This is a genomic window from Marinobacter sp., assembly GCF_014859525.1.
GTDB lineage: Bacteria > Pseudomonadota > Gammaproteobacteria > Pseudomonadales > Oleiphilaceae > Marinobacter.
The window spans coordinates 1-56,310 of record NZ_JACUUB010000008.1 but is presented as its reverse complement, the minus strand read 5'-3'; the positions used below and the strand labels follow the sequence as shown (position 1 = coordinate 56,310).

General features: G+C 56.1%; 56 protein-coding genes (1 of these 56 only partly in view). 38 read left to right on the top strand and 18 right to left on the bottom strand.

The window, feature by feature from the left end; genetic code table 11:
- The 3 genes from IBX51_RS03945 to IBX51_RS03935 all read right to left on the bottom strand — a co-directional run.
- Positions 1–239 carry the 5' portion of a DUF4212 domain-containing protein gene (locus IBX51_RS03945; RefSeq protein WP_291828902.1) on the bottom strand. The gene continues 25 nt to the left of window position 1, outside the view, so the window shows 239 of its 264 coding nt (coding positions 1–239); the start codon lies at positions 237–239; its stop codon lies off the left edge, out of view.
- A 210-nt stretch (positions 240–449) separates the two neighbouring features.
- The gene (locus tag IBX51_RS03940; RefSeq protein WP_291828900.1) at positions 450–1,157 is read right to left on the bottom strand and encodes a PolC-type DNA polymerase III; all 708 of its coding nucleotides are present in this window, start codon (positions 1,155–1,157) and stop codon (positions 450–452) included.
- 14 nt (positions 1,158–1,171) lie between these two features.
- On the bottom strand, positions 1,172–3,088 hold the full coding sequence (locus IBX51_RS03935) for a putative nucleotidyltransferase substrate binding domain-containing protein (protein ID WP_291828898.1): 1,917 nt from the start codon (positions 3,086–3,088) through the stop codon (positions 1,172–1,174).
- Positions 3,089–3,286: 198 nt separating this feature from the next.
- Between IBX51_RS03935 and smrA the strand changes: the two genes are divergently transcribed.
- The 8 genes from smrA to IBX51_RS03895 all read left to right on the top strand — a co-directional run bounded on the left by smrA (position 3,287) and on the right by IBX51_RS03895 (position 9,892).
- On the top strand, positions 3,287–3,868 hold the full coding sequence (gene smrA, locus IBX51_RS03930; protein ID WP_291828897.1) for a DNA endonuclease SmrA: 582 nt from the start codon (positions 3,287–3,289) through the stop codon (positions 3,866–3,868).
- A 64-nt stretch (positions 3,869–3,932) separates the two neighbouring features.
- Positions 3,933–4,133: a hypothetical protein gene (locus IBX51_RS03925; protein ID WP_291828895.1), complete on the top strand. Its 201-nt coding sequence runs from the start codon at positions 3,933–3,935 to the stop codon at positions 4,131–4,133.
- Positions 4,134–4,172: 39 nt separating this feature from the next.
- The gene (locus IBX51_RS03920; RefSeq protein ID WP_291828893.1) at positions 4,173–4,661 is read left to right on the top strand and encodes a (2Fe-2S)-binding protein; all 489 of its coding nucleotides are present in this window, start codon (positions 4,173–4,175) and stop codon (positions 4,659–4,661) included.
- Between the two features lies 1 nt (position 4,662).
- A complete protein-coding gene (locus IBX51_RS03915) occupies positions 4,663–6,861 on the top strand; it encodes a molybdopterin cofactor-binding domain-containing protein (RefSeq protein WP_291828892.1) in 2,199 nt (732 codons plus the stop codon).
- 88 nt (positions 6,862–6,949) lie between these two features.
- A complete protein-coding gene (locus IBX51_RS03910) occupies positions 6,950–7,573 on the top strand; it encodes a methylthioribulose 1-phosphate dehydratase (protein WP_291828890.1) in 624 nt (207 codons plus the stop codon).
- The gene (locus IBX51_RS03905) at positions 7,570–8,130 is read left to right on the top strand and encodes a cupin (protein ID WP_291828888.1); all 561 of its coding nucleotides are present in this window, start codon (positions 7,570–7,572) and stop codon (positions 8,128–8,130) included. Before IBX51_RS03910 ends, IBX51_RS03905 begins: the two co-directional genes overlap by 4 nt.
- The gene (gene mtnC / locus IBX51_RS03900; protein ID WP_291828886.1) at positions 8,127–8,819 is read left to right on the top strand and encodes an acireductone synthase; all 693 of its coding nucleotides are present in this window, start codon (positions 8,127–8,129) and stop codon (positions 8,817–8,819) included. The genes IBX51_RS03905 and mtnC overlap by 4 nt, the downstream gene beginning before the upstream one ends.
- A gap of 11 nt (positions 8,820–8,830) precedes the next feature.
- Positions 8,831–9,892: a DUF3080 domain-containing protein gene (locus tag IBX51_RS03895; protein ID WP_291828884.1), complete on the top strand. Its 1,062-nt coding sequence runs from the start codon at positions 8,831–8,833 to the stop codon at positions 9,890–9,892.
- A 76-nt stretch (positions 9,893–9,968) separates the two neighbouring features.
- On the opposite strand, the gene IBX51_RS03890 is transcribed toward IBX51_RS03895, so the two are convergent.
- Genes IBX51_RS03890 through arsC form a run of 3 tightly spaced genes read right to left on the bottom strand, consistent with a single transcriptional unit; the run spans position 9,969 to position 11,347 of the window.
- Positions 9,969–10,328 (bottom strand): DUF2069 domain-containing protein, encoded by a 360-nt coding sequence (locus IBX51_RS03890; protein WP_291828882.1) that lies wholly within the window; start codon positions 10,326–10,328, stop codon positions 9,969–9,971.
- 40 nt (positions 10,329–10,368) lie between these two features.
- The gene (wrbA, locus tag IBX51_RS03885) at positions 10,369–10,974 is read right to left on the bottom strand and encodes an NAD(P)H:quinone oxidoreductase (RefSeq protein ID WP_291828880.1); all 606 of its coding nucleotides are present in this window, start codon (positions 10,972–10,974) and stop codon (positions 10,369–10,371) included.
- A 19-nt stretch (positions 10,975–10,993) separates the two neighbouring features.
- The gene (gene arsC / locus IBX51_RS03880) at positions 10,994–11,347 is read right to left on the bottom strand and encodes an arsenate reductase (glutaredoxin) (protein WP_291828878.1); all 354 of its coding nucleotides are present in this window, start codon (positions 11,345–11,347) and stop codon (positions 10,994–10,996) included.
- Between the two features lie 150 nt (positions 11,348–11,497).
- On the opposite strand from arsC, the gene IBX51_RS03875 reads away from it, so the two are divergent.
- The 17 genes from IBX51_RS03875 to IBX51_RS03795 all read left to right on the top strand — a co-directional run bounded on the left by IBX51_RS03875 (position 11,498) and on the right by IBX51_RS03795 (position 30,184).
- Positions 11,498–11,908: a TlpA disulfide reductase family protein gene (locus IBX51_RS03875; RefSeq protein WP_291828920.1), complete on the top strand. Its 411-nt coding sequence runs from the start codon at positions 11,498–11,500 to the stop codon at positions 11,906–11,908.
- Positions 11,908–15,390, top strand: a complete 3,483-nt coding sequence (gene dnaE, locus IBX51_RS03870) for a DNA polymerase III subunit alpha (RefSeq protein ID WP_291828918.1) — start codon at positions 11,908–11,910, stop codon at positions 15,388–15,390. The genes IBX51_RS03875 and dnaE overlap by 1 nt, the downstream gene beginning before the upstream one ends.
- Positions 15,391–15,492: 102 nt before the next feature.
- Positions 15,493–16,446 (top strand): acetyl-CoA carboxylase carboxyl transferase subunit alpha, encoded by a 954-nt coding sequence (accA, locus tag IBX51_RS03865; RefSeq protein ID WP_291828876.1) that lies wholly within the window; start codon positions 15,493–15,495, stop codon positions 16,444–16,446.
- Positions 16,430–17,773 carry a tRNA lysidine(34) synthetase TilS gene (gene tilS, locus IBX51_RS03860; RefSeq protein WP_291828874.1) on the top strand — a complete coding sequence of 448 codons (1,344 nt, stop codon included), beginning with the start codon at positions 16,430–16,432 and terminating at the stop codon, positions 17,771–17,773. The genes accA and tilS overlap by 17 nt, the downstream gene beginning before the upstream one ends.
- 88 nt (positions 17,774–17,861) lie before the next feature.
- The gene (locus IBX51_RS03855) at positions 17,862–19,490 is read left to right on the top strand and encodes a CTP synthase (protein WP_291828873.1); all 1,629 of its coding nucleotides are present in this window, start codon (positions 17,862–17,864) and stop codon (positions 19,488–19,490) included.
- A gap of 2 nt (positions 19,491–19,492) precedes the next feature.
- Entirely contained in the window at positions 19,493–20,338 is an 846-nt protein-coding gene (kdsA, locus tag IBX51_RS03850) for a 3-deoxy-8-phosphooctulonate synthase (RefSeq protein WP_291828871.1), read from the top strand.
- A 205-nt stretch (positions 20,339–20,543) separates the two neighbouring features.
- Positions 20,544–21,839 carry a phosphopyruvate hydratase gene (eno, locus tag IBX51_RS03845; protein ID WP_291828869.1) on the top strand — a complete coding sequence of 432 codons (1,296 nt, stop codon included), beginning with the start codon at positions 20,544–20,546 and terminating at the stop codon, positions 21,837–21,839.
- Positions 21,840–22,039: 200 nt separating this feature from the next.
- Complete coding sequence (locus tag IBX51_RS03840; protein WP_291828867.1) at positions 22,040–22,312, top strand: septum formation initiator family protein; 273 nt, start codon at positions 22,040–22,042, stop codon at positions 22,310–22,312.
- Between the two features lie 144 nt (positions 22,313–22,456).
- Positions 22,457–23,158: a 2-C-methyl-D-erythritol 4-phosphate cytidylyltransferase gene (gene ispD / locus IBX51_RS03835; RefSeq protein WP_291828866.1), complete on the top strand. Its 702-nt coding sequence runs from the start codon at positions 22,457–22,459 to the stop codon at positions 23,156–23,158.
- 45 nt (positions 23,159–23,203) lie between these two features.
- Positions 23,204–23,683 carry a 2-C-methyl-D-erythritol 2,4-cyclodiphosphate synthase gene (gene ispF / locus IBX51_RS03830; RefSeq protein WP_291828864.1) on the top strand — a complete coding sequence of 160 codons (480 nt, stop codon included), beginning with the start codon at positions 23,204–23,206 and terminating at the stop codon, positions 23,681–23,683.
- Positions 23,680–24,738, top strand: coding sequence for a tRNA pseudouridine(13) synthase TruD (gene truD, locus IBX51_RS03825; protein WP_367166335.1), 1,059 nt, complete (start codon positions 23,680–23,682; stop codon positions 24,736–24,738). Before ispF ends, truD begins: the two co-directional genes overlap by 4 nt.
- 17 nt (positions 24,739–24,755) lie before the next feature.
- Positions 24,756–25,526 (top strand): 5'/3'-nucleotidase SurE, encoded by a 771-nt coding sequence (surE, locus tag IBX51_RS03820; RefSeq protein ID WP_291828862.1) that lies wholly within the window; start codon positions 24,756–24,758, stop codon positions 25,524–25,526.
- The gene (locus tag IBX51_RS03815; RefSeq protein ID WP_291828860.1) at positions 25,523–26,179 is read left to right on the top strand and encodes a protein-L-isoaspartate(D-aspartate) O-methyltransferase; all 657 of its coding nucleotides are present in this window, start codon (positions 25,523–25,525) and stop codon (positions 26,177–26,179) included. Before surE ends, IBX51_RS03815 begins: the two co-directional genes overlap by 4 nt.
- A complete protein-coding gene (locus tag IBX51_RS03810) occupies positions 26,179–27,162 on the top strand; it encodes a DUF368 domain-containing protein (RefSeq protein ID WP_291828858.1) in 984 nt (327 codons plus the stop codon). Before IBX51_RS03815 ends, IBX51_RS03810 begins: the two co-directional genes overlap by 1 nt.
- Before the next feature lie 288 nt (positions 27,163–27,450).
- Positions 27,451–28,227, top strand: a complete 777-nt coding sequence (locus IBX51_RS03805; RefSeq protein ID WP_291828856.1) for a peptidoglycan DD-metalloendopeptidase family protein — start codon at positions 27,451–27,453, stop codon at positions 28,225–28,227.
- A 192-nt stretch (positions 28,228–28,419) separates the two neighbouring features.
- Entirely contained in the window at positions 28,420–29,412 is a 993-nt protein-coding gene (rpoS, locus tag IBX51_RS03800; protein WP_291828854.1) for an RNA polymerase sigma factor RpoS, read from the top strand.
- A 196-nt stretch (positions 29,413–29,608) separates the two neighbouring features.
- On the top strand, positions 29,609–30,184 hold the full coding sequence (locus IBX51_RS03795) for a chalcone isomerase family protein (RefSeq protein ID WP_291828852.1): 576 nt from the start codon (positions 29,609–29,611) through the stop codon (positions 30,182–30,184).
- Positions 30,185–30,265: 81 nt separating this feature from the next.
- On the opposite strand, the gene nth is transcribed toward IBX51_RS03795, so the two are convergent.
- From nth to metG, 8 genes are read right to left on the bottom strand one after another with little or no spacing between them, the layout of a single operon-like run.
- Positions 30,266–30,904, bottom strand: a complete 639-nt coding sequence (nth, locus tag IBX51_RS03790; RefSeq protein WP_291828850.1) for an endonuclease III — start codon at positions 30,902–30,904, stop codon at positions 30,266–30,268.
- A gap of 44 nt (positions 30,905–30,948) precedes the next feature.
- Entirely contained in the window at positions 30,949–31,665 is a 717-nt protein-coding gene (locus IBX51_RS03785; protein ID WP_291828848.1) for an electron transport complex subunit E, read from the bottom strand.
- Between the two features lie 2 nt (positions 31,666–31,667).
- Positions 31,668–32,369 (bottom strand): electron transport complex subunit RsxG, encoded by a 702-nt coding sequence (rsxG, locus tag IBX51_RS03780; RefSeq protein WP_291828846.1) that lies wholly within the window; start codon positions 32,367–32,369, stop codon positions 31,668–31,670.
- 3 nt (positions 32,370–32,372) lie between these two features.
- Positions 32,373–33,425, bottom strand: coding sequence for an electron transport complex subunit RsxD (gene rsxD / locus IBX51_RS03775; RefSeq protein ID WP_291828844.1), 1,053 nt, complete (start codon positions 33,423–33,425; stop codon positions 32,373–32,375).
- Positions 33,426–33,443: 18 nt separating this feature from the next.
- A complete protein-coding gene (gene rsxC / locus IBX51_RS03770) occupies positions 33,444–35,273 on the bottom strand; it encodes an electron transport complex subunit RsxC (protein WP_291828842.1) in 1,830 nt (609 codons plus the stop codon).
- On the bottom strand, positions 35,273–35,851 hold the full coding sequence (gene rsxB, locus IBX51_RS03765) for an electron transport complex subunit RsxB (protein WP_291828840.1): 579 nt from the start codon (positions 35,849–35,851) through the stop codon (positions 35,273–35,275). The genes rsxC and rsxB overlap by 1 nt, the downstream gene beginning before the upstream one ends.
- A 13-nt stretch (positions 35,852–35,864) precedes the next feature.
- Positions 35,865–36,446, bottom strand: coding sequence for an electron transport complex subunit RsxA (gene rsxA, locus IBX51_RS03760; RefSeq protein WP_291828838.1), 582 nt, complete (start codon positions 36,444–36,446; stop codon positions 35,865–35,867).
- Between the two features lie 24 nt (positions 36,447–36,470).
- Positions 36,471–38,507 carry a methionine--tRNA ligase gene (metG, locus tag IBX51_RS03755; RefSeq protein WP_291828837.1) on the bottom strand — a complete coding sequence of 679 codons (2,037 nt, stop codon included), beginning with the start codon at positions 38,505–38,507 and terminating at the stop codon, positions 36,471–36,473.
- A 178-nt stretch (positions 38,508–38,685) separates the two neighbouring features.
- Here metG and apbC point away from each other — a divergent pair, with 178 nt between their 5' ends.
- The 4 genes from apbC (at position 38,686) to IBX51_RS03735 (ending at position 42,562) form a co-directional block, all read left to right on the top strand.
- Complete coding sequence (apbC, locus tag IBX51_RS03750; RefSeq protein WP_291828835.1) at positions 38,686–39,786, top strand: iron-sulfur cluster carrier protein ApbC; 1,101 nt, start codon at positions 38,686–38,688, stop codon at positions 39,784–39,786.
- A gap of 261 nt (positions 39,787–40,047) precedes the next feature.
- Complete coding sequence (dcd, locus tag IBX51_RS03745; RefSeq protein WP_022990087.1) at positions 40,048–40,614, top strand: dCTP deaminase; 567 nt, start codon at positions 40,048–40,050, stop codon at positions 40,612–40,614.
- Positions 40,611–41,210 carry a YjaG family protein gene (locus tag IBX51_RS03740; RefSeq protein ID WP_291828830.1) on the top strand — a complete coding sequence of 200 codons (600 nt, stop codon included), beginning with the start codon at positions 40,611–40,613 and terminating at the stop codon, positions 41,208–41,210. Before dcd ends, IBX51_RS03740 begins: the two co-directional genes overlap by 4 nt.
- A gap of 74 nt (positions 41,211–41,284) precedes the next feature.
- The gene (locus IBX51_RS03735) at positions 41,285–42,562 is read left to right on the top strand and encodes a valine--pyruvate transaminase (protein ID WP_291828828.1); all 1,278 of its coding nucleotides are present in this window, start codon (positions 41,285–41,287) and stop codon (positions 42,560–42,562) included.
- An 18-nt stretch (positions 42,563–42,580) separates the two neighbouring features.
- Here the strand turns inward: IBX51_RS03735 and IBX51_RS03730 are convergent, their stop codons facing one another.
- The 3 genes from IBX51_RS03730 to purM all read right to left on the bottom strand — a co-directional run bounded on the left by IBX51_RS03730 (position 42,581) and on the right by purM (position 45,127).
- The gene (locus IBX51_RS03730; protein ID WP_291828826.1) at positions 42,581–43,327 is read right to left on the bottom strand and encodes a DUF3108 domain-containing protein; all 747 of its coding nucleotides are present in this window, start codon (positions 43,325–43,327) and stop codon (positions 42,581–42,583) included.
- A 76-nt stretch (positions 43,328–43,403) separates the two neighbouring features.
- Positions 43,404–44,066 carry a phosphoribosylglycinamide formyltransferase gene (gene purN / locus IBX51_RS03725; RefSeq protein WP_291828824.1) on the bottom strand — a complete coding sequence of 221 codons (663 nt, stop codon included), beginning with the start codon at positions 44,064–44,066 and terminating at the stop codon, positions 43,404–43,406.
- Entirely contained in the window at positions 44,063–45,127 is a 1,065-nt protein-coding gene (gene purM / locus IBX51_RS03720; protein ID WP_291828822.1) for a phosphoribosylformylglycinamidine cyclo-ligase, read from the bottom strand. Before purM ends, purN begins: the two co-directional genes overlap by 4 nt.
- A gap of 191 nt (positions 45,128–45,318) precedes the next feature.
- Between purM and IBX51_RS03715 the strand changes: the two genes are divergently transcribed.
- Genes IBX51_RS03715 through IBX51_RS03695 form a run of 5 tightly spaced genes read left to right on the top strand, consistent with a single transcriptional unit; the run spans position 45,319 to position 49,073 of the window.
- Entirely contained in the window at positions 45,319–46,614 is a 1,296-nt protein-coding gene (locus tag IBX51_RS03715; RefSeq protein WP_291828820.1) for a DUF2066 domain-containing protein, read from the top strand.
- A 20-nt stretch (positions 46,615–46,634) separates the two neighbouring features.
- A complete protein-coding gene (locus tag IBX51_RS03710; protein ID WP_291828818.1) occupies positions 46,635–47,195 on the top strand; it encodes a CDP-alcohol phosphatidyltransferase family protein in 561 nt (186 codons plus the stop codon).
- Positions 47,192–47,890, top strand: a complete 699-nt coding sequence (gene hda, locus IBX51_RS03705) for a DnaA regulatory inactivator Hda (protein ID WP_291828816.1) — start codon at positions 47,192–47,194, stop codon at positions 47,888–47,890. Before IBX51_RS03710 ends, hda begins: the two co-directional genes overlap by 4 nt.
- A 39-nt stretch (positions 47,891–47,929) precedes the next feature.
- Complete coding sequence (locus tag IBX51_RS03700) at positions 47,930–48,727, top strand: ParA family protein (RefSeq protein ID WP_291828814.1); 798 nt, start codon at positions 47,930–47,932, stop codon at positions 48,725–48,727.
- 10 nt (positions 48,728–48,737) lie between these two features.
- Complete coding sequence (locus tag IBX51_RS03695) at positions 48,738–49,073, top strand: YqcC family protein (RefSeq protein ID WP_291828914.1); 336 nt, start codon at positions 48,738–48,740, stop codon at positions 49,071–49,073.
- A 15-nt stretch (positions 49,074–49,088) separates the two neighbouring features.
- On the opposite strand, the gene nadC is transcribed toward IBX51_RS03695, so the two are convergent.
- Complete coding sequence (gene nadC / locus IBX51_RS03690; RefSeq protein ID WP_291828812.1) at positions 49,089–49,928, bottom strand: carboxylating nicotinate-nucleotide diphosphorylase; 840 nt, start codon at positions 49,926–49,928, stop codon at positions 49,089–49,091.
- 224 nt (positions 49,929–50,152) lie between these two features.
- On the opposite strand from nadC, the gene IBX51_RS03685 reads away from it, so the two are divergent.
- The 4 genes from IBX51_RS03685 to IBX51_RS03670 all read left to right on the top strand — a co-directional run bounded on the left by IBX51_RS03685 (position 50,153) and on the right by IBX51_RS03670 (position 56,209).
- Entirely contained in the window at positions 50,153–52,456 is a 2,304-nt protein-coding gene (locus IBX51_RS03685) for a DUF1631 domain-containing protein (protein ID WP_291828808.1), read from the top strand.
- A 147-nt stretch (positions 52,457–52,603) separates the two neighbouring features.
- Complete coding sequence (ampD, locus tag IBX51_RS03680; protein WP_291828913.1) at positions 52,604–53,176, top strand: 1,6-anhydro-N-acetylmuramyl-L-alanine amidase AmpD; 573 nt, start codon at positions 52,604–52,606, stop codon at positions 53,174–53,176.
- Entirely contained in the window at positions 53,177–54,064 is an 888-nt protein-coding gene (locus IBX51_RS03675) for a regulatory signaling modulator protein AmpE (protein WP_291828806.1), read from the top strand. It abuts the gene before it with no gap.
- Between the two features lie 114 nt (positions 54,065–54,178).
- A complete protein-coding gene (locus IBX51_RS03670) occupies positions 54,179–56,209 on the top strand; it encodes a methyl-accepting chemotaxis protein (RefSeq protein ID WP_291828804.1) in 2,031 nt (676 codons plus the stop codon).
- Positions 56,210–56,310 lie beyond the last annotated feature (101 nt).

The window sequence follows — 56,310 nt, the reverse complement described above, 5'->3', positions numbered from 1 at the left end:
TCGTCGATTTTATTCATGCGCCAGGCGTAGAAGAAAATCAGAGCCATAAAGACCAGGATCGAGCCTTGCTGGGCGAACCAGAAGCCAAGATCTGTGCCGCCAATTGGGATGCCGGCGAGCATGGGGCGTAACAAAATGGCAAAACCGTATGAGACCAGAGCCCAGATGATCAGGCTCCCGAAGATCAGGCGAAGGTTCGCCTTCCAGTAGTTCTCAGCGTCGTAGCTATGACCTGACATACAAATCACTCCTGTATTGTTGTTGTGGAGGTTGGGTGGTTATTTTGTGGGTTAATGCGAATAGAGAATTTATTATTCATGTAGTGCTTCTCCGACTTGTTGTCTCCTCCGACTTTACTGGTCAATGGATTTAAGGATATTGGCAAATGGTCTAACTCTCAGTAACTTGCCCTTAAACAGGGCGGGCAATTGGGGCTTGGTTCCGGGTGGTTAATAGCGCTGCATGTTCTTTAAACGGCGCTGATAATGCAGCTTTTCAGCCAATTCTTTCAGAGTTTTGACGTTATTCTTCCGTGCTTTGTTCAGGGCGATGAGTGTCAGTTCTGCGGTTACTAACGCATCGGCTGCAGCGTGATGCCGTTCACTAACTTCGAGTCCAAAAAAGTCTGCCCAGTCGTCCAGGCCCCTGCCTTTCACGTTTGAATTTGGAAAGAGCGCCGGCAGCAGTTCTGCAACATCCATCCAGATATGGGGGCGGGCATAGCCGAGCTGCGCTTTTAGGGTCTTTTCAAGGAACTTTTGGTCGAAGGCTGAGTGGTAAGCAAGAACCGGGTCGCCATTCATCCACTCCAGGAGGTAGAGCAGGGCATCTTCCGTCTCATGACCCTGGGTGAGTGCCTCCGGGCCAATACCGTGGATCAGTACGGTTTCTCGGATGTCGAGCTCGGGCCTCCGTAAAATCAGGTCAAACTGGTCGTCCAGGTGAATGACGCCGCCTTCAATCGCGACGGCTCCAATGGCAATAACTTCATCTTTCGACGCGTTGAGCCCGGTGGTTTCAAGGTCCAGTACAATCAGCCTGCAACGTGATAGCTGTTGCTCGGCCACTGTCTTTGGTTCTGGCAAATTGCCGGGATCGTGATCGCCGATGGCGCCGCCTCGGCGCTGCGCCAGCCATTGCTTTATATATTCGAGCATGGTGATTCCAGCACCTAGAGTTGGTAAGTAACTTCCAGTTTTTGCTGAAGCCGCTGAGCCTGGCGGAACGATTCTCTCAGAATTCGACGGTCCAGCGGGTTCAGGTCGTCAGGGTCAATGTAATTGGTCAGCGGTTCGTCCCTGTCCAGCATTTCCTGGTGGGCTCGCATCCGGATGGCCTGGATCAGGCTGTAGGCCTCTTTCCAGGCGTTAGCGTCTTTAGCGTCAAATACGCCCTTCTTTGAGAGTTGTTCCATTCGCTCCAGCGTGTTGGCATTTTCAATGCCGTTGGCAAGGGCAAATACCCGGATTGACTCGACAAAAGGCGCCAGGCCCTGGCGCTTTAGGTCCAGAACATGCTTTTTTTCTTCGTTCAGGTATCGGAAATTCCGGAACATGGTTAGCGGCGGTTTGCGCTGGAGCGCATTCCCGGCCAGCATTTTCTGGAACAGAGCATTTTTACGTATTCGCGCAAGAACCCGCTCCAACAGGCGGTGAAGAGAGTCTGTGGGGCCGAAAACAGCGCGCATGTCCAGGAAGATTGATGAGTAGACCAGGTTTTGCGGGGTTGAGGCATCGATAAAGCGGATAAACCAGTCATCCCACTCGGCAACGCTCAGGCACAGTTTGGGATTGCTGGCCATGATGTTGCCTTTGCACAAGGTAAAACCGCATTCCGCCAGCTCGTCGTTGACCTTGCGGGCGAAAGGCAGCAGTTTTTCCCGTACTTGTTCCTCGGTCATGCCGTCAGGCGTTTCGAACAGAATGCCATTGTCCTGGTCTGTGAGCAGTGTTTGTTCCTGTCGCCCCTCACTGCCAAAGGTCAGCCAGGTGAAGGGAATGCCGGGGTCGTCTTTTTTCAGGTTGAGTTCCAGTACCCGTCGCACGGTGACGTCATTCAGGGTGGTGATAATCTTGACCACTTGCCCTGAGTCCGCGCCGTGAGCGAGCATAGAGTCAACCAGTCGCGATACATCTGCGCGCAGGCTGACCAGAGTGCGCAGGTGAGTTGCGGTGCCAATGGTTCGGGCCAGGTTGACCAGATCCACGCGCTGCAGGGAAAACAGATCTCTCTCTGAGACCACACCGATCAGCAGGTCGTTCTCATCCACTACACAGAGGTGCGCAAAATGATGCTCGGCCATCAGCATGGCGGCCTCAAACGCATCGGCCGTGGCCGGCAGGCGGCAAGGGTCTCGTGTCATCACCTGACGTATGGGGGTATCCAGCGGCCCCTTGGCTTCAGCAATCATCGTGCGTAAATCCCGCAAGGTGAAAATCCCGGTGGGATGACGGTTGTCGTCGGTAATGATGATGCTGCCTACGTTGTTTTCATGCATGCGGGCGACTGCCTTGTGCACCGGCAGATCTGGCGAACACACGATTGGGTTGCGCAGGGCATAACGTTCCAGCGGTGTGTCCAGGCTGTTGCTGGAACCAATGGATGCCATGGCGTTTGACTGAATGCGCTGGTTGACCTGATCCAGCAGGCTGCTTACCCCACGTAAACAGAAGTCGCGAAATGAATCACTTTCGGAAAACAGGGTGATGAATGCCTTTTGTTCGATGCTCAGGCAGAAGGTGTCACCCGAGGCCCGGTGCAGGGTTCGGGTGGGACGCTCGCCGATCAAGGCGGCCAATGGAAAGCATTCACCTTGGCTGATCTCGAAGGTGGTCTCGGCCCGGTCCTCTTTCTCGTTGTGGCGTTCGCCGCGGATCCGACCCTGCTTGACGATGTAAAAGCGCTTTACCACGCCGTCCTCTGGCGATAACACAACATCTTCATCGGCATAGAAGCGTAATGTGGCATGTTCGGCAAAATGGGCCAAGTGGGTGTCGTCCATGCTCGAGAAAGGCGAGTGCTCCCTCAGGAAGTTCATGATGGCCCTGGTATTCTGGGGGCGGGTTGTATCCTGATTTGCTGCAGCCATATCGCAATCCGTGGTGTGCCGGAGTTGGTCGGCCCGGGCCGATGCTCCGTAGTTATTGTCATACGTCTGAAGTGTAGTTCAGTGGTGTTGCATTCTGCCCTACGATTTTCGTCGCAGAGCAGCAGAGGGCTTTTCTTTATGGTAGTCCCCCTCAGTGGTAGAGTTCTGATACTTGTCAATCCATAAGCAGTTTCTCCCATGACCAGTAAAGATGAACGCTTGGCGTTTCTTGAAGAGATGAAAGATGTCCGGCGCATCCGCAGGCCGAATCGTGCCGAAGTGTCAGTGCCCAAAGAGCTGACACCCGGGCACTTGGAGCGACAGAAATCTGCGGTTGAAACGCCGATTCGGGATTTGAACCCTTTGACGTCAGACATGGTCGAGCCCCTGACTGCGCAAGACCTGCTGTGCTGGGTGCGCCCGGGTATCCAGCACGGTGTTTTCAAAAAACTCCGGCTGGGGCAATACCCGATAGAGGCGAGGCTGGATTTGCATCGAATGACTGTGGAACAGGCGCGTCGTGAGGTATTCGGCTTCATTAACGACTGCGTGCGTTACGGGCTGCGATCGGTGATCATTTTGCACGGCAAAGGCGAACGCAATCCGGACGGCATAGCCCAGTTAAAAAGCTACCTGGCGAAATGGTTGCCAGAACTCGACAGCGTGCTCGCCTTTCATTCGGCCCAGAAACACCATGGCGGCACCGGGGCGGTTTATGTCATGGTGCGTAAAGGTGACAGGGATAAACAGAACAACCGGGAAATCCACAACCGCCGGTAAGTTAGGCCGGTGAGTTAGATGGTGCCGGCGATTCGCGTGAGTATCTTCTTCTGAGGTAGTGAGTATGAACAAGCGTTCCTTGACGGTGGTGATGCTGGCGAGCCTTTTGGTGCTGGCTGGTTGTAAAGACAGAGTGATCTGGGATGACAATGGCAAGATCGAAAGCGCGACTCAAGATCGAGAAATATGGGATTCCCAAGGCAAAATGGATACGGGTGACCGTAAGATTTGGGTAGATAAAGATGGCAAGGAAGTCGTCAAATAAACGAGTTATTTTTGTGTGCAACAACAAAAGGAATGGGCCATGGCGTTCAGCCTGACCATTAATGGTCATAGACACACTGTTGAAGTTGACTCTGATACCCCCTTGCTGTGGGTGGTACGGGATGAAATAGGGCTAAAAGGTACCAAGTTTGGCTGTGGTGCAGGCTTGTGTGGGGCCTGCACCGTGCATGTGAACGGTCAGCCTGCGCGTTCTTGTTTAACGCCGGTTGAAATGGTTGATGGTGCCGATATCACAACCATTGAAGGTTTAGCGAACGACAGTCAGCTGCACCCTTTGCAACAGGCGTGGATCGACCAGGGTGTACCTCAATGCGGCTATTGCCAGTCCGGGCAGATCATGACAGCGGCGCACTTGCTCGCCAATAACCCGTCACCATCCCGTGAGGAGATTGTGAACGCAATGACCGGAAACCTGTGCCGGTGTGGTACCTATGCGCGGATTGTTGCGGCGGTGGAAGCCGTCGCTGGCGGCGTAGGCCATTATGAGCCAGCTGGGGAGGATGCCTGATATGACCATGAATCGCCGCGATTTTCTTAAAGTCAGTACCGGTGCTTCGGGCAGTTTGATCCTGGCGGTATCGCTACCTGGCTGTGCATCGGTTCAGACGGGTTTCCAGCCGGATACCGGTGAGTGGAAACCGGATGTGTGGCTCGAACTGACCCGCGATGACAACATTGTCTTTACCCTGGCCCGGGTAGAAATGGGTCAGGGCACCTACACCGGGTTGACCACCCTGATTGCCGAAGAGCTGGACGTAAACCCAGCCCGAATGAAAGTGAAATTTGCTCCGGTGGCTCCGGAATACCGCAACCCCCTGTACGGATTGCAGTTAACCGGTGCCAGTACCAGTCTTGCTACCAGCTGGAAACCTCTGCGTGAGGCGGGTGCTTCTGCCAGACAGATGTTGGTGATGGCGGCGGCCGGGGTGTGGGGTGTGGATGCCGGCGCCTGCACCACCGAGGACGGTCGGGTGGTGCATCCGAACGGTATTGATTCTTTGCGATACGGGCAGCTGGTGGAGTTGGCTGACAAAGAAGTGATCCGGGGTAAGGTTGCACTGAAACCACGTTCCGAATGGAAATACATCGGCCGCCAGGTTGGAAGGCTGGACGCTCGCGCCAAAGCTACCGGCAAGGCTGTATATGGGATAGATGTGGATCTGCCGGGCATGGTCTATGCCGTCATGACTCGCAGCCCACGATACGGCGGAGCTGCTAACGACTTCAATCGGAATGACATTATTGGCCTGCCCGGTGTGCGGGATGCGTTCATTACGGAGCGTGGCGTTGCGGTGGTTGCCAACAGCTACTGGCAAGCCAGAAAGGCTCAGCAGTCGTTGCAGGTGGATTGGGACTTTACCAAGGCTATTGATCTCTCGACCGATCAGGTTTTCGAAGGATACCGGCAGGCGGCCACGAACGACCCGGGTGCGAGGGAGCGGTCTGAAGGCAATGTTGACAAAGCCGCTGATCGGGCTACGAAAGTGATTGAAGCAGAATACGAGCAGCCTTATCTGGCTCACGCCACCCTGGAGCCCATGAACGCCACAGCGTGGTATCACGACGGGGGCATGGAGGTATGGGCGCCGACTCAGGCACCGGATCTGGGGCGAATTGCTGCCGCCAGGCACTCGGATCTGTCTCCCAGTGCTATCACCATCCACACAACGTTTCTGGGCGGCGGTTTTGGCCGTCGTTTAACGCAGGATTACATCGAAGAAGCCGCAGCCGTTGCTTATCAACTCAAAGTGCCAGTCAAACTGGTCTGGTCCCGTGAAGAAGATACCCGCCACGGTTTTCTGCGCCCGGCCATGCTGCACCGGATGAAGGGCAGCCTGAACGACGGCGAGTTGACTGGCTGGCACCACCAGGTTGTCGGTCCGAAGATACTGGACTGGTACGTTCGTAATGCGGCGCCCGCTCAATACCCCTGGGCTCCGAAGTTTCTTTACGACACCTTGGGAAGGGTTGGTCTGATGGCGGAAGGTATTGCCACGCCAAAAGATATATCGGCTATTGAGGGCGCCACTAGTTACCCGTATCAGGTGCCTAATGTCAGTGTTCGGCACACCCATACCGATCCCGGCGTACCGATTACCTGGTGGCGCTCGGTGGGTTATTCTCATAATGGTTTTGCGGTTGAGACCTTTATGGATGAGCTGGCCCATGAGTCTGGTGAAGACCCGGTGCAGTTTCGTCGGAAAATGCTGGATGCCGAGCCCCGCCATCGTGAGGTTCTGGACCGGGCTGCCAGGCTTGCCGGCTGGGACCAGCCTGCGCCCGAGGGGAGGGCCCGGGGCATAGCTCTGTTCCAGAGTTTCGGTACCTACGTTGCCCAAGTGGTTGAGGCCGGAATCGAGCAGGGTGAAATCAAAATCTACAAAGTGACCTGCAGCGTTGATTGTGGTCAGGTGGTTAACCCGAGGATCGTCGAGGATCAGATCGCCGGCGGCATCCTGTTTGGCCTGACCGCGGCGTTGTACGGTGAAATTAACTTTGATGGAGGCGAAGTGCGTCAGAGTAATTTTCACGATTACCGATTGCTGCAGCAGCATCAGGCGCCCGAGGTTATCGTGGACATCGTCGACAGTGACGCTGCGCCGACGGGCGTGGGTGAGCCTGGCGTGCCGCCGGTGATTCCGGCACTGGGCAACGCCCTGTTTGCGCTGACCGGAGAGCGACAGCGCCGGTTGCCATTGACGGCGTGAACCAAAGCGGTTTTCCGCAGGCCGTGGCCGCCCTATAATGGCGGCCACTTCGTGCCTGGCCTGGCTCGTACTAACCGGGAGAATGCGTGTGTTTGATGTAACCCGATACGCCACCGCCGCTCAGTCAATTATTGATGCGGGTCGGTTTCTGTATGACCGGGGCTGGTCCCCGGCTACCAGCAGCAACTACTCTGCACGGATCGACCCTGACCACGTTGCCATTACCGTATCAGGGCGCCATAAGGGCCAGTTGACCGCCGGCGATGTCATGGTGGTGGATCTGAATGGTCGAGCGGTACAAAGTGAATGCACTTCGTCCGCCGAGACGTTGTTGCACACGGTTCTTTACCAGATGTTTCCGGACGTTGGCGCTGTGTTGCATACGCACTCGGTTAAGGCAACGGTGCTGAGCCGGTTGACCCAAGGTAATACACTGACTGTTGAGGGTTACGAACTTCAGAAAGCATTTTCCGGAGTTAAAACCCACGATGCTGTCCTCAGCATTCCAGTCTTTGATAACACTCAGGACATTCCAGCGTTGGCGGAAGAGTCCCAGGCATGGTTCCGCGAACATCCGGAGCAGCCGGGCTATTTGATACGGGGCCACGGCCTTTACACCTGGGGTAAAACCATGGCCGACTGCCTGCGCCACGTAGAAGCCTTCGAATTCCTGTTTGAATGTGAACTTGAAACCATGAGAGCTCGCCCATGACCACCCTGAGTATTTTTAACCAGAGCCAGCCAGACGCAGCCCATACGGTCACGACCGATCCGCAGACTATTGCAGAGGCCCTCGGCAAGCAGGGTGTGCGCTTTGAACGTTGGCCGACCCGGAATTTGCCGGCCGATGCCACTCAGGAGCAGATACTGGCCGTGTATGCTGATGAGGTGGCTGCGTTAAAGCGGGAATGCGGGTTTCAGACCGCAGATGTAGTGAGTCTGAACCCGGACAACCCGCAAAAAGAAGCATTCCGGCAGAAGTTTCTGGATGAGCATACCCACAGCGAAGACGAAGTTCGGTTTTTTGTGCGAGGTCAGGGCTTATTCTATCTGCACTTTGGCGACCAGGTTTATGCGCTGATGTGCGAAAAGAACGACCTTATCAGCGTGCCGAACGGAACCCATCACTGGTTTGATATGGGCCCGGAGCCGGAGTTTACCTGCATTCGCCTGTTTACCAACCCTGAGGGCTGGGTTGCCAGTTTTACCGGCGAAGACATTGCCGCCCGTCTGCCAAGGTATGAGGCACTTGCAGGAGCGGCAGAATGATTCGTGTGGTTCTGACCGACATTGAAGGCACCACCAGTTCCATTTCGTTTGTACACGACGTGCTGTTCCCTTACGCCAGCCAACATCTGCCGGATTTTATTCGCGCTCATCACCACACCACCCCGGCTGTGACAGAACAGCTGGCTCTGGTGGCTCAGAAAAGTGGGGTAGACGGAAAGGATCTTGAAGGCCTGATCAATGTGCTGCAAAACTGGATTGCGGAGGATAGAAAAGAAGGGCCGCTCAAAGCGTTGCAAGGCATGGTTTGGGAACAGGGATACCATCAGGGCGAGTTGAAAGGGCATATCTATGCCGATGCCGCCGATTACCTTCAGCGCTGGCATGATCGAGGCTTGAGATTGTTCGTATATTCATCGGGTTCTGTAAAAGCTCAGAAACTGATCTTTGGTTACAGCAACGAGGGTGACTTTACGCCCTTTTTCTCTGGCTATTTTGATACCGCCGTCGGCGGCAAGAAAGAGCCGCAGTCGTATCAGAACATTCTGGCAGAGCTGGGCGTTGATCCAGAGTCAGTGTTATTTTTGTCGGACATTGAGGCAGAGTTAAAAGCAGCAGAGCATGCCGGTCTGAAAACCGTCTGGCTGGTCCGGGAGGGTGAGTTACCAGACAGCGGGCGACCGGTTGCGCGAGACTTTGCGGAGGTGGACGCACTACTGCGAAAGCGTTAGGAGGTTAGACAATGCCCGGACATCCACTGCTGCAATGGCTGGTTCCGGGTATCTGTGCCCTGCTACTGGCTGGTTGCAACCCTTTTGGTGACGCCGAGCCCATGATGGAGGAGTACCTGGAGCGCCTTGGTCGGGTGCTCGACACGCCTGTGGTCGCTATTCCCAATACCCTGCCCGATGCTTCGACGCCTCCCCGCCGCCGTGAACGTGTACTGGATATGCCCGACCTTGAGTTGGGCATGCTTGACTTTATGTCGTTGTACGGTTGTGAATTGCAGTACGTAGTCGGGGAGAGAAACTCGGTTATGGGCCGGGTGATGCAGCCGCTGAATCGGCTTCGTTATGAGATTCGGTTTATCCGGGCTGCGCAAGACTGCCTCTCGCAGGTGGAGGACGAAGGTCTTGAGCAGACCTTGCTTGGCGCAATCGAAAGCAAACGGGCCTCGCTCCCCATCGCTGTGTGGAATGCAACCTGGGGTGTCGAGGAGGTTGAGCGCTTACTGACTCTGTCTAAAGGTTTCTATCCGGTGGCGTCGGAGTCCGATGTGGTGTCTGACCTGACACGAGATCTGGGGCAGATGAATCAGGCTGTGTCGGCGTTGGCTGCGCAGCAGCTTGACGTATCTTTGGACGATCTGGGCCGTATCCATCAGCGTTGGCAAGCCGAGTTCCGTGCTGGCCAGATCATCAACAGTGCCCGCCTACTGATTGCCAGCTTGAATGCAGGCAGTGACATGATCAAAACGCGGCTGGATGAGCGGCCTCTGTGTCTGAACAGCCGTCCTAATAATCAGTCAGACATTGTCCGTAATTTTTTCTTTAATATTTACATCGGTGAAGTTCAGCCATACATGAGCGATGTCAGCAGAGCCAGGGATTCGTTGATTGTAGCTTTGGCTGAGCTGGCGGACCAACAGCGGGAGGTTATGCCCGAGAGCTTTGAGCACTGGTATCAACGCCATCTGTCGGATCAGTCCGACATCAGCATCTGGCGGCAGCTTGATCAGGCCATGATGCAGCACACCCGGCATTGGCAGGAACTGCTGGGTCAATGTGGCATGCGACCGGGTTGATGGCTGCCTGTGTGGCAGCGTGGGCCTGGTGTGCTCGGGCTCGGTCATCTGGGTTAATGTCTGGTCTGTTGCACTCTCAGTGGGCAACCGGGCGGTTAACTTTCAGATGAACCATGGCCACGCTGAACAGGAGGAACGTTAGTATTGTCAGAATGACCGGGCCGACTGCGCCCTGGCTGAGCCAGGCCGACACAACACCTTGAGTGAAGTAGAAGATCACCACGAACCCCAGCCAGATGTAGCCACGGTTGTGGCCCCGGAAGACCGGTACGGCAAAGGCCAGTAAGGGCAGTAGTTTGACGGACAGCATCAGCGTTAACGACACCCCTTCTACGGGCGCCGGGTAGAATGTGGTTATCAGTAGTGTCGCGAGCACGCCCAGATAAAGCGCAATGGTCAGGCGGGCAGTGGTTTTGGCTTTGTCGTTGTGGAGCATAGGGTTATCCGGATTGGTCAGTGGGTATCTAAGAGCTGGGTCAGTCCGCCAGTTTTGTCGCCAGGCCTGCAAGGCGCTGTCCAAAAGCCTGGCACAGGGTTTTTTCGTGATCGCTCAGTGGGTTCTGTGCTCCGGTGCCGGCCCAATGGGTGGGGCCATATGGCGTGCCGCCGGTCGTAGTCTCGCTCAGGGCACTTTCGGAATAGGGCAGGCCGCACAATATCATGCCGTGGTGCAGCAACGGCATCATCATGGTCAGCAGGGTTGTTTCTTGGCCGCCATGCAGACTGCCGGTTGAGGTAAAGGCCCCGGCTGGCTTGCCCGAAAGCTTGCCGTTCAGCCAGAGATCGCCTGTGCTGTCGAGGAAATGCTTGAGCGGTGCCGCCATATTGCCGAAGCGGGTTGGGCTACCCAGGGCGAGACCGGCGCAATTGGCCAGTTCATCTCGTGTGGCGTATGGCGCGCCGACGTCGGGTACCGGAGGCAGGCTGGCGATAGTGTTCTCCGATACCGTCGGAACCGTCCGGATCTTTGCTTCAATACCCGCCACTCTGGCCACGCCCCGACCTATCTGGCTGGCCATCTCGGCGGTTTGACCATTACGGCTATAGTAAAGTACGAGGATGTAGGGTGTTGGCTCGCTCATGTCTGCTCCTGAGGCTGGCTTAAAGAATGTTCAGAACATTCTCTGGGGGTCTTCCTATGGCCGCTTTTCCGTTGGCCAGCACAATGGGACGTTCGATCAGCTTGGGGGTGCTTACCATGGCCCTGATCAGCTGAGCCCTGGTGAGTTCGGGGTTGTCCAGCCCTTGTTCTTTGTACTCGGATTCTTTGGTGCGCATTAATGTACGGGGTTCGCAATCCAGAAGATCAAGAATCTGTAACAGTTCTTGCTCTGTTGGTGGTGTCTCCAGGTAGCGTATAATCTCCGGTTCGACACCGTTTTGCTTAAGCAGCTCAAGGGTCTGGCGAGATTTCGAGCACCGCGGGTTGTGGAAAATTCGGGTTGGTTCTGTCATGGTCATGCCCGGCTTACAGTGATGACTTCGGTCTATTTTGTGGACCGTAGTCTAACAGGAGGATATCCCTTGCAGTACCCTCGGACCCTGTCCATTCGACTGACCCCGACTCTGCTCCGCCGGCGCTGGCTGGTGTTTGCCCTGTTGAGCATGACCCTGATTCTGTCCGGTTGCGAAAGAACAGAGCTTGAACGGTCCGATGGTATCCTGGTGAACTGGGACGACTACCGAGGCCGATGGGTTCTGGTTAACTACTGGGCTGAGTGGTGCAAGCCCTGCCTGGAGGAGATTCCAGAGCTTAATCATCTCGACAAGGCGCCGGACATTACGGTGCTGGGCGTTAATTTTGATGGCATCGAAGGGCAAGCGCTGGAAGAGCTTGGCCATCGCATGGGCATTGAATTCACGATGCTGGGCCGAGACCCGGCACCAGAGTTTGGCTGGAAGATGCCGATGGCGTTGCCCGCCACGTTTGTGGTTGGCCCAAATGGCAAGCTTGTTGAAACACTCTTCGGCCCCCAGACCGAAGACGATATCCGTACACTGATTGGCAACAGATGATGGCAAATACCTTCGTACATCTTCGCGTGCATTCGGAATACTCCATGGTAGATGGCTTGGTACGAGTCAAGCCACTGATCAAGCGTGTGGCCGAACTGGGCATGCCGGCGGTCGGGCTCACGGAACAATCCAACATGTGTTCGCTGGTGCGTTTCTACCAGGCGGCAATGGGCGCGGGTGTGAAGCCGGTCATCGGTGCCGATCTGTGGCTTGAAAACCCGGAAGAGCCTGAAAACCCTTTCCGGCTGACTCTGTTGGCGCGAGATGACAAAGGCTATCGTCACCTTACCGAAATTATCTCGTTGGGCTACACCGAGGGTCAGCGGTACGGCAAGCCGATTATCCGGAAAGCCTGGCTGGAGGCCCGTGCCCGTGGCCTGATAGCCCTCTCGGGTGCCAAAATGGGCGATGTAGGCAGGGCTCTGCTGGCGGATAAGCCGGAGCTGGCCCGGGAGCGCGCCCGTTATTGGATGAACCTATACCCGAACAGCTATTACCTGGAACTGCAGCGCACCGAGCGAGCGGGCGATGAGGACTGCCTGCACCTGAACGTGCAGCTGGCTGGAGAAATGGGCCTGCCGGTGGTGGCTACCAACGATGTGCACTTTCTGGAAGCCGATGATTTCGAGGCTCATGAAGCCCGGGTTTGCATTGGTGAAAGCCGCACCCTGGACGACCCGCGCCGGGATCGCCGTTTCAGCGAGCAGCAATATCTGCGCAGCCCTGAGGAAATGATCGAGCTGTTCTCGGACATTCCGGAAGCGGTGGAGAACACCCTCGAAATTGCCCGGCGCTGCACGGTCAATGTTACCCTTGGCGAGTACTCCCTGCCGAACTACCCGATTCCTGACGGTCTCACCATCGATGAGTATTTTCGCAAAGTGTCCGAGGAAGGGCTTGAAGCCCGGTTGGCGGTTACCCTGCCCAAGGACGACCCGGACTACGAGAAAAAGCGCGGCGAGTATTACCAGCGCCTGAATTTCGAGCTGGATATCATCACCCAGATGGGGTTTCCCGGTTACTTCCTGATCGTGATGGACTTCATTAAATGGGCCAAGAACAACGGCGTGCCGGTGGGTCCGGGCCGTGGTTCGGGTGCCGGCTCCCTGGTGGCTTATGCACTGCTGATTACCGATCTGGACCCGCTGGAATACGACCTGCTGTTCGAGCGTTTCCTGAACCCGGAGCGGGTCTCCATGCCCGACTTTGACGTCGACTTCTGCATGGAAGGCCGCGACCGGGTCATCGAATACACCGCCCAGAAGTATGGCCGCGAGGCCGTCTCCCAGATCATCACCTTCGGCACCATGGCCGCCAAAGCGGTGGTGCGGGATGTGGCGCGGGTTCAGGGCAAGTCCTACGGCCTTGCTGATAAGCTCTCCAAACTAATCCCGTTCGAAGTGGGCATGACGCTCAGCAAAGCCATTGAGCAAGAGCCCCAACTCAAGGAGTTTCTGGAGCAGGACGAAGAAGCCCAGGAAATCTGGGAAATGGCCCTGAAGCTGGAAGGGGTGTGCCGTAACGCCGGTAAACACGCCGGGGGTGTGGTCATTGCGCCCACCAAGATTACCGATTTTTCGCCGCTGTACTGTGATGATGAGGGCGGCAGCCTGGTTACCCAATTCGACAAGAACGATGTTGAAGAGGCCGGGCTGGTTAAGTTCGACTTCTTGGGTTTGCGGACGCTGACCATCATCAAGTGGGCGCTGCACATGATCAACCCGCGCCGGCAGGAGCGCGGAGAAGGAGAGCTGGACATAGCTGCCATCCCGCTGGATGACAAACGCTCCTTCGAGCTGCTCAAGAAAGCCGAGACCACTGCGGTATTTCAGTTGGAATCCCGGGGCATGAAAGACCTGATCCGGCGCCTGCAGCCAGACTCCCTGGAAGACATGATTGCCCTGGTAGCGCTGTTCCGCCCGGGGCCTTTGCAATCCGGCATGGTGGATGACTTCATCGACCGCAAGCACGGTCGTCAGCCGTTGTCTTATCCGCATCCGGATTATCAATACGACGGCCTGAAACCGGTACTGGAGCCTACCTACGGTGTCATCCTGTATCAGGAGCAGGTTATGCAGATTGCTCAGGTGATGGCTGGCTATAGCCTGGGTAACGCGGACATGTTGCGCCGGGCGATGGGTAAGAAAAAGCCTGAAGAAATGGAAAAACAAAAGGCGTTCTTCCTGGATGGCTGTGCCAAAAACGGCATTGATAAAACGCTGGCCGAAAACATCTTCGACCTGGTGGAAAAGTTCGCAGGTTACGGTTTCAACAAGTCTCACTCGGCTGCCTACGCCCTGGTGTCGTATCAGACTCTCTGGATGAAGGCTCATTATCCGGCTGAGTTTATGGCGGCAGTTTTGACCGCCGATATGCAGAACACCGACAAGGTGGTGACGCTGGTCGAAGAATGCCGGAATATGAAGCTTGACCTTCTGGTTCCCGATGTTAGCCGGTCTGAGTACACTTTCACGGTGAACGATCAAGGACAGATTATATACGGTTTGGGCGCCATCAAAGGTTTGGGTGAAGGCCCGATTGACAGTGTGGTTGCGGCCGCCAAAGAGGGCGGACCGTTCCTCGATATCTTCGATTTCAGCCGCCGGGTTGACCTGAAGAAGGTCAACAAGCGCGCCATGGAAGCGCTTATTCGCGCGGGCGCCATGGATAAACTGGGTGCCAGTCGTGCCCAACTGATGGCGAGCATCGACAAGGCCGTGCAGCAGGCCGGCCAACAATCCCGGAATGATGCCGTCGGTATGGTCGACATGTTTGGGGAAATGCTGGAAGGCGGAGAAGATAGCGACCCCTACGAGGATGTGGCCGGGGTTCGTGAGTGGCCTGAAAAACAGCGTCTTAAAGGCGAAAAAGACACCCTCGGCATTTACCTCACGGGACACCCGTTCGACGAATACGAAAGAGAGGTGCGGCGGTTTGTGCGGTCGTCCATTGCCGACCTCAAGCCCAATAAGTCACCCCAACGGGTGGCTGGTCTGGTGGTGGCCCAACGCACAATGAAAACCCGCACTGGTTCAACCATGTGCTTCATCACACTGGACGATCGCAGCGCCCGTATTGAAGCTACGCTGTTCTCTGAGGCCTTTTTTGAGAACCGGGAGTTGTTACAATCGGACCAGGTGATTGTTGTGGAAGGGCAGGTCAGTCACGACGATTACTCAGGGCAAATGAAAATGCGGGTAAGCTCAGTGATGGATGTAGCCACCGCTCGGCAGCAGTTCAGTCGGGGTATCCGGTTGGCCTTGCACTCGGAGCAACTGCAGAATGGCCTGCTGGACAAGCTGGACGAAACCCTGCGTCCGTTCCGTAATGATGGCAGTCCGGTCTGGATTGAATACAGCAGTGCGGAGGCTCGAACTCGCATTGAACTCGGTGAGTCCTGGCGGGTGCAGCCCGATGACAACTTGTTGTTCGAGCTGAAACACCTGGTGGGCGACCAGTCTGTAGAACTGGTCTATGATTAATACCAATGTCCGCTTTAGTTGCGTGATTTGCGCTGCTATCTTTGTCCCAAATTCTGGTTATGGCGGGTTTGAGCCTGCCTGGCAATCAAATGATGGAACATCATGAACCCTAATTACCTGGATTTCGAACAGCCAATCGCCGATCTTGAAGCCAAAATTGAAGAGCTTCGCATGGTTGGTAACGACACCGACATCAACATTACCGATGAAATCAGTCGTCTGAAAAAGAAAAGCGTCAGCCTGACTGAGACCATCTTTTCTGATCTGCAGTCCTGGGACGTAGCCCGGCTGGCGCGTCATCCCCGCCGGCCCTACACCCAGGATTACATCGATCTGATTTTTGATGATTTCGATGAATTGCACGGCGACCGCCGCTACGCGGACGATCAGGCCATCATCGGTGGCACTGCCCGTCTGGACAATACGCCGGTGATGGTTATTGGCCACCAGAAAGGCCGTGAAATACGCGACAAGGTCAAGCGTAACTTTGGCATGCCGCGCCCGGAAGGTTACCGTAAGGCGTTGCGCCTGATGGAAATGGCTGAGCGCTTCAAGATGCCGATCCTCACGTTTATTGATACACCGGGTGCCTATCCGGGCATTGGTGCTGAAGAGCGTGGCCAGAGTGAGGCCATCGCTTTTAACCTGGCGGTGATGTCTCGTCTGAAGACGCCGATCGTTTCTACGGTGATTGGTGAGGGCGGTTCCGGCGGCGCGCTGGCCATTGGTGTGTGCGACCAGTTGAATATGTTGCAGTACTCCACCTACGCGGTGATCTCTCCAGAAGGTTGTGCGTCTATCCTGTGGAAGAGTGCGGAATATGCGGCCCAGGCGGCGGAGGCCATGGGTGTAACCGCCCAGCGCCTGAAAGAGTTGGGCGTTGCCGACAATGTGATTGACGAGCCTCTTGGTGGTGCGCACCGGAACCCCGAAGAAATGGCAAAAACTTTGAAGGTGCGACTGGCGAAAGGTGTCGCTGAGCTAAGCCGGCTGCCGCTGGATGAGCTGGTCTCCCGCCGTTATGAACGTCTAACCAAGTATGAAGGCGGGCGGTAACGCCATCCAGCCCCCCGGCTGGCCTGACGACCTGCTTGGGCCAGTCTGCTCACTCCCCGAGTACACGAGACTTTGGGTCGCCTTTAGTGGCGGCCTGGATTCGGCTTTGTTGCTGCAGGTTGCAGCGGCCTGTCATCCTGATGTCACTGCCTTACACGTCAATCATCAGCTCCAGCCAAACCATGAACAAACTGAGCAGTTCTGCCGGGATGAGTGCGCGCGACTGGGTGTGCAATTGGTGGTGGAGCGGGTTGATGTGGCCCTTGCCAACACCGGGGCCGGCGGGCTGGAAGGCGCCGCAAGAAGCGCCCGCTACCAGGCATTCAAAAATCGATTAGGTGATAACGATTTGATACTGATGGCTCACCATGGTGATGATCAGGCTGAAACAGTACTGTTTCGTTTGCTCCGAGGAACAGGTGTTCACGGTCTTGCGGGTATGCCCGGCACTAGGCCTCTGGGTCGCGGGTGGCTTTTTCGTCCATGGCTGGAGGTCAGTCGTGAACGACTGGAGCAGATGGCGCGCGCTTCGGGTATGGCCTGGGTAGAGGATCCGAGCAATACCAGCCTGGCGTTTGATCGCAACTATCTGCGCCACAGTGTCTTGCCGGGCCTGAAATCCCGTTGGCCGGGACTGCTCAAGCGGATGGCTCGTACGGCTCGTGCCTGTGGCGAGAGCGAATGGCTCAATCAGCGGCTGGCAGAACTTCAGTGGCGGAGCTGTGCAGATGCCGGTCGATTGAAACTTGAGCCCTTTCAGGGCTTGAGCGGAGCCGAGCAAACTAATCTGATGCGTTGGTGGATTCACCGCCAGGGGTGGCGGGTACCGGCGTTGTCTGACTGGGATAAGGCCTTGCAAAGCATGCTGAACGCTGGTGAAGACCGGGTCCCTGAAATCCGGGGAGAGGGTTTCAGCCTTCGGCGTTATCGGGCGCATCTTTACCTGGTGCCGAACCTAGGCGTTCCGGATTCGACAGCGGATCTTGTTCCCGGTCGGATACTCCAATGGGGACCTTGGCGGCTGCAATTGGTGCCAAAACTCTCGGCCGCTAACCCAAAGATCACACCGCCGCCAATACGGGTATCTACGAGGCAAGGCGGCGAACGGTTACGCTTGGCTGCTGCAGAGCCGTCACGCGCCTTAAAAACCTGGCTGCAGGAGCAGGGCGTGCCGCCCTGGGAGAGAGCTTTGCTGCCGCTGGTTTACCGGCACGGGCAGGGAATCAGTGAGCTGATCGCCGTTGGCGATTTGTGGTGTTCTGAACAATACTCGGGAAGCGCCCCTGCCGCCGGCTGGCGGCTGATCGTGGAGAGGGATTGTGATTGAGTAGAGGGGTGCTTTCTGGTAGTCTGGCGACCCATCTTGAGATGAACAATCTCCCTCCTTCACCGAACCAGATAATCACGGAATCTGCATGACGCGTTATATTTTCGTCACCGGCGGTGTCGTGTCCTCCTTGGGGAAAGGTATTGCGTCTGCCTCACTGGCAGCCATCCTCGAGGCACGCGGCCTGAAGGTCACTATTCTCAAGCTGGACCCGTACATCAACGTGGACCCCGGCACCATGAGCCCGTTCCAGCACGGTGAGGTATTTGTCACCGAAGATGGCGCGGAAACCGACCTCGATCTGGGCCACTACGAACGCTTTATTCGTACCCCCATGAGCAAGCGCAATAACTTCACCACCGGTCGTGTGTATGAAGAAGTTATCCGCAAAGAGCGTCGTGGCGATTATCTGGGCGGCACCGTCCAGGTCATCCCCCACATCACCGATGAGATCAAGCGCCGTGTCGTTGAGGGCGCTGCTGGCTCGGACGTAGCCATGATTGAAGTGGGTGGCACCGTGGGCGACATCGAATCGTTGCCGTTCCTCGAAGCCTGCCGCCAGCTCAAGGTGGAAGTGGGCCCCCAGCGCGCCTTGTTCATGCACCTGACCCTGGTGCCTTACATTGCGACCGCTGGCGAGATCAAAACCAAACCGACCCAGCATTCGGTCAAAGAAATGCGCTCCATCGGTCTGCAGCCGGACATCCTGCTGTGCCGGTCCGATCACGAAGTTGATATCAGCTCCCGTCGCAAGATTGCCCTGTTCACCAACGTGGAAGAGCGGGCGGTCATTCCGTTGCAGGATGCCAAGTCCATTTACGCCATTCCACGCATGTTGCACGAGTATGGTCTGGATCAGCTGGTGATCGAGCGCTTCAACCTGCAAGCCCGTGAGGCAGATCTGAGCGAGTGGGACGAGGTTGTGGAGTCACTGATGAATCCGCAGCACGAAGTCACCATCGCTATGGTCGGCAAGTACATGGAGCTTCTTGAGGCCTACAAATCCCTGATTGAGTCCTTGCTGCACGCGGGCATCAAAACCCTTACCAAGGTCAATATCAACTATATCGACTCCGAAGACATCGAACGTGACGGCACCTGTGTGCTGGAATCCGCCGATGCGATTCTGGTGCCGGGTGGTTTTGGTGAGCGTGGCGTTGAGGGCAAGATTCGCGCGGTACAGTACGCCCGTGAAAACAAGGTTCCTTACTTGGGCATTTGCCTTGGCATGCAGGTTGCGGTGATCGAGTATGCCCGTAACGTAGCAGGCCTCAAAGATGCTCATAGTACCGAGTTCCGCGAGCATAGCCCGGCCCCAGTGGTTGGCCTGATTACCGAATGGCTGGATGCAAGTGGTAACACGGAAGCGCGTACCGAAGCCTCAGATCTGGGCGGTACCATGCGCCTGGGCGCACAGGATTGCGTGCTGACCGATGGCTCGACTATTGCGGCCTGTTACGGCAAGAAAACCATTCGTGAGCGTCACCGCCACCGCTATGAGGTCAATAACCACTTCCTGCCGAAGCTGGAAGAAGCGGGCCTGAAGATTTCCGGCCGCTCGACCGATGGCCGGCTGGTGGAAGTGGTGGAAGTGCCGGATCACCCGTGGTTTGTGGCTTGCCAGTTTCACCCGGAATTCACCTCGACACCCCGCGACGGCCATCCGCTGTTCAAGGGTTTTGTTGAGGCAGCACTGGCCAACAAGAAAGGATCCTGAGCATGGCGCAGAGCATGGTCAACGTCGCCGGTATTGAAGTTGCCAATGATCGGCCCTTCGTGCTCTTTGGTGGCATGAACGTACTGGAATCCGCCGAGTTGGCGATGGACGTGGCTGAAGCCTACGTGCAAGCCACCCGCAAGCTGGGCATCCCCTATGTGTTCAAGGCTTCCTTCGACAAGGCCAATCGCTCCTCCGTGAACTCCTTCCGTGGCCCCGGTCTGGATAAAGGTTTGCAGATACTGGCGGACATCAAGAGCAGGTTTGGTGTTCCCATTATCTCGGATGTTCACACTCCGGAGCAGGCGGCGCCGGCTGCCGAGGTGTGCGACATCATCCAGTTGCCGGCGTTTCTCAGCCGGCAGACCGATCTGGTGGTTGCCATGGCCAAAACCGGTGCGGTGATCAACATCAAGAAAGCCCAGTTTCTGGCGCCTCAGGAAATGAAGCACATCATCACCAAGTGCGAGGAAGCCGGCAACGACAAGGTGATTCTGTGCGAACGTGGCAGCAGCTTCGGCTATAACAACCTGGTGGTTGACATGCTGGGCTTTGGCATAATGAAGTCGATGAACGTGCCGGTGATGTTTGATGTCACCCACTCGTTGCAGATGCCTGGCGGGCGAGCTGACTCTGCGGGCGGACGACGGGCCCAGGTGACCGACCTGGCGCTGGCGGGTATGTCGCAGGGCCTGGCCGGGTTGTTCCTGGAGGCGCATCCTGATCCGGATCAGGCTAAATGCGATGGCCCTTGCGCCCTGCGCCTGAGCCAGCTGGAGCCATTCCTTCAGCGGGTGAAAGCAGTGGATGATCTTGTTAAGAGTTTTAAACCTATCGACACCGCCTGATTGGCGGTGTTCGTTTTTGTCCTGTTCGGGAGTACGAGCAGGTGGGGGATGGCTTTCCGAAACACGCTCCTTCGGCACATCCATGTGACGCTTGGGCTCCGCCATCCATGGCTCCGCACAGTTTCGGAAAGTCATCCCCCACCTGCTCTAGGCTGAACTTATAACTTGAACCGTTTAGATACAGAAAATCTGGAGAAATTTCCGCATGACCAAGATTGCCAACATCAAAGCTCGTGAAGTTCTGGACTCGCGCGGTAACCCGACAGTAGAAGCGGATGTGATTCTTGAGGACGGCACCCTGGGTCGTGCGTGTGCGCCCTCCGGTGCTTCTACCGGTTCCCGCGAGGCGCTGGAATTGCGCGACGGTGATAAGTCCCGTTACCTCGGTAAAGGTGTTCGCAAAGCGGTTGCTGCAATCAATGGCCAGATTCGTGATGCCCTGGTGGGCAGGGATTCAGCAGATCAGCGTAGCCTGGACCAGATCATGATTGATCTGGACGGCACCGAGAACAAAGCCAACCTGGGCGCGAACGCGATTCTGGCGGTATCTCTGGCCGCCGCGAAGGCTGCTGCCATTTCACTGGGCAAACCGTTGTACGAACACATCGCAGACATCAACGGCACTTCTGGTGAGTTCTCCATGCCGGTGCCGATGATGAATATCCTGAATGGTGGTGAGCACGCCGACAACAACGTCGATATCCAGGAATTCATGGTCCAGCCGGTGTCCGTGAAAAGCTTTGCCGAGGCGCTGCGCGTGGGTGCCGAGATCTTCCACAGCCTGAAAAAAGTACTGAAGGCTCAGGGCTTGAACACCGCTGTTGGCGACGAGGGCGGTTTTGCGCCGAACCTGCCGTCCAATGAGGCTGCTCTGGCGGTGATCAAGGAAGCGGTTGAAAATGCGGGCTATGAGCTGGGCAAAGATGTCACCTTGGCTCTGGACTGCGCGTCTTCCGAGTTTTACAAGGACGGCCAGTACAACCTGTCTGGTGAAGGTAAGAGTTTCGATTCCGAAGGCTTTGCCGATTATCTGGCGGGCCTGTGCGAGCGCTACCCGATTGTGTCTATTGAAGACGGCATGGACGAGAGCGACTGGGATGGCTGGAAGGTGTTGACCGACAAGCTGGGCGACAAGGTCCAGTTGGTGGGCGACGATCTGTTTGTCACCAACACCAAGATCCTGAAGCAGGGTATTGAGAAGGGTGTGGGTAACTCGATCCTGATTAAGTTTAACCAGATCGGCAGCTTGTCCGAGACTCTGGATGCCATCAAGATGGCCCAGGATGCCGGTTATACGGCGGTGATTTCTCACCGTTCCGGTGAAACCGAAGATACTACCATTGCGGACCTGGCGGTAGCGACCTGCGCGGGCCAGATCAAGACCGGTTCTTTATGCCGCTCTGACCGTGTTGCCAAGTACAACCAGTTGCTGCGGATTGAAGAGGCGCTGGAAGGCAAGGCCCCTTATCTGGGGCTGCGTGAAATCAAGGGTCAAGGTTAAGCTTTAGCGACGATCCCTGGCCTGCTGGTGGTTGTTGGCAGGTAACAAAATGTTAAGGCCATCGCGTTCCGGATGAAAATTTGGAAACGATGGCCTTTTTGCACAGTGACTTACATGAAGTTGTTGCTAATCTACTATAAGGTCTATACTTGATCTTCAACGCTGACTTTAATTCTGGTTATTTTCTGAGCTAATCTGGCATGAAAACGCTTTGGGCCATTCTGGTAGTGCTGATTCTCCTGCTGCAGGTTCGCCTGTGGGTCGGGGAGGGTAGCTTTGCTCAGGTTTGGTCGCTGGAGAAGGCGATTGCGGAGCAGCGAGCAGAGAATGCCGAGTTGGCTGGGCGTAATGACCGGCTTTATGCAGAGGTGCGTAATCTTCGTAATGAGCAGGGGGCGGTAGAGGAGCGTGCCCGGATGAACCTCGGGCTTATTCGTGAAGACGAGACTTTTTTCTTGGTCGTCGAGAACTAAATTCCGTGCATAGAGCACCGGGGTCCTTCTTTCCGGGAACCGCTACGAGCACATCCATGTGCGCTTCTCTCAGGCCATCCTTGGCCTTCGACATTCCCGGAAAGAAGGGCCCCGGTGCTCCCCGTACTGTGTGCAGAGCCGTCTATGACAAATCCTGAACTTTGGCTTGTTATCCCTGCCGCTGGCATTGGTCAGCGCATGAACGCTGAATGCCCCAAGCAGTACCTCAAGATCAATAATCGTTTCATTCTCGATATCACGCTCTCCCGTTTATTGGATAACGCGTCGTTCAAAGGTTGTATGGTGCCGTTGAATCCGGCGGATCATTGGTGGCCCGATAGTGAATCGGCTAAGGATGATCGAATCCAGAGTTGCACCGGTGGTAAAGAACGAGCGGATTCGGTGCTCTCGGCATTGCATGCGCTGTCGGAGCAGGCTAATGACAGTGACTGGGTGCTGGTGCACGATGCCGCGCGGCCGTGCCTGGACGCGCATGATCTTTCCAATCTGATCGATACCCTTTTCGAGCATCCCGTCGGCGGGCTGTTGGCTGCGCCAGTGGCGGACACTTTGAAGCTGGCGGCTGAGGGAGATCAGCCTGAGGTGGAGCAGACGGTGGATCGGCGCCGGCTCTGGCGGGCGTTGACTCCGCAGATGTTTCGGTTCGGCGCGCTCAGGGCAGCGCTGGAGTCTGCACTGGAAAATGGCCATGCGGTGACTGATGAGTCCTCTGCCATGGAGTTTTCCGGTAAACTGCCGGCTTTAGTGGAAGGCCGGGCGGATAATCTCAAGATTACGGTGCCGTCGGACCTGGCGCTGGCCGAGTTTATTCTTGGCCGGCAGTAGGGCTTTCCTCTCCATGTAACTTCCTGTCTGGTTTCGGAGACGATCATGCGTATTGGCCAGGGCTTTGATGTCCATGCCTTTTGTGAGGGCGATTTTGTCATTTTAGGGGGTGTTGAGATTCCCCACAGTCATGGTCTGAAAGCCCATTCGGATGGTGATGTGCTGCTGCATGCGTTAGCGGATGCTTTGCTGGGCGCGGCGGCGCTGGGTGATATCGGTCATTTGTTTCCGGATACCAGTGATGAGTGGGCCGGAGCGGATAGCCGAGACCTTTTGCGGCGGGTGATGCAGCGGGTGTTGGACGAAGGCTTTGCGGTGGTGAATGTCGATACTACGATCATTGCCCAGTCTCCGAAGCTGGCTCCTCATGCAGAAGCCATGCGGCTCAATATTGCTGAAGATCTTGGTGTTCCGGTCAGTCGTGTGAGTGTTAAAGCGACTACCACTGAAAAACTGGGATTTACTGGCCGGGGTGAGGGTATTGCCTGTCAGGCAGTGTGTTTGCTTGAGCCGGTGAGTCTGTGAGTGCGGTAGAGGGGGCTCCTCGCTGGCGGCTGGATTGGCCGACATCATCTGGAATGCGGCCAGGTAAAGCCCTGCTGAAAACCTCGCCGGAGGATTTCCGGGTGATTGAGCAGCTGTGGCCAGAGTTTGAAGCGCCGGGGACGGGCTCTTCGGGAGCTGGTGAGCATCTGTGCGTGCGTATAGAGAAAACCGGCGACAACACAGAGTACGTTGCTCAGGAGTTGGCCGCACTGGCGGGTTGTAAAGCTTTTGAGGTGGGTTTTTGTGGTCTGAAAGACCGTCATGCGGTCACGGTGCAGTGGTTCAGTCTTTACTGTCCGGGCCGGGAAGCCAGAGACGCCGAGCTTCTGGCCACCATTGCCGAGCGTTGGCCGGTACTGGGCAGCCATCGCCATGCCCGCAAGCTCCGTCGGGGCGAGCATCGTTACAATGGCTTTGACCTGGTGCTTCGCGAGGTTTCCGGAGATCCGGCGACGTTGGAGCAGGCATTGGCTGTGCTGGCTGAGCGGGGAGCGCCTAATTATTTTGGGCCGCAGCGGTTTGGTCATGAGGGTGGCAACCTGGATCGGGCGGTGAATCTTGACCCGTCCCGGTTGAACCGGAAAAAAGGTGGTCGCCGTGGCGGTGGCGGAAGCGGTTCGAAAAACGTATTGTACTTTTCGGCGGCACGTTCCTGGCTATTTAACGAAGTGCTGGCAGAGCGAGTCTGTGCAGGCAGCTGGTATGTTTGCCTGCCTGGGGAGCCTGAAGCGAGTGGTGAGCCCACCGGCCCACTCTGGGGTGATGGTGGCACCAGTGCGAGTGAAGACCTCGCGCTGTTTGAGCGAGCGGTTGTTGCCAAACATCCGGAATTTGAAAAGCTGTTTTTAAGTACCCGAATGAAACCTGAACGACGTGCCTTGGTGACCCGGCCAGAACAGTTGCATTGGCAATGGTTGGACCAAAGCACCCTGCGGCTGCAATTTTTGCTTCCGCCAGGGCAGTACGCCACGACGGTGCTGGGTGATATTTTTGAGCTGCAGGACATGAGCCTCAGCCGTGATAACAAGCGATAAAGCTAGCGGAGAACACTGTGCGTATTCTGTTGTCGAATGATGATGGCGTGCATTCACCCGGGCTGGTGGCTCTTTACGAGGGTCTTCAGGGGCTGGGTGAACTTGAAGTGGTTGCGCCGGACCGTGATCACAGCGGTGCCAGCAACTCACTGACACTCAGCCGTCCGTTGACGGTTGAAGATCACCCTAACGGCTTTCACTCGGTGGACGGTACGCCGACAGACTGTGTGCATCTTGCGGTTAACGGACTGTTCAATGAACCCTTTGACCGTGTGGTTTCGGGGATCAATACCCACGCTAATCTTGGCGATGACGTCATCTATTCCGGCACCGTAGCCGCAGCCACCGAAGGCCGTCATCTTGGTCTGCCCGCGATTGCTGTCTCGTTAGTGAATAATGGCCATTTCCACTATCAAACAGCGGCTCGCGTAGTGCGGATGCTGCTGGAAAGCACGCGAGCGTTGTCTCTTGGGCCTCGCTCGATTCTGAACGTGAACGTGCCTGATGTGTCCTGGAGTGAGTTGTCCGGCTTTCGGGTGACTCGCCTTGGGCATCGGGAGCGAGCTGAAGGCGCAGTCCCGATGACCTGCCCAAGGGGCAAACAGCGTTACTGGATTGGCGCCGCAGGCCGTGGCGGCGATGCCGGACCGGGAACGGATTTTCACGCCGTGCGTGAAGGGTATGTTTCGATTACCCCGGTTCAAATTGATATGACCCGTCATGAGTCACTGTCTGGCCTCCGGGAGTGGGTAGACGGCTTACCCGGCCTGGAGGGTACGCAGGCATGAGTGCTCAGCTTGAAGGCATCGGAATGACGTCAAGGCGCACTCGAATGCGCCTGGTGCAGCGGTTGCGCGATGCTGGCATTGAGTCAGACCGGGTTTTGGAAGTTATCGGTCAGGTACCTCGGCATATCTTTCTGGATGAGGCCCTGGCCCATCGCGCTTATGAAGACACTTCGTTACCGATCGGTTACAGCCAGACCCTGTCTCAGCCTCATACAGTAGCCCGTATGACGGAGTTGTTGCTGGCCCATGAGCCAGCCCGGGTGCTTGAGCTGGGCACTGGGTCCGGGTATCAGACCACCGTGTTGTCGCAACTGTTTGCAGAAGTCTACAGTGTTGAGCGAATTCGCCCCCTGCAGGAGCGCGCTCGAGAACGCCTGCGTCAGCTCAATATCCGTAACGTCATGCTCAAGCATGCGGATGGCGGAATGGGCTGGCCCGAGCGGGGGCCGTTTGACGGCATTATCGTGACAGCGGCTCCGGTTGAGGTTCCTCAGGAGTTGATGGATCAGCTGGATGAGGGTGGCGTTCTGATCGCGCCTGTGGGTGAGTACAAACAGGTTCTGGTGGAGATTATCCGCAAGGGTGACCGTTTCGAGCGTCGTGAACTGGAACCGGTGCACTTTGTGCCGCTGCTTGGCGGAGTGGTTCGCTGATGGACCACCCCGGGGAGCGCGTAACAGCCCGCCAACATCATCCTGTAACGGTATTTTTGCGGGGCATGGCGATGGGCGCCGCAGACATTGTGCCTGGTGTGTCTGGCGGCACCATTGCATTTATTACCGGTATCTATTTTCGGCTGCTTGAAGCGATCAGTGCAGCCCCCGTCGCTTTTATACAGCGACTGCTGAAAGGCGACTTTGCAGGTTTCTGGCGGTCTGTGGATGGCACCTTCCTGGCTTTCCTGCTGGCCGGTGTGCTCACCAGTGTTGCCAGCCTGGCCTCTGTTATTACCTGGTTGTTGCAAACCCACCCGGTGCTGATCTGGAGCTTTTTCTTTGGGCTCATTGTTGCGTCGGTGTGGCACGTGGGGCAGCAGGTTCGCCGGGCCTCTGCAGTACTTCTGCTTCCTTTGTTGGCAGGCATTGCGTTTGCGTGGTGGATAACGACATTGCCTGCGAGTGAGTTGGCGCCATCTGGTCTTGCCTTCTTCGGTGCCGGAGCATTGGCGATTTGCGCGATGATTTTGCCGGGTATCTCCGGGAGCTTTCTGCTGCTTATCATAGGTATGTATGCGCCAGTGCTGGCAGCCATCAAGACCTTTGAAGTTGCTCACCTGGGCTTGTTTATTGCCGGATGCATGGTCGGTTTGTTGTCGGTTGCCCGTTTGATTACGCTGGCCTTCCGTCATTTCCACGACGCCGTTTTGGTGTTGTTGACCGGCTTTATGATGGGTGCGCTGGGCCGGGTTTGGCCCTGGCAAGAAACCTTGAGCTGGCGGACCGACAGCGCTGGTGAGCGGGTGGCGGTCAGTCAGTCTCCGGTGGGGCCTGAAACCTGGGCGAGCCTGTATGGCCAAGACCCCCAGATTCTATTGGCGTGTGGTATGGCGTTGGTGGGGGTGTTGCTGGTGCTCACGCTGGAATGGTCCGGACGGATCGCAGAGCGGCGGCACAGGATGGCCGGGCTGAATGGGTGAAAAGTGTTACCCGGCGCACAACATGATTGTTCCAGACGGTAACAATCCTGTGCGCAGAGTAACTTGGAATTGCTCATAAATCGTGCAATATATTAATAAGTTAGTCCTGAAACATGAGAAACTGCTTTGTTAAGACCGGTTTCTCAGATGGATTTATTATAAAAGGGCGTTTTTTATTACGTGATGTATCTAAAGTGGCACATCCAAGCTGTTGTTCCATTCAGGCCCTGGCCTGTTTCGGAAGCCGTGTGTCAGCGTTTATCCTCCAAGCGTACAGGGGCACTGGCCATGATTGGCCTGTTGGTTGGCCTGATGCTTTCCGGGTGTAACACCAATGCTATCTATGGTGATGACCTCTACAACCCTCCGGTTTACTGGGGAAGCCATGTGGTCAAACCCGGTGAAACCCTCTACGGCATTGCCTGGCGATATGGCCGTGATTATCGCGAGCTGGGCGATGCCAATGGCCTGTCGGCACCCTGGACTATCAGAGTCGGCCAGGTGCTCCGACTGGATAAGAAGGGCACCATACGCCAGACTGCTCAGGCCTCAACCTCACCAGCCCCGTCTCGCCAGGCGGCGGCACCAAGGCCATCGGCAAGCACGCCGACGCCCTCCCGAACGGCTGCACCGCCGCCCGCCAGGACCACAACGCCACCTGCGCGACAAACAACTGGCAGCCAAACGGTCGGCAACATCCAGTGGCAATGGCCGCATTCTGGCACTGTTATTGCTAATTTTTCAGAGTCAGGAAAAGTCAATAAAGGTATTGATATTGCCGGGAAACCCGGGGATGCTGTTAAAGCGGCATCAGGAGGTAACGTCGTGTATGCCGGTAGTGGGTTGCTGGGTTATGGCAACCTGATCATCGTCAATCATAACGAGCAGTACCTGAGCGCATATGCGCACAACCGCAAGATTTTGGTGCAAGAGGGGGAGAATGTTAACGCCGGACAGGTGATCGCTGAATTAGGTAGCTCTGGTACTGATAAGCCAATACTGCATTTTGAAATTCGCAGGAACGGAAACCCGGTTGACCCAGCCAGATACCTGCCAAAGCGCTAGAAACAGGAAGCTGGACGTTTCCGATGTGATTGCCCGGAAGGCCTGACCAAGAACCGCGAAGTAGAACAACAATAACGGCAACTGTGATTGCCAGCCAACTAGCAAATGTCCTGAAGAAAACCAACACCGGAACAGTCCGCAATAATAAAAAGTCTCGGGCGACCACAGGATTATTGAGAGGCGGGGTAGAAAATGTCAGCAGAGCAAGAAGACATCATTATTGATCGCGTTGAAGATATTGAAGACGCAGACGAGCATCAGTTAGCAGAAGACAAGCCGGATAAGTCATCACCAGACGAACCGGTGGCCGAAGACGATTTTCCCACCAAGGGTAAGTATTACACCAGCGCCAAGCAGCTGGATGCCACCCAGCTTTACCTCAACGAAATCGGGTTTTCACCCCTCCTTACACCGGAAGAAGAAGTCTACTTCGCGCGTCTGGCACGCAAGGGTGAAGAGTCTGGCCGTAAGCGCATGATAGAAAGTAACCTGCGACTGGTCGTGAAAATAGCTCGCCGGTATGTGAACAGAGGTCTGACGCTGCTTGATTTGATCGAAGAGGGTAACCTTGGTCTGATTCGCGCTGTTGAGAAGTTTGACCCGGAGCGGGGTTTCCGCTTTTCGACTTATGCCACCTGGTGGATCCGTCAAACCATTGAGCGGGCCATCATGAACCAGACCCGCACCATCCGTTTGCCCATCCATGTGGTAAAAGAACTGAACCTTTATCTGCGTGCTGCCCGCGAACTGACCCAGAAACTTGACCACGAGCCCACGGCAGAAGAAATTGCCCGGATGGTGGACAAGCCTGTTCAAGACGTCAAGCGCATGCTCGGTCTGAATGAGCGGGTGGCGTCGATGGATACGCCGATTGGTGTTGGCAGCGACAAATCCTTGCTGGATACGGTTGCAGATGAGGGCGCGTCTGATCCGGCCGATCTCCTGCAGGACAATAACATGTGTTCCTGCCTTGAAAAGTGGATTGACCAGCTCAGTGACAAACAGCAGGAAGTGCTTTCGCGCCGCTTCGGGCTTCGGGGTTATCCCATCAGTACCCTGGAGGAAGTGGGCCAGGAAATTGGGTTGACTCGTGAGAGGGTCCGGCAGATCCAGGTTGAAGCATTACGCCGCCTCAGAGAGATTCTTGAGAAGGAAGGACTGTCTGGAAGCTTGCTGTTCAAGTAACCAGCAGCGACGGGTAATCTGTAAAAGCCGACCATGGCAGCATGGTCGGCTTTTTTGTTGAATGTGGCAGCAAATGAGAACCAAGTGGCGATTGCCCCGCAATTATCATTGTTAGAATGGCGACGCGGGCCGGTGAGTGGGAGTCGGCCCGGTAACGGATGACGCATTCAATAATAATGATCGAAAGGAAGGGATTATGAAGAAGACGCTTACGGCAGGTTTTTCAATATTGCTGCTTGCCGGTAGCCTGGCTATGCCGGCTTACGCCTTGAATGTTGGCGGTGTGGACGTACCGGATACCTACTCTACCATGGGGCATGAACTTCAGCTCAATGGCGCCGGCACGCGTTCCAAATGGTTCATGAATCTTTACGTTGGTGGTCTCTATGTTCCTGAGAAAGTGAATGACGCTGAATCTGTGATTGTGGCTGATGAGCCTCAGGCCATTACGTTGCACATTATCTCTGGCATGATTACCAGTGAACGAATGACAGAAGCCACGATGGACGGTTTTAAAGCTGCTACAGGTGGTGATCTGTCCAGGATACAGGTTGAAGTGGACCAGTTCATGGCAGTGTTTCAGGAAGAGATCCGGGAAGGCGACGTGTTTGATTTGGTGTACCTGCCAGACATCGGCGTGCAGGTTTTCAAGAATGGAGAGCAGCGTGACAGTGTTGGCGACCTAGAGTTCAAGAAGGCCCTTTTCGGCATCTGGTTATCTGATAGGCCCGCTCAGAAAGACTTAAAAGAACGAATGCTGGGCAAGCGTTAAGGTGTCAACAGAGCTCTGCGTTCACAGAAAAGCCGGCATTTGCCGGCTTTTCTGTTATTTGTAGAACGAAAACGCTCTGATTTACTGATAATCCCGTTTTTGTCTGAACTCGCACAAATCCTCGATCAGGCAGGCTCCGCATTTCGGTTTCCGGGCGGTGCAGGTGTACCGACCGTGCAGTATCAGCCAGTGATGAGCATCCATCAGGAATTCTTTCGGGATCAGTCGCATCAGTCGCTTTTCGACTTCCAGAACGTTTTTGCCGGGCGCAATGCCGGTTCGGTTTGAGACCCGAAAAATATGCGTATCCACCGCCATGGCGGGTTGGCGGAACGCTGTGTTCAGCACAACATTGGCGGTTTTTCTGCCGACACCGGGTAGCGCCTCCAGGTCTTCACGATTATCCGGTACCTGGCTGTTGTGCTTCTCGACCAGGATCTGACAGGTTTTGATCACATTTTCAGCTTTGCTGTTAAACAGGCCGATGGTTTTGATGTATTCCTTCAGGCCGTCCACTCCCAGCTTATAGATCGCTTCCGGGGTATTGGCCACTGGGTACAGCTTGTCCGTAGCCTTGTTAACGCCCACATCTGTAGCCTGCGCAGATAAAATCACTGCAATCAGCAATTCGAACGGATTGCTGTAGTTCAACTCCGTGGTGGGGTTGGGGTTCTCGTCTCTGAGTCGTGTGAAGATTTCAGTGCGTTTATCTTTGTTCATCGTTGTCCGGGCTCAGGCTCAAGTGTCGGGTTCAGGCATTAGGCTCAGGAAACATTGCCGGTAACCCTGACCCTTTTACTGCCAGCGCCAGCATGGGCCGGTTGGGCTGCCAGCCGCCGATCTTTAAGATGGTGATCAATGCCGTTTTTCAGTGCGATGAGCAAACCAAGGCCGACAAATGCGCCCGGGGGCAACACCATGAACAGCATGTCTGGGTAGTGTTCAAAGGGCTGGATGACCCAGTCCGTCGCGGTCGGGCCGAGTAACAGGTGCATGTCGGCAAACAGTGTGCCCTGGCCAATCAATTCGCGCATGCCGCCAAGAATGATCAGCACTGCCAAAAAGCCCAACCCCATCATGGCACCGTCAAGCAGTGCGGGCAGGGGCGGGTTCTTGGAGGCAAAGGCGTCGGCCCGGCCCAGAATGGCGCAGTTCGTAACGATCAAGGGGATGAAAATACCGAGAATCTGGTAGAGCTCGTAGGTGAACGCCTGCATTAGCAGCTCTGCACAGGTTACAAAAGACGCGATGATCATCACGAACGCCGGCAGGCGCACCGATTCGTTAACAAAATTGCGGATAAGGGAGACCGACAGGTTAGAGCCGATCAACACCATGAGAGTGGCGATACCCAGTCCGATCGCGTTGACGACAGTGCTGGTGACTGCCAGCAATGGGCAGAGCCCGAGCACCTGAACCAGCGCAGGGTTGTTGGTCCACAGGCCTTCTTTGACAATGTCGCTGGATGATTTTGTGGCCATGATCAGGAGTGCTCCGCAGTGTTGGACTCGCCGGCGATGGCATCCGGAGTCAGTTGTCTGTTCCGGGGTGAGGGTGGCTCGTTCAGGCGCTCCCGAATTAACTCCCGGTTCTGGCGGAAGTAGGTCAGGGTGTGCTGCACTGCATTAACCACGGCACGGGGCGTAATGGTCGCCCCTGTGAATTGATCAAACACGCCGCCGTTTTTCTTGACGTTCCACTGATCGGTAGGCGGATTGCCGAGAGAGCGGCCATCAAACCCGTAAACCCAGTCCGATTTTCGGGTTTCAATCCGGTCACCAAGCCCGGGGGTTTCCCGATGATGAGTGACGCGAACGCCCAGTATTCGGCCTTCCAGGTCGAGGCCGACCAGTAACCGGATTTCTCCGGAGTAACCATCGGGGGCCACTGCCGGCATGATCAGGCCAACGGGTTGGCCGTCACGCCTTGCTACCCAAACCTTCACCGGCCCAAGTGTTGGTTGGCGATTACTGGCAGGCAGAGTAATTACGTCGCGCAACAAATCGTTGTCGTGCTGATGTTCGGGAATAATCTCGAACAGTGCCCTGGCCTCTGCCCGGGCTGCTTGTTCCGCAATTCTGTCTTTGGTGATGCCCTGGGTAAGGGCAATGGTGCCGCCGGTAATAATGGCAAACAGGCCAAGGCCTATGGCGCTGCGACGGATGGAGGTGGTGATCGCATTCATGGGTCAGCCTCCGCTTTTGCCGGGGACGCCCCGTCTGGCTTTGTGGTGTCCGAAGGTTCTCGGCGGGGTGTAGTGATCGATAAAGGGCACGGCAAAGTTCATCAACAGCACGCTGAAGGCAACCGCGTCCGGGTAGTTTCCCCAGGTCCGGATCAGATAGATCAGTACACCAATCCCCGCGCCATAGATGAGTTTACCCTGGTGACTGGTGGCTGCAGACACAGGGTCTGTGGCAATGAAAAAGGCGCCTAGCATGGTACCACCTGCCAGCAAATGCAGTTGCAGGGGCGCATATTGATCGGCGTTGTTGCCGAACGCCAGACTCATGATGGCAATAGCCGCCAGGAACGCAACGGGAATATGCCAGGTGATGATCCTTAGCCAAATCAATACCAGGCCGCCGGCCAGAAAAGCCAGGTTTACCCATTCCCAGCCCCGTGCGACCAGGTCGCCAAAGGTTGGGTGTTGCAACACTTCGGCGGCGGTGTGCGTAGTAATTTTATGTTTGTACTCGTCCAGCGGTGTCGCCATCGTCCAAGCGTCAATGCTGGTTTGGCTGCCAGAAAAAATGGTGGCCAGTGTCTCACCAAAACCAGGCGCACCCGCCCACAAGGTAGCGGGTTGTGCCCAGTTGGTGGTCATTGCTACTGGAAAGGAGATCAGCACCAGAGCGTAGCCCACCATGGCTGGATTGAATGGGTTGGAGCCAAGTCCACCATACAGCTGTTTGGCTACCACGATGGCGGAAATGACCGCAATGCCGGATACCCACCAAGGCGCAAACTGGGGTAGTGACAATCCCAGTAACAAACCCGTGACGGCGGCGGTGTTGTCTTTCAGAAAAAACGCGATCGGCTTGTTGCGCAATTTCAGAATGACGGCTTCAGAGGCAAGTGCCAGAGCCACACACCAGATCACATTGATCAGATTGCCCCAGCCGAAGAATGCCGTTTGGGCGATCAGGCCCGGAACGGTCGCCAGCATAACCCACAGCATGAGCCGAGACGTTGGTCGGGCATGGTGGGCATGGGGTGAAGATTGTTGAACTAATGCCATGACGGATCCTGAAATGGGTTACTCGGACAACTGCGCAGCGGGCTCAGAGCCGGCCCGCTTCTGGGCTTCGGTGAGAGCCTCCCGGGCTCGCTCAACCCGGTCATGGTTCTTGGCCACCGCTCGCTCCAGCTTGTCCAGGTTATCAGCTTGCTGCTCTTTGGCTTCATCCAGCATGCCTTGCATGGTGCTCAGTTTGGCTTCTGCCTGCATCAGCTGCTTTTCCAGTGCTTCGATGTCAGGCTTTTCCTCGGATGCCGGTGTTGCCTGTAGGGTGCTGCCCGAGGCTTGAGCTGCTTTGGCTTTTTTCCTCTCCAGGGCCTGTTGCACAAGTGCCGCTTTGGCATCACGACTATCTACGGCATCGCCTTTCGCGACGACGTGTTCTGCTTCGGCTTGTTTCTGAGCCTGGGCGTCAGCTGCGGCTTTTGCCCGCTCTTTACGGCGCAGTTCTTTTTCTTGTTGCTCGCGTTCGAGGCGTGCCTGTCGCGCCTCGAAACGTTCACGAGCACGGTCTGATTTCAGCTGTTCGGCACGTTGAGTACGAATTTCATCCTTGGCGAAGCGGTAGTGTTGCACCAGTGGAATGGCACTTGGGCAAACGTAAGAGCAGGCGCCACACTCGATGCAGTCGAACAGGTTAAGATGCTCGGCCTTTTCAAACTCCGCAGCTTTGGCGTGCCAGAACAACTGTTGCGGCAGGAGTTCCATAGGGCAGACTTCTGCGCACTGGCCACAGCGGATGCAAGGCTGTTCCGGTGGTGGTGCGGGTAGCTCAGTGGCAGTGGCCGCAATCACACAGTTGGAGGTTTTCACTATCGGTATGGTGTCGGTCTTGAGGGTGTAGCCCATCATCGGGCCACCCAGTACCAGTCTGCTCAGTTTGCTGGTTTGGAGGCCAGCCATCGCCAACAGGTTGCTGATGGGTGTGCCAAGTAGTACCTCAAAGGTACCGGGTTCTTGCACCGCTTCTCCAGTGATGGTCAAAACACGGGAGATCAGCGGTTTGCCTTCAAAAATTGCTCGGGACACAGCCATTGCCGTGCCCACGTTGTGGCACATTACGCCAATGTCGGCAGGGAGGCCGCCGCTGGGAACCTCCAGCCCGGTCAGGATGCGGATCAGTTGCTTTTCGCCACCGGACGGATATTTGGTCGGCACTACCGCAATTTCAATCTGTGTGTCCTGAACGGCCTCTTGCATGGCCGCGATGGCTTCTGGTTTGTTATCTTCTATACCGATAACGCACTTGGACGGGCGCAGAATCCAGGCCATCACTTTCATGCCGGCCACCACTTCGGCCGCATGTTCACGCATAGTCATATCATCGGCGGTAATGTACGGCTCGCACTCAGCGCCGTTCAGAATCAGGGTTTCAACTTTACGGTCCCGGGGTGGGCGCAGTTTGATGTCGGTCGGGAATCCGGCACCGCCCATGCCCGAGATGCCGGCGTCGCGGATGCGTTGAAGTATCTGTTGGCGTTCAAGCAGCTTGTAATCGGGCACAGGCTGAAGCTCGCACCACCGATCTTCGCCGTCCGGCTTAATGATGACGCACCAGTCAACCATGCCGGATGGGTGTGGTACGGGGCGTTGCTCGATGGCTTCAACAATGCCTGAGGTTGGCGAATGCACTGGCACACCTATGCCAGTAGTTACCTCGGCCACCGTCTGGCCCTTGAGCACTCGATCACCCACAGTGACGATGGCTTCTGCTCGCTCGCCAATGTGCTGCTGCAAGGGCAGAATCAGACGATCGGGAATACCGGCCATTCGGATGGGGCGGCTGGTTGACTGCCGTTTGTTCTCAGGTGGATGAATTCCACCGGAAAAATCCCACAACTGGCTCATCAGGCGTTGGCTCCCTGGCGGTCGGTCGCAATTATGGCGGTTTTGGGCGGGGTCCAGGTCCAGCTGCGGATGTCTGGCTGGATCGTGATCATGTCAATGCAGTCAACAGGACAGGGCTCAACGCAAAGATCACAGCCGGTGCACTCGCTTTCGATCACCGTGTGCATGTGTTTGGCGGCTCCCAGAATGGCATCGACCGGACATGCCTGAATGCATTTGGTGCAGCCAATGCATTCGTCTTCACGGATGACTGCGACCCGCTTGGCTTGTTCCACGCCGTGGTCGGCATCCAGGGGTTGTGGCTCAATGTCCAAAAGATCGGCCAGTGCTTTGATCGTAGTCTCGCCGCCAGGAGGGCACTTGTTGATGGCTTCGCCGTTGGCGATGGCTTCGGCGTATGGCTTGCACCCGGGAAAGCCGCACTGGCCGCACTGGGTTTGAGGCAACAGGGAGTCAATCTGATCTACCAAAGGGTTGCCTTGTACTTTGAATTTTTCGGCGGCGAAACCCAGCAATCCGCCAAACAACAGGGCCAGAGCGAGCAGAACAACCACAGCAATCAGAAAACTCGTCCACATATCCATCGCTCCGTCAGACCGCAACCAGGCCAGTAAAGCCCAGGAACGCCAACGCCATCAGGCCTGCGGTGATCAGGCCGATAGACGCGCCCCGGAAGGCCATCGGAACGTCGGACACGGCAATCCGTTCACGCATGGCCGCAAATAGCACCAGCACGAGGGAGAAACCGGCTGCAGCGCCAAAGCCGTATAGTACGGACTCGACGAAATTGTTGTTTTTGTTGATGTTCAGCAGGGCGACGCCCAGCACCGCACAGTTGGTGGTAATCAGTGGCAGAAAAATACCCAACACCCGGTACAACAGAGGACTGGTTTTACGTACCACCATTTCAGTGAACTGAACCACCACGGCAATGACCAGGATGAATGTGATGGTTCTCAGAAACGCGAGATCCAGCGGTTCCAGCAGGTAAGTGTAGGCCAGATAACTGCACACTGACGCCAGAGTCAGTACAAAGGTAGTCGCCAGAGACATACCCATAGCGGTTTCCAGCTTGCCGGAAACCCCCATGAACGGACACAGCCCCAGGAACTGCACCAGCACGAAGTTGTTCACCAGGATGGTGCTGACCAGTATCAGCAAATACTCTGTCATCGGAATGTCTCTGCCTGTTGCTGCTTACATTATCCGCATGCCGGGGGTGGCCCCGGAATCGGGAGACAGAATAAAAATGTCCTTGCCACCAGGGCCTGCCGCCAGAACCATGCCTTCGGACATGCCGAACTTCATCTTTCGGGGTTTCAGGTTGGCCACCATGACGGTCATACGGCCTTCCAGGTCTTCCGGTTTGTAAGCCGACTTGATACCAGCAAACACGTTGCGTTCTCCATGCCCTACATCAAGCGTCAGGCGAAGAAGCTTGTCGGCACCATCCACATGCTCGGCTTTCACGATCTTGACGACGCGCAGATCCACTTTGGCGAAATCGTTGAACTCAATTTCATCGGCGATGGGTTCGAGGTCTTGGGCCGGAGTCGTAGCCGGTTGCCCTATGACTGCCTGCATTTCGTCTTTGGAGGCGTCCAGCATTTTTTCGATCTGAGCCATGTCAACCCGGCTCATCAGCGGCTTGAATGCATCGATACCGTGATCTTCCAGCAAGTCGGCGCGTTGATTCCAGTCCATGCGGTCGTTCAGGAACGACGCCGAGGCTTTCGCGGTTTCCGGCAGCACCGGTGACAAGTAGGTCATCAGCAGGCGGAACATGTTCATGGCGTTGGTGCAAATCGCCTGGAGCTTGTCTTCCTGACCTTCTTGCTTGGCAATTACCCAGGGCTGCTCGTCATTAACGTATTGATTGGCGATGTCGGCCAGTTCCATGATTCGGCGCATGGCGCGGCCAAATTCACGGCTTTCGTAGAACTCGGCGATCTGCTCGCCAGCGTCAATGAACTCCTGGATCTTGTCTTGTTCGGTCACCTTGCCCAGCATGCCGCCAAAGCGCTTGGTGATGAACCCGGCGCTGCGACTGGCGATGTTGACCACTTTGCCGACAAGGTCTGAATTTACTCGGGCGGCAAAGTCCTCAAGGTTCAGGTCCATGTCGTCGACGCCGCCAGTCAGTTTGGCCGCAAAGTAATAGCGAAGATACTCCGGGTTCAGGTGGTCCAGATAGGTGCGCGCCATGATAAAGGTGCCGCGCGACTTGGACATTTTCTTGCCATTCACGGTCACAAACCCGTGGGCCCAGACCGCTGTTGGTGTGCGGAAACCGGCATCGTGCAGCATCGACGGCCAGAACAGGGCGTGGAAGTTGATGATATCTTTGCCGATGAAGTGATACACCTCGGCGGTGGAATCTTTCTTCCAGAAGTGCTCGAAATCGATGCCTTCCCGGTTGCACAGATTCTTGAAGCTGGCCAGGTAACCAATAGGTGCGTCCAGCCAGACATAGAAGTACTTGCCCGGTGCATCCGGAATCTCGAACCCGAAATAGGGCGCATCCCGACTGATATCCCATTCCTGAAGGCCTGCATCCAGCCACTCAGCCAGTTTGTTGGCCACTTGCGGCTGCAGAGCGCCACTGCGGGTCCACTTGCTCAGGAAATCGTGGAACTCCGGCAATTTGAAGAAATAGTGCTCGGATTCTTTCTCCACCGGCGTAGCGCCAGACACAGCAGAGCGGGGATTAATCAGCTCCGCGGGGGTATAGGTGGCGCCGCAGGCTTCGCAGTTGTCACCGTATTGATCATCGGTTTTACACTTGGGGCAGGTGCCCTTGATAAAACGGTCGGCCAGAAACATTTCTTTTTCAGGATCAAAGAATTGAGTAATCTTGCGAGTGGCAATGTTCCCATTTTCCTGAAGCTGGCGGTAAATGTACTCAGAGAAATATTGGTTCTCCTCCGAGTGGGTGGAATGATAGTTGTCGAAGCGAATGTGGAAGCCGGCAAAATCTTGCTGGTGCTCCTGACGAATCCGATCAATCAGCTGCTCCGGCGTTATGCCCTCGCGCTCGGCACGCAGCATGATGGCAGTGCCGTGGGCGTCATCGGCGCAAACGTAGTAGCAGTTCTGATTACGCATCTTCTGGTAGCGTACCCAGATATCGGTCTGAATGTATTCCAGCAGGTGTCCCAGATGAATGGGCCCGTTGGCATAGGGCAGGGCGCTGGTGACCAGAATATCGCGCTGTTGCTTACTCGCTTGCGTCATGGTGATGTCCGAACCTTATGTTGAGTCGGGTTGGAAAGAAAAAAGGGGAGCTGGTGGCAATCATCATTGATTGTTCCAGGTAAAGGCCCCATATGGTCAGAAACGGCCACAGATGATACCTTTCATGCCATCAATTTTCACCTGCATTCAAGGTGATTGGCTTATTCCGGAGACCCCGATGACCCAGATTTCCCAGCAGGCACTCGAAGCCGCCGTCCGCGAATACCGGGACCCTTACCTCAACAAAGATCTTTACGAACTGGGCGCTGTGAAATCTCTGGGTGCAGATGACAGCGGCAAAGTTACCCTGATGATCGAGCTGCCGTACCCATCCAAAGGCATCGCCGGCGGCCTCAAGCAAATCGTCGCCAACGCTCTTGAGTTCGTCGACGGCGTAGAAAGCGCCGACGTCCACGTGGGCCAGAAAATCCACGCATGCAAAGTCAACAAAGACCTTGCACCGGTGGCCGGCGTGAAAAACATCATTGCCGTTGCTTCCGGCAAAGGCGGTGTGGGTAAATCCACCACCGCCGTCAACCTCGCCCTGGCCCTGAGCGCCGAGGGCGCTCGGGTAGGCATCCTGGACGCCGACATTTACGGCCCCAGCATAGGCATGATGCTGGGCGTGCCGGAAGGCCAACGACCGGACGTTCGGGAAAACAAATACTTTGTGCCCATCAAGGCTCATGGCCTGCAGGCCAACTCCATGGCCTTCGTCACCACCGACAAAACCCCCATGGCCTGGCGTGGTCCCATGGTCAGTGGTGCGGTGATGCAGTTGCTTGAACAGACACTGTGGGATGAGCTCGACTACCTTGTCGTCGACATGCCCCCCGGCACCGGCGACATCCAGCTCACCCTCGGCCAGAAAGTCCCGGTCACCGGCGTCGTTATCGTAACCACCCCGCAGGACATCGCCCTGCTGGACGGTAAAAAAGGCATCGAAATGTTCCGTAAAGTGGACATCCCGGTGATTGGCGTGATCGAAAACATGAGCGTTCACATCTGCAGCAACTGCGGCCACGAAGAACCCCTCTTCGGCCACGGTGGCGGCGAGCGTATCGCAGAAGAATACGAAACCACCCTGCTGGGCCAGCTGCCTCTGCACATGACCATCCGCGAGCAGACTGACAGCGGGTCGCCGACCGTGGTGGCTGAACCGGATTCTGAAGTGGCCCTGCGTTATCGCGATATTGCCCGACGGGTGGGGGCGGAACTGTCCACATGGGAACGAAATCTCGGTGGTACTATTTCCAGCGTCTCTTTAAACGAGCATTAAGCAGACTAAAAGGATACGGAGACTCCCAAACCTCTGTTCGATCGCGGCATCAGGGTCTTCTGTCCAAAAATTTCGAAGGCCAGGGATGGCCTGAGAGAAGCGCACATGGATGTGCTCGTAGCGGTTTTTGGACAGAAGACCCTGATGCCGCAGTCACCGGACTCGCAAGCTAAAAAACGCGACCTCCAAGGCTTCGACAGACCCCGAGGGAACAGGTAAACTACGCCCCAATTTTTCCAGCTTAAATCGAGAATTTCCCCCATGAGCATCAAGTCCGATAAGTGGATCCGCCGGATGTCCGAGCAGCACGGCATGATCGAACCGTTCGAAGCCGGGCAAGTTCGTGAAAACGAAAAAGGCCGCGTTATCTCCTACGGCACCTCCAGCTACGGTTACGACGTACGTTGCAGCAACGAATTCAAAATCTTCACCAACGTCCACAGCGCCACCGTCGACCCGAAAAACTTCGACGAAAACAGCTTTGTAAACTACACCGGCGACGTCTGTATCATTCCTCCCAACAGCTTTGCTCTGGCCCGCACCGTTGAGTACTTCCGCATCCCAAGAAGCGTACTGACCATCTGCCTGGGCAAAAGCACCTACGCCCGTTGCGGCATCATCGTTAACGTCACCCCGCTCGAGCCGGAATGGGAAGGTCAGGTCACCCTGGAGTTCTCCAACACCACCAACCTGCCCGCGAAAATCTACGCCAACGAAGGCGTCGCCCAGATGCTGTTCTTTGAGTCTGACGAAATCTGCGAAACCAGCTACAAAGACCGCGGCGGCAAATACCTGGGCCAGACCGGCGTGACCCTGCCAAGAACATGAATGCCAACCAGTTTCTTAAAGCCGTATCACAACTGCAGGGCTGGCGCGAGTGCGCCTTCCTGCTGGCCCTGGCCGAACGCGCCTTCCCCAATTACGCATTGTTTGCAGACGCTGTAGGGATGAAAAGCGGTGGTAAAATGCGTCAGCTGCTCGATCTGGGCTGGGACATGCTCCAGAAAGACGCTACAGAAGCGGCGATCCCCCAGTTGCTGACAAAACTCGAGGCTCTCAGCCCCGCTGTAGACGAATACGACGCCTACGGCGTTTATCCAGCCTTCGATTTCTGCCAACTGCTGGAGCAGGCTCTGCTTAACCGTCTGAACCCTAACAAACATCGGGCTACCGACGCGTCCCACCTGGCTACCAAAACCGTCATGGACTTCGTCGAGATGTCTGAAGGTGAGGGCATGGACGAAGACGAACTGGTTCGCCTGTTCGAGCAGCACCCATTGCTAAAAGAGGACAAGTTGTTCCAGCGTGACACATTGCTGACGCTCAAGCGCCAGCGCACCCCGAGGGACGACTTCGTCAGCCAGTTGCGGTTGGATGCGGCTAACGATGGTGTTAGCAACCTGGGCATATCCCTCGAAGGTTGAGGGGCTCCGGTTTGTGCTAACCATGCCCCAGGTAATAAGGTACCTGTTGAATCGCTTTTTAACGGATAAGCACCATGAAACTCTCTGCTTTTGGACGTAAGTTCACTGCCGACGCCGGCATCACGTCGCTAATGGACGACCTGGGTAACGCCATGGCTTCCGGCGAGGGGATGATCATGATGGGCGGCGGCAACCCGGGGCACATTCCCGAGATTCAGCAGCGGGTGCAGGATATTTTGGTGCAGATGGCTGCAGATGAAGGGCAGGTTCGCCACCTGGTGGGCATCTACGACCCGCCTCAGGGTGAAAAACAGTTTATTGCTTCGTTGGTTGATTTGCTGAACAAGGAGTATGGCTGGGGCCTGACGTCAGGCAATATCGCCCTAACCAATGGCAGTCAGGCGGCTTTTTTTATGCTGTTTAACATGTTCGCGGGCGATTACGGCGATGGCCATAGAAAGCATATTCTGTTGCCGCTGGCGCCGGAGTACATCGGCTACGCTGATGCCGGCATCGAGCCAGGTTTGTTTCATGCGGTACAGCCGGAAATCTCCTTCACCGACGCCCATGAGTTCAAGTATCGAGTGGATTTTGACGCGGTCGAAGTGACCGGCGAAACCGGAGCCATCTGTGTATCGCGCCCCACTAATCCCACCGGCAATGTCATTACCGATGAAGAGTTGGCCCGCCTGGAGGCGCTTGCCCGGCAGCAGGACATTCCATTAATTGTGGATGGTGCCTATGGAACACCGTTCCCGAGTCTGTTGTTTGTGGACGCGCAGCCAACGTGGAACGAGCAGATCATTCTGTGCCTGAGCCTGTCCAAGCTTGGGCTGCCGGCGGCACGCACCGGCATCGTCATTGCTGCGGCCCCAGTCATCAAGGCGCTTTCCGGCATCAACGCCATCATGAATCTGGCCACCGGCAGCTTTGGTGCCATGCTGGCGGAGCCGCTGGTTCGGTCTGGCGAGATTCTGTCTCTGAGTCGAGAGGTGGTATGTCCGTTCTACAGGGCCAAGATGGAGAGAGCGGTTGATGCTTTCCGCGATGCCATGGGTGAAGACAGCTGTCGCTGGTACATTCACAAACCTGAAGGTGCAATGTTCCTGTGGCTCTGGTTTCCGGGTTTGCCAATATCCAGCTTTGAGCTCTATCAGCGATTGAAACAGAGAGGGGTGTTGGTGGTTTCTGGCCATTACTTTTTCCCTGGCTTGCCAGAGGATGACTGGAAACACCGCCACGAATGCCTGCGCGTTACGTATTCACAGGGCGACGATCAGGTTGCTGAAGGTTTGCGGATCATTGCTGACGAGGTCAAAGCCGTATGGTCTGAGCACAGCATCAAAGGCTGATGCGTGCTCAGCGGTAGGTTAGTTGTCGATAGTGGCGTCTTTCAGGCTTAGTTCGTATTCGCTGCCATCGGGCTCCACTTGAAGCAGCCGCACCAGCAGATGGCCTTGGTCGGGATCGATCCACATCAAGGTCTCGCGCTTTGAGCTCTCATCGCGGACTTTTTCGACTTTCAGCGTTTTTCTGGTTTGGCCGTTGCCACTGGTGCTTTCTTCGTCGACAACCGCAAAGCGATCTTCGTTGTATCTGCCTTTGTCGATGATCCGGTAGGTCAGGTCCCGTTCGCCGGCTTTCAGATCCTGGTGCATTTGCATCTGGAATCCCAGAGGGTCTAGTGCGCCGTCTTCCAGTGCCAGTTCAAAGGATTTGCCGCGGTATTTGCCTTTTGCGATGCCGGCTTGCCAATCGAAGTCAATGGATTGTTCACGGTTACGGATCATGAGGCCGGAAAGGCGGTATCGGTAGCGGAGCGGAGTAACCTGATCGTCCTCCCACAAAAATACCAGCGACTCGTCGATATCGGCGATGAATGACTTTACTTCTGTGCGATAGAGCCAGACATTGTTGCCCTGGTCGCTCAGAGATCGAGTGCCCGAGCCGCTTAGACTGATGCCCTTTGACATGGAGGCAGAGTAAGTGGCCTCAAAAGGGGTCAGGGTAGAGCCAGAGTGCTGAGGCTCTGATGCTGCGATGGTGAGCGACGCCAGGCCGAGCCAGAGTCCGGCCAGGCAGGTGATGATTCGGATTAGCGTGTTGTTTATGTGCATCCGGTGCCCCTTACGTTCGCTGTATGTTATTGCGACAGTGTAGCGGTTAGGGAGCAGCGGTGGGATGACAATCTGTTCAGCTGTTCGATAACCGCATGGGCTGGTTCAGGATTTCGCCGTCAAACAACACGCCTTCGGTGCCTAACTGGATTCTGCCTTCGCAAAACCAGCGCACCACGATGGGGTACAGCAGGTGTTCCTGAAGCTGAACCCGCTCAGCAAGAGATTCGGGCGTGTCGTCGGCGTTGACGGCGATTTCCGCCTGAGCGATAACCGGCCCGCCATCGAGCTCTTCGGTGACGAAGTGAATGGATACGCCGTGGTGGCTGTCACCTGCTGCCAGTACTCGCTGGTGCGTGTTTAGCCCGGTGTACGCAGGTAGTAGTGAGGGGTGGATGTTCAACATCTGGCCGCGGAACGCCCGCACAAAATCGCCGGTCAGGATTCGCATGAAGCCGGCAAGCACAATGAGATCCGGATTGAGTCGACGGATCTCAGCCATCAGTGCGCCATCAAACTCTTCCCGCGAGCCAAAATTCTTATGATTGACGACAAAGGTTTTGATATTGGCTTGCGCTGCCCGCTCAAGGGCAAAGGCACCCGGTTTATTGCAGCCCACTGCAATAATTTCGCCGGGGAAGTCTCGCTCGCGGCTGGCATCAATCAGTGCCTGCAAGTTGGTGCCGCTGCCAGAAGCCAGCACCAGAATGGTTGGAAGCGGCGCAGAATCAGCCATCATGCCTTGACTAACCCTGGCGCATAACGAACTTCGGGTTTTGCATCACCGGCTTCGGCTTTCTCCAGCATTCCTACTTGCCAGACGTTTTCCCCCATGGCGTTCAGTGTATCGATTGCGAGATCTTTCTGGTCTGCGGGGACACAGACAATCATGCCGATGCCGCAGTTAAAGGTACGATACATTTCTTCGATCGCTACGCCGCCGGCATCTTTGAGCCACTGGAATACAGGCGGCAGCTCCCAGCTTTGGGTGTCTATGGCGGCAACAGTGCCGTTCGGGAGAACCCGGGGAATGTTCTCGGGCAGCCCGCCACCAGTGATGTGGGAGAGTGCGCGTACGTCCACTTCCCGGATCAGCTGCAGCAGATTCTTTACATAGATCCGTGTGGGTGCCATTAGTGCCTGGGCCAGGGTAGTGTCACCCATGGGCTGACTGAGATCGGCCTCGCTAACTTCAATGATCTTGCGGATCAGGGAGTAGCCGTTGGAGTGCGGCCCGGAGGATCCCAGTGCCAGCAGAACGTCGCCTGGCTGCGCGCGATTGCCGTCAATGACTTCGCTACGCTCAACAATGCCAACACAGAATCCGGCGAGGTCGTAGTCTTCGCCCTCATACATGCCTGGCATTTCCGCGGTTTCTCCGCCTACCAGGGCGCAACCAGACAGCTCGCAGCCAGCCCCGATACCCTCGACCACCTTTGCGGCAATCTCGACGTTGAGTTTACCCGTGGCGTAATAGTCCAGGAAGAACAGAGGCTCGGCGCCACCCACAATCAGATCGTTAACGCACATGGCGACCAGGTCGATGCCGATGGTGTCGTGCTTTTCGAGTTGCATGGCCAGGCGCAGCTTGGTGCCCACACCGTCAGTTCCGGACACAAGAACCGGCTCCCGATAACCGGCCGGAATGGACACCATCGCGCCAAATCCGCCCAGACCTCCGAGGACTTCGGGCCTGCGGGTGCGGGCTGCTGTGTTCTTGATACGGTTTACCAGATCGTTGCCAGCGTCGATATCAACGCCGGCATCGCGGTAGGTGAGGGACGGCTTATGCTCGCTCATGGGAATGTAACCATTGGCCTGTGGGTCAGGCGGCGGATTTTAGCAGGTGCGCCCGGGTGCTCCAACCGTAATTCGGCAAAGCGGGCAAATATTCACGATGCATGATTGCCTGACCGCAACCGGCGCTTGCTACTCTCCTCTGTGCGGTTGGTGTATCCTGTGCGCCAATCATGGGAACGTCAGGGTGTTACATGACTGAATCGGAAAGAATCCACATCAGAATGTTCAAAGGTGCAGCCGCCGTAGTAGCGGCCATCGGCCTGCTCGTGGGGCTGGCAGCGCCGGCATCTGCGGTCACGGTCTCAGGGCTTTATAACGCCGACGTTGCGGTAGCGGGTTCTGGGCCTGATGACCTGCGGGCAGGTTATGCCGAAGGGCTTCGGCGAGTCATGGTAAGGGTGTCTGGCAGTCGTGATGTGCTGGCGATGGACGGTGTTGACGAGGTGCTCAGCAACGCGGAATCACTGCTGCTGGCTTACCAGGTTCGCCGGAACGACGGCGAAACAAGAATGCAAATGAGCTTTGGGGCCGTGGGTGTTAACCGTGCCCTGGCGTCTATCAGTGCGCCAGTCTGGGGTGCCAACCGTCCATTGACCCTGGCCTGGGTGGCCGTTGAAGATCGGGGTGATCGCAAGCTGATTACGGCTGCTTCTGAAGGCGCTGATCGCGAAGAAGAGGCTACGGCCAGCTGGCGGAAACACTTTCTTGCGGCAGCGGAAGAGCGCGGATTGCCCGTGGCTTTTCCATCCAGTAGCGTGCAGGGGGACCGGGCCTTGCTTTCTGACCTGTGGGGGCAGTTTACCGGTCGCATTCGAGAAGCCTCGGCAGACATGTCCCATGATGCGCTGGCACTGATGCGGGTTAGTCGGTCTGGCGGTCAATGGCGTGCAGGCTGGGTATTTGATGGCATGAGCATGGGCAGTTCTGAACAATCCGTTACCGCAGCCAGCCCGGAAGAGCTTGCCCGTGCAGTCGTCGGGCGCTGGGCGGATGCTTACGCCAGTCGCTATGCCGTTGCTGCAGGCGAGGTGGGCGACTCTCCACGGGTTGATATTGTGCTTGAGGGTGTCAACTCGCTGGCGGACTATGGCAATGTGAACAAAGCCCTCAGCGGTTTTACACCGGTGGTCTCGGTAGGGGCTTCAAGGGTCAGAAACGAACGCTTGACGGTGCAAGTTACCTTTACCGGTGAGCTGGACCAGTTGCGGCAGTACATCGCTTTGGACCCGCGCTTTGTTGTGATGGACGCGCAACCAGAGGAGGCTTCGCTGCCCAGAACTGTGCCGGCAACTGGCGCTTTAGCTGAGCCTCAGCCAGTGTCGGAGCTGGCGGGTTCAGACGCTCAAAATCCGGAAGCGGCTTTGTTCGTTTATCAGCCGCTTCTGGACAGTGACGAACAAGATGCTGAGCAAGCGTTCGAATCTTTGTATCAAGTGCTTTATTACCGCTGGCAACCGGCTCCGGTTGTTAGCGGTGGTAGCGACTAAACGGCATCGGAGGTCCGTTCGTGACATTGCACCGCTGGCGATGGATTCCCAATGCTCTGACGTTCCTGCGAATTCTACTCATCATCCCGTTCGCCGGTGCCTTGCTGGAAGGCAGTTATCGGCTGTCACTGGTCATTTTTGCGGTTGCCGCAACCACAGATGCCCTCGATGGTTTTCTGGCTCGTCATTTTAACTGGCGCTCCCGACTGGGGGCGATTGCAGACCCCCTGGCGGACAAAGCGCTGCTAATCTCGGCGTATTTAATGCTGACGTTTACCGGTGTGCTTCCGCTTTGGCTGTTTGCTGTGGTGCTTGGGCGCGATCTGGTCATTGTTGCCGGTGGGCTCCTTTACCACTACGGGGTAGGGCGCTTTGAAATGGAGCCGAGCATTCCCGGAAAGATCAACACCTTTGTTCAGGTTCTGGTCGTTCTGGCGATCATTATTCTGATGGCAGGACTGCCAATGCCTTCCTGGGTGATGGAGGCAGGCGTCCTGTTGGTGGCTGCGTCTGCTGTGTTCAGTGGTTGCCATTACACCGTTGTGTGGAGCGCGCGCGCCTGGAGAGCCAAACGCTCATGACCACTTCGCAGATGGTGCTCGGAGTCAAGCTTCGCGATGATGCCCGATTTGACAATTTTCATGGTGACCGAAATCGTGAAGCGGCTCGACGGTTGGAGGCTGTGTGTCAGCAGCCGTCCGGCGTGCCGGTGGTGGTCATCTGTGGTGATTCCGATACGGGCAAGAGTCACTTGTTGCAGGCCGCCTGCCATTTTGCGGAACAGCGCGGACGAAGAGCTCTCTGCATCAGTATTCAGGAGTTGATGCCTTTCGGGCCTGAGGCCCTGACTGGTCTTGAATCTCACGATCTTGTGTGTCTGGATGACCTGGATCTGATCGCCGGCAACGATGATTGGGAAGAGGCGGTCTTTCATTTATACAACCGCGTCCTGGATAGGGCCAGCCTGTTACTGGTCGCGCTGTCGGAAGTGCCGGCCGCACTGCCCTTTGGGTTGGCGGATCTGGGCTCCCGGATGGCTCATGGCCTGATGATTCAGCTGGGTGTTTACAGGGATGAAGATAAGCTCAGAATTCTGATAGCGCGGGCCGAGCAGCGCGGCATGGTGATGAGTGAGGACGTGGCCGGTTTTATCATGCGTAGAGCGCCCCGCCGTTTGGGTGACCTGTTGGGGCTTTTGGATACTCTGGATGAGAACTCGCTGCAGGCTCAACGGAGATTGACCATCCCTTTCGTGAAGACCGTCATGGGGTGGTAATAACGGATTAATAACGATAATGGCCATTGGAGAGACGACATGAGACGGGTTGTTTTCAATCAGAAAGGTGGTGTAGGAAAATCCAGTATTACCTGCAACCTGGCAGCCATCAGTGCGGCCCGGGGCAAGCGTACCCTGGTGGTCGACCTGGACCCGCAGGGCAACTCAACGCATTACCTGTTGGGCAAGCCATCAGCAGAGCTGAAAGATACGGCCGCCGATCTTCTTGAGCAGACGGTTGCCTTTAGTATGTTTAACCGTCGCCCGGACGAGTTCGTGCATGCATCGTCTTTTGATAATCTGTTTGTTCTGCCATCGAGCCCGGAGCTGGACTTTCTGGAGCGTAAGCTGGAAGCAAAGCACAAGATTTATAAGCTTCGTGAGTATCTGAAAAAACTCGGCGAGTCGTTCGACGAGATTTACATTGATACTGCGCCTGCACTGAACTTTTACACACGTTCTGCGCTGATTGCGGCGCAGCGCTGCCTGATTCCTTTTGACTGCGATGATTTCTCACGTCAGGCGCTATACAGCATCCTGCATGAAATCCGGGAGCTTCAGGAAGATCACAATCCGGAGTTGGTGGTAGAGGGGATTATTGCCAACCAGTTCCAGCCCAGAGCCAGCTTGCCAAAACAGTTGGTAAAGGAGTTGATCGCCGAGGGCCTGCCCGTGTTGCCCGTCCGTTTGTCCAGCTCGGTAAAAATGAAAGAATCCCATCAAAGCCGGCAGCCATTGATTCACATGGCCCCGAAACACGCGCTGACCCGTCAGTATGAGGATCTTTACCGTGTGCTCCATGGTGAATCTGTTGAACTAGAACCCTTGGCTGACTGATTTCATGAGCATGACTACCCGCGAACGCCATCTTGATCGGGTTACCGACAGCCTGTTGCAGATTGAAATTGAGCTCCGACGACTTGATGTCTGGGCGTCAGTCTCCCCGCCGGAAGCTGCCTTTCAGAGCGCCGAACCTTTTTGCCTGGACACGATGTCATTCCCGCAGTGGCTGCAGTTCGTGTTTCTGCAAAAGATGAAGGTGCTGATCGAAAGCGGCCATCCACTGCCGTCTGTGTCTGGTATTGCACCAATGGCCGAAGAGTATTTCCGAGGTCAGCAACTCTCGGGGCGGGGCCTGGTGCAGGCCCTTGAAGAGATGGATCGGCTGTTGTCCGGGGCCTGAGTTGCGCAGTTTGTTTTAAGACAGGCGCATAGACAGATCGATTGCACGCACGTCTTTGGTCAGTGCGCCGATAGAAATGAAATCGACCCCGGTTTCGGCGACAGGAACCAGTGTGTGCTCGTTGATGCCGCCGGAGGCCTCCAGTTTGGCCCTTCCTGCGGTAACGCGCACGGCTTCTGCCATATCTTTCAGAGTAAACTCGTCCAGCATGATAATGTCAGCGCCAGCCCGCAAAGCCTGATCCAGCTCTTCCATGGACTCTGTTTCGACCTCGACCGGCCGGCCGGGTGCGATTCGGCGAGCTTCACTGATCGCCTTGGCAATCGAACCGCAGGCTGCAATGTGGTTTTCTTTGATCAAGAATGCATCCCACAAACCCAGGCGATGGTTGTCGCAGTCGCCGCAGGTGACGGCGTATTTCTGGGCCAGGCGCAGGCCAGGTAGCGTTTTGCGGGTATCCAGCAAGCGCACCTGGGTGTGCGCAACGGTGGCCGCGTAACCGGCACAGGTTGTGGCCACGCCCGACAGCGTTTGCAGCCAGTTCAGAGCGGCCCTTTCTGCCGTCAGCAGTGATCGCGCAAGACCGGTCATCTTGAAGATGATCTCGTTCGCCGCAATGTCATCGCCATCCTGGTACAGCCAGGTGAGTTCGACGGACGGGTCCACCTGACGGAACGCTTCATCAACCCATTCTTTGCCGCAGAGGCGCGCGGATTCGCGGGTGATCACCTGACCGGTGGCAAGTTTGCCGGCAGGAATCAGCATGGCGGTAATGTCTCCATCGCCGATGTCTTCCCTGAGGCTTTGGGCGACGGTTTCAATTCGGGCCTGGCGGAGCAGTTCAGGGGCGATCATGGCGTTTTTCCGGCAGTCAGAGTGAGTGGGTTTGCCTAAGGACCGCAATTCTACTGCCAGCCGGTCAATTCGCAAAATGACACCTTCGATCGGTGTTAAAATGTGACGCAGGTCGTTGTTACACAAAAGGTGACAATTTCTGACACAAGGTGACGATCATCGGCCGTATGATGTAGGTAACAGAAATCCCGAGCTTCATCGCTGAATACAATCTGGAGCATTACATGGCGCACGATAACAAGGTTGTCCGTTTATCCGGCCAGAAACCGCTAAGCCGGTTTTCGCTGCCGCCAGCACTTATCAGGTTGCGTGACGCATCGGGGCAGTCGCTGAAAGCGTTGCTGTCATCATTTTTTGAGCGAGCGGATGATAGCCTGTTCACGTTGTCTGACCGAGCCGGTTCAAACCAGGATCAGGCTGCGTATTTCGATGCCATGCGTGAATTGCGACTGCGTCGTAAGTCGATCACGGTCTCCATGCTTCAGTATATCAGCCAGGCGTTCAATGAGACTGGCCGGTTTAAGCCCCTTCATTCTGCAGCTTCGCTGGAAGAGGTGGACCAGGACTCCCTGAGCCTGCTCGACCATTCCGAGCTGGAGCAGCAAGTTGCCATCGAAAACCTGCTCACCAAGTTACGTAACCAATATCAGGAACCGGTGCGTATGCTGGCAGCCCGTGTGCGCCATCTTGTACCAGATATCAAGCTGTCGGACGATCAGATGCCGCTCAGCCCCGAAGTCATCTGTGGTGCTATCTCTGAGGCCTGTGCAGACCTGGAGATTGATATCCGTGCCAAACTGGTTGTTTTGAAGCTGTTTGAGCGACTGTTGGTCGATAAGCTCGCGGGCTTCTATGAACAAGCCAACAAGACGCTGATTGCGGAAGGTGTGTTACCGGATATGAAGCGACCCCCGGGTGGAAGTGCGTCAGTTGCCGGTCGCAACACCAATCAGGGGCAGGGTCCGGTACCACCAGCCTCGACGACAACGCCTGATACCTACGGAGATATTCCAGGCGGCTCGCGCTCGCCGACATTCTCAGAACTGAGCGCGCTCTTGCATCAAGGTGACCAGGCTGTTCCTGGCAGCAGTTCGCCGCTTGGCGGCATCACCTTGGATACGGGCGGTTTGATGGTTCGCCTGAACGGTCTGCAGAGCAGTTTTCGGGGCCATGATGGTGCACACGTGATACCGCTCAGGCAGCAGATTGTCTCGGTGTTGCAAGAGCCGGGTGGCAAGGCCGTATCGCTGGGGCAGGTGGATGGTGATGTCATCAATCTGGTCTCGATGCTGTTTGACTTCATTCTGGAAGATCGTCAGTTGCACTCAGTGATGAAATCGTTGATCAGCCGGCTTCAGATCCCGGTGTTGAAGGTGGCTCTCAGCGATCGAAACTTCTTCAATCGGGGTGGCCACCCCGTTCGCAAACTCCTGAACGAGATGGCGCTGTCTGCGATTGGCTGGTCTGAAAAGCGGCCCGGAATGCGAGACCCGCTGCGCGAAAAGATCGAAGAAGTTGTTGATCGGGTTTTGAGTGAATTTACCGACAATGTCAGTTTGTTCGATGAGTTGCTCAAAGATTTCGGGCATTTTATGGACCTTGACCGGCGCCGTCGGGAGTTGGTTGAGCAGCGGCTTAAAGATGCAGAAGAGGGCAGGGCCCGCCAGGAGCGTGCGAGCCAGGCTGCGACCAGTCTGGTCAGTGAAGAATCGGCCGGTCGTGATATTCCGGCACCCGTAATGCAGATCCTCACTGAACCCTGGACCCGATATCTGCAGTGGGTTGTGTTGCGTCAGGGCGAGGACAGCGATCAGTGGCAATCTGCTTGCGCGGCTACTGAGCGGTTGATCTGGAGTGTTGATCCAGCGCCGGTCTCGGGTAACACCCGCTCAGAACTTCTCAGGGCGATTCCGGAGGTGGTCGAAGAGCTGCGGCGAGCACTGCAGGAAATTTCCTGGGATCCCTTTTCGACGGACACCGCCATCCGAGATCTTGAGCTTGCTCACGTGGATGTCTTTCAGAAGCTGGTAACAGCGCCGGTCGAGGGACAGCAAAAGCCGGAGTCTGCTGCTGCCGCCTCCGCGAGGGAGGTTGAGACAATATCGGATGCCAATCCGTTTGAGAGTTTAGCCGTTACCCGCGAGCCCGCAACGGTGGCTGCAAAGGCGGAGAGGGTCCATTCTGCTCCGGAATTGTTGCCAGAGGTCGCTGCCGTTGTAAAGGATGAGCTGCAGACGCCCGTCGTCTCGGCCGAATGGCTGGATCGTGCAGACCGGTTGCGGGTTGGCTCTTGGGTTGAGTTGGTTCGTGATGATGTTCGATTGCGTTGTAAGTTGGCAGCCTTCATCAAAGCCACGGGCAAATACATCTTTGTTAATCGCAGCGGTGCGAAAGTCGCGGAATATCACCGTGACGACCTGGCTACCGCGCTTCAGGACGGCGTGCTGACCATGCTGGATGATGGACTGATCTTTGATCGGGCGCTGGAATCCATTATTGATAACCTGAGGCACAACCGGAAAGACTGATTCACGCCGCGAGCGGAGGGCCGCAGGCTCCGTAGCATCGACAGTCGCTTTGTGATTCAATCGACCAGACAATCACTTAGCGACTGTGGATGCCTCTTGCGAAATTCCGATTCCGTCAACAAAGATCGTCATTGCCCGCCGGCGACCATGGCCCTGGCGGAGCACTTGAGGCTGACCGGCCGCTACCCTGGCAGCCGATGGGCACCTTCACCGAATTTCGGTCCCAGGCCCGAGAACTCAGCGATCTCTTTACTGATTGTCCATAACATCAGCTTGCCCCCGGGTCGGTTTGGCGGCCCCGAGATCGAAGATTTTTTCTGTAACCGGCTGGATCCGGCGGCCCATCCCTATTTTCAAAGCATTGCAGCACTGCAGGTATCGGCTCATGCGCTGATTCGGCGGGATGGCTCTGTTGTTCAGTTTGTCAGCTGTTTTGATCGGGCCTGGCATGCTGGCCGCTCTTGCTTTAGGGGGCAAGATGAGTGCAATGACTTCTCCATCGGCATCGAGCTTGAAGGCACCGACGATATTCCCTACACGCCGGAGCAATATCAGGCGCTGGCGTATATCGCCAGGCTGACGATGATGGCGTGGCCTGACGTTACTGAAAACCGGGTTGCCGGACATTGTGATGTTGCACCGGGTCGTAAGACCGATCCTGGGCCAGCGTTCGACTGGTCTTTTTTTAAGGCGCTGTTGACCGATGAGGAGATTGCCTGAATGGTGTTCGTCGTTTTTCTGTTGGCTTATCTCATAAGGCGCCGGCTGGATCGTCTTGGACGGCTGGATAGTGATGTGATGTTTCGTGGTTGGTTTCACCGGGGATCAATGATTCGAGCCGGTGACGAAGAGACGATCCGCATGGGTTTGGCTCTTGTGGTCGTGCCCGGGATTATACTGTTGGGGCTTGTATGGGGGTTGAGCTGGATTGGTTTCCGGTTTGCAGCCTACCCCCTTGAACTGATCATACTGGTTTTGTTAATGGGCACGCCGGGCTGGCGGCAGCTGCTGGCTGGCTATTCCGATGCCTGGGCTCGCGGTGATATGCAAGGGGCGTGGCGCCAGGTTCAGGATCGATTTCCTGCAGAAGAGCGTGGGGCGGCGTTATCGCCTGAGGCCATGCACCGTTCACTTTCAAAGGCCCTCGTGATCGCTATTTTTGAGCGCTTTTTCCTGGTGGCTTTCTGGTACGTGGTTGGAGGTATCGGTGCGGCTCTGATTGCCCGTGGTTTGGTGGCGCTGGCAGAGCAGTGGCCGCAAAATGCTGCTCGCCCAAAATTCCAGAAACTGGCGGATATGGCCAGTTGGATTCCGGCACGTTTGCTGTCTTGTACGCTTGGTTTGGCCGGTGACCTGGCGGGTTGGGTGCGAGAAGCGGGCAAGGTGCTGCCCGGTTTTGGAAGAAAAACGGAAGAAATCCTCATGATTTCAGCGCACGGGTCGTTAACCGGGTATGCGCTTGATCCGGAACAGTTTGCAAGACTCCATCCGGATGAGTGGGCCGACTTTGGCGGTCGAAGCCTGGATGCCATACGTGGTCTTCTGAACCGCAGTATGCTGGTTTGGATTTGTGGTGTGGCGCTGTTGGTGATCGCAGGGGTAGTGTGAAGTTTTGGCAAACAACGTTACAGAATAACACTTAATGGTGATTTAGTTTTTGAGACCTTAGGCGATAATAAAAGAAAGAATAACGATTCAGTTATTAGAATCAGCGAGGGCAGCGTGAACTATTTGATCAATCCAGCGATTACCCTGATGAACCGGCTGCCGATGGTCTACAAGTTCAGCCTCATCAGTATTTTGTTCTTGGGACCCATCCTCGTCCTGTCCTGGCTGGTGATTTCCAGCCTGAATCAATCCGTGCAAACCATGACCCGTGGTGTAGAAGGCCTTGCTGAGTTGCGCAAGGTTGACCAGTTGCTGTCTGCGTCGATGGATTACCGGGACTATCAGGCTCCAGGTATTCTTAAAGATGAGCCAGCATTGCTTCAGAGCGCCCGGGCCGCCGCCGACCGCATTGATGTTTTGATGTCTGATCTCACAGGCCCGGATCGATCGTTTGATGCATCCGGGTCGTGGGGCGATCAGGTACGGGCATTGGAGGCTGAATGGATCGAACTGAAGGAAAACAACAACTACCAGGGCAATATCGATCCACAGTTCAAGTATTACCAGGAATTTGTTCAAAAGGTGATGGCATTACTGCCTGCAACCATTGAGATTTCGGGCCTGGGGCAGGGTGCTTCACGGGAGAATCTTTTATTACTGGGGTTGGTTCGAAATGCTTTGCCGGAAGCCAGAACGGCGATTGGCCGGGCGCGTTCCTATGGCATTTATGCTCTGCTGGATGGTCAGGTAGGCTACAGCTTGAGCGAGATTCTTAATGAAATCTACGATCAGTTGATCAACCGGAGTTCGCTCCTGTCGCCCTCCTTGTCAGTAGCGGCCGAAACGTCGCCACGGCTGGCAAGCCAGGCCGGTGGTGCGTTGGCGAGGGTAGATGAGAGCCTGCTGACGCTTCGTGAGCAAATTGATACCAGCATCATTACCCCCATGCGTCTTGAGTTGCCCTGGCAAGATTTTGATTCTTCGGTGACTGGTCAGCTCGGTCATTACGATACCTTGATCGACAGTATTTTTGAGGTGGTCGCCGGTAACCTCGAACAACGGCTGAACCGCGAGACTGGCCAGCGTCGCCTGATCATCGGTGCTCTGATTGCAGTCATGGTGCTCGTGGTTTACCTCTATGTCGGCTTTTTTATGTCAGTCAGGACGGCGATCAACCGGTTCAGCACCGCTGCCCGCAGCGTGGCTGCCGGTGACATGACCACTCGCATTCAGTTGAACAACCGGGACGAGCTCGGCGAACTGACTACCGAATTCAACAATATGACGGACCGCATTGCCGAGCTGATTCGATCGGTGAGTACCACCACGAACGATGTTGACCGGCAGGCAGTCAAAGTTAATGATACGGCTTCAGCAAACAGCGACGCGGTTGCTCGCCAGATGGACGAGACAGGGCAGATCAATGAGGCCATGGGCCAGATGGTTGGTGCGGTCAATGAGGTGACCGAAAGCGCGCACCGGGTTGCAGACAGTGCTGGCAGCGCCGAGCGGGATACTGAAACCGGGCGCCAGGTTGTTGCCAATACCGTTGAGACCATCAACCGGTTGTCGTCTGAAATCGCAGGGGCGGTTGATGTGATTAATCGGGTCAGCGCCGACAGCGCGAACATCAGTCAGGTACTGGTAGAGATCAAGGCCATTGCCGAGCAGACCAATCTTCTGGCCCTGAACGCAGCCATAGAAGCGGCCAGAGCCGGGGAGCAGGGCCGCGGGTTTGCGGTGGTGGCGGATGAGGTTCGCTCACTGTCGCAGCGTACACACAAATCAACCGAAGAAATCGAAGGAATGATTTCCCGCTTGCAGGGCGGGGTCAAGGAAGCCGTTGCGGCCATGACCAGTAGTCACGAGGCTACCGAGCAGACGGTGCAGAAATCTGGCGAAGTCACTGAGGCCCTGGACAGAATTGCGGCAGGTATCACACAGATCGTCGACATGAGTCATCAGATTACCCAGGCAGCAGAAGAGCAGTCGGCGGTGACCAGGAACGTCAACGTTAACGTAGAGCGCATCGGCGAGCTGGGGCATAGCACAGCATCAAACGCGGAAGAGACACTGGCGAGCTCTCGCCAAATGTCTGAGTTGACGGCGTCCCTGCAGCGTCTTGTGGAGGCTTTTAAAGTCTGACGCTCCAGATGTTTATGAAAAATCCGGTCCTAGAGGCCGGATTTTTTTTGTTCCCAGAGAATCTCCTGGCTGCCATCACGACGGGCGAGAACCCGGGCAAT

What these genes read in the sequence shown, in the direction of transcription:
- IBX51_RS03940 (WP_291828900.1), bottom strand. Translation starts at nt 1,157, where the DNA reads ATGCTCGAATATATAAAGCAATGGCTGGCGCAGCGCCGAGGCGGCGCC.
- IBX51_RS03935 (WP_291828898.1), bottom strand. Translation starts at nt 3,088, where the DNA reads ATGGCTGCAGCAAATCAGGATACAACCCGCCCCCAGAATACCAGGGCC.
- smrA (WP_291828897.1), top strand. Translation starts at nt 3,287, where the DNA reads ATGACCAGTAAAGATGAACGCTTGGCGTTTCTTGAAGAGATGAAAGAT.
- IBX51_RS03925 (WP_291828895.1), top strand. Translation starts at nt 3,933, where the DNA reads ATGAACAAGCGTTCCTTGACGGTGGTGATGCTGGCGAGCCTTTTGGTG.
- IBX51_RS03920 (WP_291828893.1), top strand. Translation starts at nt 4,173, where the DNA reads ATGGCGTTCAGCCTGACCATTAATGGTCATAGACACACTGTTGAAGTT.
- IBX51_RS03915 (WP_291828892.1), top strand. Translation starts at nt 4,663, where the DNA reads ATGACCATGAATCGCCGCGATTTTCTTAAAGTCAGTACCGGTGCTTCG.
- IBX51_RS03905 (WP_291828888.1), top strand. Translation starts at nt 7,570, where the DNA reads ATGACCACCCTGAGTATTTTTAACCAGAGCCAGCCAGACGCAGCCCAT.
- mtnC (WP_291828886.1), top strand. Translation starts at nt 8,127, where the DNA reads ATGATTCGTGTGGTTCTGACCGACATTGAAGGCACCACCAGTTCCATT.
- IBX51_RS03895 (WP_291828884.1), top strand. Translation starts at nt 8,831, where the DNA reads ATGCCCGGACATCCACTGCTGCAATGGCTGGTTCCGGGTATCTGTGCC.
- IBX51_RS03890 (WP_291828882.1), bottom strand. Translation starts at nt 10,328, where the DNA reads ATGCTCCACAACGACAAAGCCAAAACCACTGCCCGCCTGACCATTGCG.
- wrbA (WP_291828880.1), bottom strand. Translation starts at nt 10,974, where the DNA reads ATGAGCGAGCCAACACCCTACATCCTCGTACTTTACTATAGCCGTAAT.
- arsC (WP_291828878.1), bottom strand. Translation starts at nt 11,347, where the DNA reads ATGACAGAACCAACCCGAATTTTCCACAACCCGCGGTGCTCGAAATCT.
- IBX51_RS03875 (WP_291828920.1), top strand. Translation starts at nt 11,498, where the DNA reads ATGACCCTGATTCTGTCCGGTTGCGAAAGAACAGAGCTTGAACGGTCC.
- dnaE (WP_291828918.1), top strand. Translation starts at nt 11,908, where the DNA reads ATGGCAAATACCTTCGTACATCTTCGCGTGCATTCGGAATACTCCATG.
- accA (WP_291828876.1), top strand. Translation starts at nt 15,493, where the DNA reads ATGAACCCTAATTACCTGGATTTCGAACAGCCAATCGCCGATCTTGAA.
- tilS (WP_291828874.1), top strand. Translation starts at nt 16,430, where the DNA reads ATGAAGGCGGGCGGTAACGCCATCCAGCCCCCCGGCTGGCCTGACGAC.
- IBX51_RS03855 (WP_291828873.1), top strand. Translation starts at nt 17,862, where the DNA reads ATGACGCGTTATATTTTCGTCACCGGCGGTGTCGTGTCCTCCTTGGGG.
- kdsA (WP_291828871.1), top strand. Translation starts at nt 19,493, where the DNA reads ATGGCGCAGAGCATGGTCAACGTCGCCGGTATTGAAGTTGCCAATGAT.
- eno (WP_291828869.1), top strand. Translation starts at nt 20,544, where the DNA reads ATGACCAAGATTGCCAACATCAAAGCTCGTGAAGTTCTGGACTCGCGC.
- IBX51_RS03840 (WP_291828867.1), top strand. Translation starts at nt 22,040, where the DNA reads ATGAAAACGCTTTGGGCCATTCTGGTAGTGCTGATTCTCCTGCTGCAG.
- ispD (WP_291828866.1), top strand. Translation starts at nt 22,457, where the DNA reads ATGACAAATCCTGAACTTTGGCTTGTTATCCCTGCCGCTGGCATTGGT.
- ispF (WP_291828864.1), top strand. Translation starts at nt 23,204, where the DNA reads ATGCGTATTGGCCAGGGCTTTGATGTCCATGCCTTTTGTGAGGGCGAT.
- IBX51_RS03815 (WP_291828860.1), top strand. Translation starts at nt 25,523, where the DNA reads ATGAGTGCTCAGCTTGAAGGCATCGGAATGACGTCAAGGCGCACTCGA.
- IBX51_RS03810 (WP_291828858.1), top strand. Translation starts at nt 26,179, where the DNA reads ATGGACCACCCCGGGGAGCGCGTAACAGCCCGCCAACATCATCCTGTA.
- IBX51_RS03805 (WP_291828856.1), top strand. Translation starts at nt 27,451, where the DNA reads ATGATTGGCCTGTTGGTTGGCCTGATGCTTTCCGGGTGTAACACCAAT.
- rpoS (WP_291828854.1), top strand. Translation starts at nt 28,420, where the DNA reads ATGTCAGCAGAGCAAGAAGACATCATTATTGATCGCGTTGAAGATATT.
- IBX51_RS03795 (WP_291828852.1), top strand. Translation starts at nt 29,609, where the DNA reads ATGAAGAAGACGCTTACGGCAGGTTTTTCAATATTGCTGCTTGCCGGT.
- nth (WP_291828850.1), bottom strand. Translation starts at nt 30,904, where the DNA reads ATGAACAAAGATAAACGCACTGAAATCTTCACACGACTCAGAGACGAG.
- IBX51_RS03785 (WP_291828848.1), bottom strand. Translation starts at nt 31,665, where the DNA reads ATGGCCACAAAATCATCCAGCGACATTGTCAAAGAAGGCCTGTGGACC.
- rsxG (WP_291828846.1), bottom strand. Translation starts at nt 32,369, where the DNA reads ATGAATGCGATCACCACCTCCATCCGTCGCAGCGCCATAGGCCTTGGC.
- rsxD (WP_291828844.1), bottom strand. Translation starts at nt 33,425, where the DNA reads ATGGCATTAGTTCAACAATCTTCACCCCATGCCCACCATGCCCGACCA.
- rsxC (WP_291828842.1), bottom strand. Translation starts at nt 35,273, where the DNA reads ATGAGCCAGTTGTGGGATTTTTCCGGTGGAATTCATCCACCTGAGAAC.
- rsxB (WP_291828840.1), bottom strand. Translation starts at nt 35,851, where the DNA reads ATGTGGACGAGTTTTCTGATTGCTGTGGTTGTTCTGCTCGCTCTGGCC.
- rsxA (WP_291828838.1), bottom strand. Translation starts at nt 36,446, where the DNA reads ATGACAGAGTATTTGCTGATACTGGTCAGCACCATCCTGGTGAACAAC.
- metG (WP_291828837.1), bottom strand. Translation starts at nt 38,507, where the DNA reads ATGACGCAAGCGAGTAAGCAACAGCGCGATATTCTGGTCACCAGCGCC.
- apbC (WP_291828835.1), top strand. Translation starts at nt 38,686, where the DNA reads ATGACCCAGATTTCCCAGCAGGCACTCGAAGCCGCCGTCCGCGAATAC.
- dcd (WP_022990087.1), top strand. Translation starts at nt 40,048, where the DNA reads ATGAGCATCAAGTCCGATAAGTGGATCCGCCGGATGTCCGAGCAGCAC.
- IBX51_RS03740 (WP_291828830.1), top strand. Translation starts at nt 40,611, where the DNA reads ATGAATGCCAACCAGTTTCTTAAAGCCGTATCACAACTGCAGGGCTGG.
- IBX51_RS03735 (WP_291828828.1), top strand. Translation starts at nt 41,285, where the DNA reads ATGAAACTCTCTGCTTTTGGACGTAAGTTCACTGCCGACGCCGGCATC.
- IBX51_RS03730 (WP_291828826.1), bottom strand. Translation starts at nt 43,327, where the DNA reads ATGCACATAAACAACACGCTAATCCGAATCATCACCTGCCTGGCCGGA.
- purN (WP_291828824.1), bottom strand. Translation starts at nt 44,066, where the DNA reads ATGATGGCTGATTCTGCGCCGCTTCCAACCATTCTGGTGCTGGCTTCT.
- purM (WP_291828822.1), bottom strand. Translation starts at nt 45,127, where the DNA reads ATGAGCGAGCATAAGCCGTCCCTCACCTACCGCGATGCCGGCGTTGAT.
- IBX51_RS03715 (WP_291828820.1), top strand. Translation starts at nt 45,319, where the DNA reads ATGACTGAATCGGAAAGAATCCACATCAGAATGTTCAAAGGTGCAGCC.
- hda (WP_291828816.1), top strand. Translation starts at nt 47,192, where the DNA reads ATGACCACTTCGCAGATGGTGCTCGGAGTCAAGCTTCGCGATGATGCC.
- IBX51_RS03700 (WP_291828814.1), top strand. Translation starts at nt 47,930, where the DNA reads ATGAGACGGGTTGTTTTCAATCAGAAAGGTGGTGTAGGAAAATCCAGT.
- IBX51_RS03695 (WP_291828914.1), top strand. Translation starts at nt 48,738, where the DNA reads ATGACTACCCGCGAACGCCATCTTGATCGGGTTACCGACAGCCTGTTG.
- nadC (WP_291828812.1), bottom strand. Translation starts at nt 49,928, where the DNA reads ATGATCGCCCCTGAACTGCTCCGCCAGGCCCGAATTGAAACCGTCGCC.
- IBX51_RS03685 (WP_291828808.1), top strand. Translation starts at nt 50,153, where the DNA reads ATGGCGCACGATAACAAGGTTGTCCGTTTATCCGGCCAGAAACCGCTA.
- ampD (WP_291828913.1), top strand. Translation starts at nt 52,604, where the DNA reads ATGGCCCTGGCGGAGCACTTGAGGCTGACCGGCCGCTACCCTGGCAGC.
- IBX51_RS03675 (WP_291828806.1), top strand. Translation starts at nt 53,177, where the DNA reads ATGGTGTTCGTCGTTTTTCTGTTGGCTTATCTCATAAGGCGCCGGCTG.